Annotated in this window: 52 protein-coding genes, 1 other RNA gene and 1 pseudogene (2 of these 54 only partly in view); 33 read left to right on the top strand and 21 right to left on the bottom strand. The window is 38.4% G+C overall.

Annotation, left to right across the window (positions count from 1 at the left end; translation table 11 throughout):
- Window positions 1–445: the 3' end of a TonB-dependent receptor family protein gene (locus MED217_RS10390; protein WP_009780474.1), read on the top strand. The gene continues 1,784 nt to the left of window position 1, outside the view; 445 of the gene's 2,229 nt are visible here — the last part of the coding sequence; the start codon falls outside the window, past its left edge; it ends in the stop codon at window positions 443–445.
- Between the two features lie 34 nt (window positions 446–479).
- Here MED217_RS10390 and MED217_RS10395 read toward each other — a convergent pair whose 3' ends face one another.
- From MED217_RS10395 to MED217_RS10405, 3 genes are read right to left on the bottom strand one after another with little or no spacing between them, the layout of a single operon-like run.
- On the bottom strand, window positions 480–1,346 hold the full coding sequence (locus MED217_RS10395; RefSeq protein ID WP_040532745.1) for a hydroxymethylglutaryl-CoA lyase: 867 nt from the start codon (window positions 1,344–1,346) through the stop codon (window positions 480–482).
- A gap of 42 nt (window positions 1,347–1,388) precedes the next feature.
- Window positions 1,389–3,335: a tetratricopeptide repeat-containing sensor histidine kinase gene (locus MED217_RS10400; RefSeq protein ID WP_009780476.1), complete on the bottom strand. Its 1,947-nt coding sequence runs from the start codon at window positions 3,333–3,335 to the stop codon at window positions 1,389–1,391.
- Between the two features lie 32 nt (window positions 3,336–3,367).
- On the bottom strand, window positions 3,368–4,381 hold the full coding sequence (locus tag MED217_RS10405) for a quinone-dependent dihydroorotate dehydrogenase (protein WP_009780477.1): 1,014 nt from the start codon (window positions 4,379–4,381) through the stop codon (window positions 3,368–3,370).
- 170 nt (window positions 4,382–4,551) lie between these two features.
- Between MED217_RS10405 and pepT the strand changes: the two genes are divergently transcribed.
- The 3 genes from pepT to MED217_RS10420 all read left to right on the top strand — a co-directional run bounded on the left by pepT (window position 4,552) and on the right by MED217_RS10420 (window position 7,031).
- Window positions 4,552–5,787, top strand: coding sequence for a peptidase T (pepT, locus tag MED217_RS10410; RefSeq protein WP_009780478.1), 1,236 nt, complete (start codon window positions 4,552–4,554; stop codon window positions 5,785–5,787).
- Between the two features lie 69 nt (window positions 5,788–5,856).
- A complete protein-coding gene (locus MED217_RS10415; RefSeq protein ID WP_009780479.1) occupies window positions 5,857–6,432 on the top strand; it encodes a DUF3575 domain-containing protein in 576 nt (191 codons plus the stop codon).
- 95 nt (window positions 6,433–6,527) lie between these two features.
- Entirely contained in the window at window positions 6,528–7,031 is a 504-nt protein-coding gene (locus MED217_RS10420; RefSeq protein ID WP_009780480.1) for an FKBP-type peptidyl-prolyl cis-trans isomerase, read from the top strand.
- Between the two features lie 89 nt (window positions 7,032–7,120).
- Here MED217_RS10420 and rocD read toward each other — a convergent pair whose 3' ends face one another.
- Window positions 7,121–8,401: an ornithine--oxo-acid transaminase gene (gene rocD, locus MED217_RS10425; RefSeq protein ID WP_009780481.1), complete on the bottom strand. Its 1,281-nt coding sequence runs from the start codon at window positions 8,399–8,401 to the stop codon at window positions 7,121–7,123.
- 259 nt (window positions 8,402–8,660) lie between these two features.
- On the opposite strand from rocD, the gene rlmD reads away from it, so the two are divergent.
- From rlmD to MED217_RS10520, 19 genes are all read left to right on the top strand, one after another.
- Window positions 8,661–10,073, top strand: a complete 1,413-nt coding sequence (rlmD, locus tag MED217_RS10430; protein WP_040532747.1) for a 23S rRNA (uracil(1939)-C(5))-methyltransferase RlmD — start codon at window positions 8,661–8,663, stop codon at window positions 10,071–10,073.
- 5 nt (window positions 10,074–10,078) lie between these two features.
- Window positions 10,079–10,576, top strand: coding sequence for a DUF6452 family protein (locus tag MED217_RS10435; RefSeq protein WP_009780483.1), 498 nt, complete (start codon window positions 10,079–10,081; stop codon window positions 10,574–10,576).
- The gene (locus tag MED217_RS10440) at window positions 10,542–11,285 is read left to right on the top strand and encodes a DUF6048 family protein (RefSeq protein ID WP_009780484.1); all 744 of its coding nucleotides are present in this window, start codon (window positions 10,542–10,544) and stop codon (window positions 11,283–11,285) included. Before MED217_RS10435 ends, MED217_RS10440 begins: the two co-directional genes overlap by 35 nt.
- A gap of 27 nt (window positions 11,286–11,312) precedes the next feature.
- The gene (locus tag MED217_RS10445) at window positions 11,313–12,236 is read left to right on the top strand and encodes a CPBP family intramembrane glutamic endopeptidase (protein ID WP_009780485.1); all 924 of its coding nucleotides are present in this window, start codon (window positions 11,313–11,315) and stop codon (window positions 12,234–12,236) included.
- A gap of 28 nt (window positions 12,237–12,264) precedes the next feature.
- On the top strand, window positions 12,265–13,071 hold the full coding sequence (locus MED217_RS10450) for a TrmH family RNA methyltransferase (protein ID WP_009780486.1): 807 nt from the start codon (window positions 12,265–12,267) through the stop codon (window positions 13,069–13,071).
- A 10-nt stretch (window positions 13,072–13,081) separates the two neighbouring features.
- Window positions 13,082–14,314: a M48 family metallopeptidase gene (locus tag MED217_RS10455; protein WP_009780487.1), complete on the top strand. Its 1,233-nt coding sequence runs from the start codon at window positions 13,082–13,084 to the stop codon at window positions 14,312–14,314.
- Window positions 14,315–14,400: 86 nt separating this feature from the next.
- A complete protein-coding gene (locus tag MED217_RS10460) occupies window positions 14,401–16,617 on the top strand; it encodes a RelA/SpoT family protein (RefSeq protein WP_009780488.1) in 2,217 nt (738 codons plus the stop codon).
- A 23-nt stretch (window positions 16,618–16,640) separates the two neighbouring features.
- On the top strand, window positions 16,641–17,129 hold the full coding sequence (locus MED217_RS10465) for a Fur family transcriptional regulator (protein WP_009780489.1): 489 nt from the start codon (window positions 16,641–16,643) through the stop codon (window positions 17,127–17,129).
- A complete protein-coding gene (locus MED217_RS10470) occupies window positions 17,130–18,401 on the top strand; it encodes an adenylosuccinate synthase (RefSeq protein WP_009780490.1) in 1,272 nt (423 codons plus the stop codon).
- Window positions 18,402–18,533: 132 nt separating this feature from the next.
- On the top strand, window positions 18,534–19,586 hold the full coding sequence (locus MED217_RS10475; protein ID WP_009780491.1) for a zinc-binding metallopeptidase family protein: 1,053 nt from the start codon (window positions 18,534–18,536) through the stop codon (window positions 19,584–19,586).
- Between the two features lie 48 nt (window positions 19,587–19,634).
- On the top strand, window positions 19,635–20,204 hold the full coding sequence (locus MED217_RS10480) for a class IV adenylate cyclase (RefSeq protein WP_009780492.1): 570 nt from the start codon (window positions 19,635–19,637) through the stop codon (window positions 20,202–20,204).
- An 89-nt stretch (window positions 20,205–20,293) separates the two neighbouring features.
- Window positions 20,294–22,123: an OstA-like protein gene (locus tag MED217_RS10485; protein WP_009780493.1), complete on the top strand. Its 1,830-nt coding sequence runs from the start codon at window positions 20,294–20,296 to the stop codon at window positions 22,121–22,123.
- Complete coding sequence (locus tag MED217_RS10490) at window positions 22,113–23,303, top strand: aspartate aminotransferase family protein (RefSeq protein WP_009780494.1); 1,191 nt, start codon at window positions 22,113–22,115, stop codon at window positions 23,301–23,303. Before MED217_RS10485 ends, MED217_RS10490 begins: the two co-directional genes overlap by 11 nt.
- Before the next feature lie 115 nt (window positions 23,304–23,418).
- Window positions 23,419–24,816, top strand: a complete 1,398-nt coding sequence (locus MED217_RS10495) for a tetratricopeptide repeat protein (protein ID WP_009780495.1) — start codon at window positions 23,419–23,421, stop codon at window positions 24,814–24,816.
- A gap of 129 nt (window positions 24,817–24,945) precedes the next feature.
- Complete coding sequence (locus MED217_RS10500; RefSeq protein ID WP_009780496.1) at window positions 24,946–25,926, top strand: DUF368 domain-containing protein; 981 nt, start codon at window positions 24,946–24,948, stop codon at window positions 25,924–25,926.
- On the top strand, window positions 25,916–26,938 hold the full coding sequence (locus MED217_RS10505; RefSeq protein WP_009780497.1) for a DUF368 domain-containing protein: 1,023 nt from the start codon (window positions 25,916–25,918) through the stop codon (window positions 26,936–26,938). The genes MED217_RS10500 and MED217_RS10505 overlap by 11 nt, the downstream gene beginning before the upstream one ends.
- A 57-nt stretch (window positions 26,939–26,995) precedes the next feature.
- The gene (locus MED217_RS10510) at window positions 26,996–27,727 is read left to right on the top strand and encodes a shikimate dehydrogenase family protein (protein ID WP_009780498.1); all 732 of its coding nucleotides are present in this window, start codon (window positions 26,996–26,998) and stop codon (window positions 27,725–27,727) included.
- Window positions 27,728–27,811: 84 nt separating this feature from the next.
- Window positions 27,812–29,857: a DUF349 domain-containing protein gene (locus tag MED217_RS10515; RefSeq protein WP_009780499.1), complete on the top strand. Its 2,046-nt coding sequence runs from the start codon at window positions 27,812–27,814 to the stop codon at window positions 29,855–29,857.
- 3 nt (window positions 29,858–29,860) lie between these two features.
- Window positions 29,861–30,490 (top strand): class I SAM-dependent methyltransferase, encoded by a 630-nt coding sequence (locus MED217_RS10520; protein ID WP_009780500.1) that lies wholly within the window; start codon window positions 29,861–29,863, stop codon window positions 30,488–30,490.
- A gap of 177 nt (window positions 30,491–30,667) precedes the next feature.
- Here MED217_RS10520 and MED217_RS10525 read toward each other — a convergent pair whose 3' ends face one another.
- The 6 genes from MED217_RS10525 to MED217_RS10545 all read right to left on the bottom strand — a co-directional run bounded on the left by MED217_RS10525 (window position 30,668) and on the right by MED217_RS10545 (window position 35,199).
- On the bottom strand, window positions 30,668–31,681 hold the full coding sequence (locus tag MED217_RS10525; RefSeq protein WP_009780502.1) for a hypothetical protein: 1,014 nt from the start codon (window positions 31,679–31,681) through the stop codon (window positions 30,668–30,670).
- A 225-nt stretch (window positions 31,682–31,906) separates the two neighbouring features.
- Entirely contained in the window at window positions 31,907–32,035 is a 129-nt protein-coding gene (locus MED217_RS19335) for a hypothetical protein (RefSeq protein ID WP_009780503.1), read from the bottom strand.
- Window positions 32,036–32,078: 43 nt separating this feature from the next.
- Window positions 32,079–32,444, bottom strand: a complete 366-nt coding sequence (locus MED217_RS10530; protein WP_009780504.1) for a 1-acyl-sn-glycerol-3-phosphate acyltransferase — start codon at window positions 32,442–32,444, stop codon at window positions 32,079–32,081.
- The gene (kdsB, locus tag MED217_RS10535) at window positions 32,444–33,196 is read right to left on the bottom strand and encodes a 3-deoxy-manno-octulosonate cytidylyltransferase (RefSeq protein ID WP_009780505.1); all 753 of its coding nucleotides are present in this window, start codon (window positions 33,194–33,196) and stop codon (window positions 32,444–32,446) included. The genes MED217_RS10530 and kdsB overlap by 1 nt, the downstream gene beginning before the upstream one ends.
- Window positions 33,193–33,762: a DUF4126 domain-containing protein gene (locus MED217_RS10540; RefSeq protein ID WP_009780506.1), complete on the bottom strand. Its 570-nt coding sequence runs from the start codon at window positions 33,760–33,762 to the stop codon at window positions 33,193–33,195. Before MED217_RS10540 ends, kdsB begins: the two co-directional genes overlap by 4 nt.
- A gap of 6 nt (window positions 33,763–33,768) precedes the next feature.
- Window positions 33,769–35,199: an ATP-dependent DNA helicase gene (locus tag MED217_RS10545; protein ID WP_009780507.1), complete on the bottom strand. Its 1,431-nt coding sequence runs from the start codon at window positions 35,197–35,199 to the stop codon at window positions 33,769–33,771.
- A 116-nt stretch (window positions 35,200–35,315) separates the two neighbouring features.
- Here MED217_RS10545 and MED217_RS10550 point away from each other — a divergent pair, with 116 nt between their 5' ends.
- From MED217_RS10550 to rsmD, 3 genes are read left to right on the top strand one after another with little or no spacing between them, the layout of a single operon-like run.
- Window positions 35,316–35,969, top strand: coding sequence for a hypothetical protein (locus tag MED217_RS10550; protein ID WP_009780508.1), 654 nt, complete (start codon window positions 35,316–35,318; stop codon window positions 35,967–35,969).
- On the top strand, window positions 35,959–36,750 hold the full coding sequence (locus MED217_RS10555; protein WP_009780509.1) for a DUF3822 family protein: 792 nt from the start codon (window positions 35,959–35,961) through the stop codon (window positions 36,748–36,750). The genes MED217_RS10550 and MED217_RS10555 overlap by 11 nt, the downstream gene beginning before the upstream one ends.
- The gene (rsmD, locus tag MED217_RS10560) at window positions 36,747–37,292 is read left to right on the top strand and encodes a 16S rRNA (guanine(966)-N(2))-methyltransferase RsmD (protein ID WP_009780510.1); all 546 of its coding nucleotides are present in this window, start codon (window positions 36,747–36,749) and stop codon (window positions 37,290–37,292) included. Before MED217_RS10555 ends, rsmD begins: the two co-directional genes overlap by 4 nt.
- A 425-nt stretch (window positions 37,293–37,717) precedes the next feature.
- On the opposite strand, the gene rnpB is transcribed toward rsmD, so the two are convergent.
- An RNA gene (gene rnpB / locus MED217_RS18675) (RNase P RNA component class A) lies at window positions 37,718–38,037 on the bottom strand.
- Between the two features lie 182 nt (window positions 38,038–38,219).
- Between rnpB and MED217_RS19020 the strand changes: the two are divergent.
- Together MED217_RS19020 and miaE are read left to right on the top strand one after the other, a co-directional pair.
- Window positions 38,220–39,988 (top strand): annotated as a pseudogene (locus tag MED217_RS19020) (DNA polymerase III subunit gamma/tau).
- Window positions 39,988–40,569 carry a MiaE family protein gene (gene miaE, locus MED217_RS10580; protein ID WP_009780514.1) on the top strand — a complete coding sequence of 194 codons (582 nt, stop codon included), beginning with the start codon at window positions 39,988–39,990 and terminating at the stop codon, window positions 40,567–40,569. The pseudogene MED217_RS19020 and the gene miaE overlap by 1 nt, the downstream one beginning before the upstream one ends.
- A 58-nt stretch (window positions 40,570–40,627) precedes the next feature.
- Here the strand turns inward: miaE and MED217_RS10585 are convergent, their stop codons facing one another.
- The 10 genes from MED217_RS10585 to MED217_RS10630 form a co-directional block, all read right to left on the bottom strand.
- A complete protein-coding gene (locus MED217_RS10585) occupies window positions 40,628–41,215 on the bottom strand; it encodes a porin family protein (RefSeq protein ID WP_009780515.1) in 588 nt (195 codons plus the stop codon).
- Window positions 41,216–41,286: 71 nt separating this feature from the next.
- Complete coding sequence (locus MED217_RS10590; protein ID WP_009780516.1) at window positions 41,287–42,186, bottom strand: Ppx/GppA phosphatase family protein; 900 nt, start codon at window positions 42,184–42,186, stop codon at window positions 41,287–41,289.
- Between the two features lie 3 nt (window positions 42,187–42,189).
- On the bottom strand, window positions 42,190–44,274 hold the full coding sequence (gene ppk1 / locus MED217_RS10595; RefSeq protein WP_009780517.1) for a polyphosphate kinase 1: 2,085 nt from the start codon (window positions 44,272–44,274) through the stop codon (window positions 42,190–42,192).
- On the bottom strand, window positions 44,275–44,760 hold the full coding sequence (locus MED217_RS10600) for a SixA phosphatase family protein (protein WP_009780518.1): 486 nt from the start codon (window positions 44,758–44,760) through the stop codon (window positions 44,275–44,277). It lies immediately after the preceding gene.
- A gap of 11 nt (window positions 44,761–44,771) precedes the next feature.
- On the bottom strand, window positions 44,772–45,416 hold the full coding sequence (gene pdxH, locus MED217_RS10605; protein WP_009780519.1) for a pyridoxamine 5'-phosphate oxidase: 645 nt from the start codon (window positions 45,414–45,416) through the stop codon (window positions 44,772–44,774).
- Window positions 45,417–45,522: 106 nt separating this feature from the next.
- On the bottom strand, window positions 45,523–46,443 hold the full coding sequence (locus MED217_RS10610) for a ribonuclease Z (protein ID WP_009780520.1): 921 nt from the start codon (window positions 46,441–46,443) through the stop codon (window positions 45,523–45,525).
- Between the two features lie 45 nt (window positions 46,444–46,488).
- Window positions 46,489–46,824 carry a hypothetical protein gene (locus tag MED217_RS10615; RefSeq protein WP_009780521.1) on the bottom strand — a complete coding sequence of 112 codons (336 nt, stop codon included), beginning with the start codon at window positions 46,822–46,824 and terminating at the stop codon, window positions 46,489–46,491.
- Window positions 46,821–47,753 (bottom strand): aspartate carbamoyltransferase catalytic subunit, encoded by a 933-nt coding sequence (locus MED217_RS10620; protein ID WP_009780522.1) that lies wholly within the window; start codon window positions 47,751–47,753, stop codon window positions 46,821–46,823. The genes MED217_RS10615 and MED217_RS10620 overlap by 4 nt, the downstream gene beginning before the upstream one ends.
- A gap of 15 nt (window positions 47,754–47,768) precedes the next feature.
- Window positions 47,769–48,308: a bifunctional pyr operon transcriptional regulator/uracil phosphoribosyltransferase PyrR gene (pyrR, locus tag MED217_RS10625; RefSeq protein WP_009780523.1), complete on the bottom strand. Its 540-nt coding sequence runs from the start codon at window positions 48,306–48,308 to the stop codon at window positions 47,769–47,771.
- 221 nt (window positions 48,309–48,529) lie between these two features.
- Window positions 48,530–49,276 carry a DUF4294 domain-containing protein gene (locus MED217_RS10630; RefSeq protein WP_154648932.1) on the bottom strand — a complete coding sequence of 249 codons (747 nt, stop codon included), beginning with the start codon at window positions 49,274–49,276 and terminating at the stop codon, window positions 48,530–48,532.
- Window positions 49,277–49,328: 52 nt separating this feature from the next.
- Here MED217_RS10630 and MED217_RS10635 point away from each other — a divergent pair, with 52 nt between their 5' ends.
- The 5 genes from MED217_RS10635 to MED217_RS10655 all read left to right on the top strand — a co-directional run.
- Window positions 49,329–50,417: a M42 family metallopeptidase gene (locus MED217_RS10635; protein ID WP_088124386.1), complete on the top strand. Its 1,089-nt coding sequence runs from the start codon at window positions 49,329–49,331 to the stop codon at window positions 50,415–50,417.
- 195 nt (window positions 50,418–50,612) lie between these two features.
- Window positions 50,613–51,689, top strand: a complete 1,077-nt coding sequence (locus tag MED217_RS10640; protein WP_009780526.1) for a DNA topoisomerase IB — start codon at window positions 50,613–50,615, stop codon at window positions 51,687–51,689.
- Window positions 51,690–51,802: 113 nt separating this feature from the next.
- Window positions 51,803–54,634: an excinuclease ABC subunit UvrA gene (uvrA, locus tag MED217_RS10645; RefSeq protein WP_009780527.1), complete on the top strand. Its 2,832-nt coding sequence runs from the start codon at window positions 51,803–51,805 to the stop codon at window positions 54,632–54,634.
- A gap of 32 nt (window positions 54,635–54,666) precedes the next feature.
- Entirely contained in the window at window positions 54,667–55,356 is a 690-nt protein-coding gene (locus MED217_RS10650; protein ID WP_040532753.1) for an LOG family protein, read from the top strand.
- Window positions 55,357–55,471: 115 nt separating this feature from the next.
- Window positions 55,472–57,671 carry the 5' portion of a gluzincin family metallopeptidase gene (locus tag MED217_RS10655; RefSeq protein ID WP_009780529.1) on the top strand. It continues 632 nt past the right edge of the window, so 2,200 of the gene's 2,832 nt are visible here — the first part of the coding sequence; its start codon is at window positions 55,472–55,474; its stop codon lies beyond the right edge, outside the window.

The following is a 57,671-nucleotide window of genomic DNA, read 5'->3' on the forward strand; positions in this document are numbered from 1 at the left end:
TATTCTTTATAATAGTTCTGCGAGTATAAACCTACCGCTAACTTTTGCTTACACGTATACAAACAGTGAATTTCAAACTAGTTTTGAAAGTAGTGACGCTATTTACGGTGATGTTACTAAGGGAGATGAAATCCCTTATATTGCTGAAAATCAATTTACGGTAACAGCTTCTCTTACACATAAAAAATTTGATTTAAGTCTGAGTGGGCGATATACCGATGCCTTTCGCACACAAGCTGGAACTGGAACAATTCCCACAGAATTTAAGGTTCCATCGAGTTTTGTGGTTGATTTTGGGGCTCACTATTACATAAACAAGCAGGTTTCTGTTTTTGGAAACATCATCAATCTACTTGACAATACATACGCCGTATCTCGAGTTCCGGCTGGGCTAAGACCTGGTATGCCGTTTAATATTAATACTGGCATTGCCTATAGATTTTAATATTTAGATTTCTAAAATAGAATGCGACTCGGGTTTAATGATACTTTTCAAAAATTCGAGTCGCTTCATTATGCGCCGACTCAAAACTCATAGGTCTAATTCCTGAATCTACCTTAACCGAATTAAAATAAGACAACATTTTCTCGGTGGGCATGTTGCCGGTAAGTTCGTCTTTTGCCATCGGGCAACCACCAAATCCCTGTATGGCACCGTCAAACCTGCGGCAGCCGGCTTGGTAAGCCGCATTGACTTTTTCAAACCATTGACTTGGTGTTGTGTGAAGATGCGCACCAAATTCAATCTGGGGATATTTCGGTATAAGTTCGCTGAAGAGACAATCAATCGTTTGCGCCTCTGAAGTTCCAACGGTATCTGATAGCGAAATTATTGAAACTCCCATTTCCGCTAGCTTTTCTGTCCATTCACCTACAATTTCAACATCCCAAGGGTCACCATAAGGATTACCAAAACCCATAGAAATATACGTCACAACTTCCTTATTATGTTTAGCCGCCAATTCTAGAATTTCAGAAAGAATCACCACCGATTCTTTTATTGTTTTATGCGTATTACGCATTTGAAAGATCTCAGAAATACTGAAAGGATACCCTAAGTAATCGATCTCTTCAAATTTAACCGCATCTTGTGCACCTCTCAAATTAGCAACAATAGCCAGAAGTTTGGTCTGCGTTGCGCTAAGGTCTAATCTACTCAAGACTTCAGCTGTATCAGCCATCTGCGGAATGGCTTTGGGGCTCACAAAACTACCAAAGTCTAACGTATCAAAACCACAGCGCAACAAGGACTGAAGGTATTGCACCTTGACTTCTGTAGGAATAAATTGCTTTATACCCTGCATTGCATCTCTGGGACATTCTACTATTTTAAGCGGTGTACTCATAAAACCTAATGTAGTAATTTAAAGATACAACTCTAGAAACTCTTAGACGAGAGGTATGTGTAAAGTAAAAGTAGAACCTTCATTCTTTACACTTTGTGCAGTAATTTCTCCGCCTAATCTATGAGCAATTTCCTGACATAAAATCAATCCAATACCATTACCCGACTCATCATTGGTCCCTTTTACAGAATACCGTTCTTGCTTTTTTAGAACACGATCTAACTCGTCATTGGTCATTCCAACCCCAGTGTCTGTAATTGATAGATTGTAAAACTTTTCAGTTTTAGTAGCACTAAAATTTATGTTACCATTTTCTGGCGTAAACTTTATTGCGTTCGTCAAAAGGTTACGCAAGATCACAGTTAGCACTTGTCTATCTGATTCAATGACATCCTCCTGCGGAATATCGCAGGTAATCTTAATGCTCTTTTTTGCAATAAAGACTTCTTCAGCCTCAAAAACTTCTCTAGCCACTTCGTAAGGACGCAACTCTGTTTTAATAAACTTGTAACCATCCATTTGAGATTTGGCCCAAACCAGAACGCTATCAATTAAATAATACAGGTTTGAGGTTTGCTTTTTCAACTCTTCAGCTAAAATCTCTATTTCTTCCTGTGTAAAGGATTTAAAATTAGTATGCAGCATATTGATACTGCTTAACACCGCTGCCACCGGACTCTTAACATCGTGTGCTACTATAGAAAATAAATTATTCTTCTGATGGTTACTTTCCGTAAGACTTTTATTGCTTTCGTTAAGTAGGCTTTGTTGCTTTTTAAGTGTTTTATTTGCCTCTGATTTATAGATATACATTCTGTAGAGAATTAACATCAAAATCAAGAGTAAGAAAATAAACAAGGTAACTCCCCAAATGGCATAACGCTGATGCTTGATCTTTAAGGCCTGAAGCTCAGAGTCGTTACGCAACAGCTCATTTTCAAACTGTTGCTGCTCCGTTTGAAACTGTATTTTTAAATTTTGAAGAATATTTGATTGCTCTCTGTTGTGGATCTCGTTATTGAGTTCAATGTATTTTTTGGCATAAATAAGAGCTTCCTTATCGATATTTTTTGCTTCAAACAGTTTTTGCTGCGCTTCATAATTGGCCAAAATCACATATTGATCTTTTGTAGCAAGTGCACGCTCCTCAAGCCCCTCAAGTTCATTCTCGGCTAAATTAAGGTCGCCTTGATATATATGACTTTGCGCTTTATATCCCCGTGACAAGATCTCAAACTGAACCGGAATATTTTCTCTGGAAATCGCATAAGATAAACTCTTGATAGCCTCATCATAATCTCCTAAGAAGAATTGAGCAGTACCCATATTGAAATATGTGACCGCGGTAACCCGAGAATCTGATTTTGCATCAATATAACCTACCGCTTTCTTGGCATAATATAGCGCACTATCCATCACCTTTTTCTCCCGAAAAACGCCACTTAAGTTTGTTATGTATTTTATATACTGCCCCTTACTTTGAACGGTATCTATGTATCGTATTGCACGATAAAAATTCTGCTGGGCTGCATCATAATCTCTTAGGTAAAACTCAAGAACACCAAGGTTCCCGTAACTTTCACTTAGCCCAACACTATCTTCAAGCGCTTTGTAAAGCGGAAGCGCCTTCTGAAACTCTAATATCGCCAAAGGATATTGCGACGTCACCACATAATAGGTTCCGTTACGATTATATGCCTTTGCAATACCACGCTCATAATTATTTAAAAGCGCTAATTCTAAAGATTTCTTAATGTATTTTTTTGCTGAATCTGGCTTGAGGTATAAAAATTCGTAGCTTATTTGCTCATTAAGATCACTACGTAAACTATCACTCTGTGCTTTGGCAAGTTCACGCTTTAAGGAGTCTATATTTTTGGTTTGTCCAAAACTCTGAAAACCAAAGAATAGAAAAATCAGACACACAATAATGCGCCTTAAAAGTATTTTAAAGTGTTTAAAATTGAATTTCACTAAACCTAAATGCATTGAAGTTGGAAGCGTAAATGTATTAAAGCTTTTTATTTCTGCTTCAGAATTTCCTGATTAATACGCTTTATTAATTCCGGTCCTTCGTAAATAAATCCGGTATATAACTGAATTAGACTTGCTCCGGCCTCTAATTTTTCAAGCGCATCTGCTGCAGAATGAATTCCCCCTACTCCAATTATCGGGAATGCTTTATTGCTTTTAACCGATAAAAACCGAATAACCTCCGTAGACCTATCTTTTAAAGGTTTACCGCTTAAACCTCCGGTTTCCTCCTTATTTTCAGACTTCAATCCTTCACGACTTATAGTTGTATTGGTCGCGATAACACCGGCGATCTGCGTTGTTTTTACAATATCAATAATATCTAATAATTGCTCATCGGTAAGATCTGGAGCAATTTTTAAAAGAATAGGCTTCCCTCCTTTTAGCTTGTTGAGTTCCTGAAGACCGGCAAGCAGTTTAGTTAGTGGTTCTTTGTCCTGTAATGCGCGTAAATTGGGTGTGTTTGGCGAACTCACATTAACCACAAAATAATCTACATAATCATAAAGCGCCTCAAAACAAATCTTATAGTCGTTAAAAGCTTCCTCGTTAGGAGTGACTTTATTTTTACCAATGTTTCCGCCTATTAAAACATTCTTGTTTTTCTTCAGCCGGGTTACTGCTGCTTCCACTCCGCCGTTATTAAATCCCATACGGTTGATGATCGCCTGATCTTCCTTCAGTCTAAAAAGACGCTTTTTAGGATTTCCCGGCTGCGGTTTTGGAGTAAGCGTTCCAATTTCTACAAACCCAAAACCAAAATCTGAAAGTTCCTGATACAACTTGGCATCCTTATCAAAACCTGCGGCAAGTCCTACCGGATTTTTAAATTTCAGCCCAAAAACCTCACGCTCCAAAGCTTTATCTTCTACTTGAAAAGAAGATTTAGCAAGCCGTGTAAGCCCTAATTTGCTTAGTAATTTTATACTTCTGAAGCTAAAATGATGAACACCTTCCGGATCAAATTTAAAAAGTAAGGGGCGTACAATGCTTTTATACATAGAGGTCGGTTTTAAGGTCTGGCAAAAATAGCTTTAAGTACCTCAACTCAAAAGAAAAACTGCTGCTATTACACCGAATTAAATATTTTATAAAATTGATTCTCTGTATTTTATTTTTTGATCATAACAGTACCTTTACAACCTAAAACTATCAAGTTTAAAATTTGTCTATGATCCAAAAAGACCTCCTAATAAAGCGTTTTGTAAGCTATGTCACCATAGATACACAAAGTGATGAAAACAGCAGCACTACTCCAAGTACTCAAGAACAATGGGACCTTGCTCACAAATTACATCAGGAACTTCTTGATATGGGACTCTCTGAGGTAAGTATCGACGATAACGGTTATATTATGGCAACGCTACCAGCAACTGTAGACAAGCCATTGCCTACGATTGGTTTTATTGCACATTATGACACTACGCCAGATTTTAGCGGAACTAATGTAAATCCTCAAATCATTGAGAATTACAATGGTAAAGACATCGTTCTTAATGAGGAGGCAGACATTATTCTCTCTCCAGATGATTTTGACGAGCTTTTAGATTACAAAGGACAAACCCTGATCACTACTGACGGGACAACACTGCTTGGCGCCGATGATAAAGCCGGTATTACCGAAATTATGGAGGCAGCACTATACCTCAAAAGCCATCCGGAGATCGAACACGGTCCCATACGCATAGGATTTACTCCTGATGAAGAAATTGGCCGTGGCGCCCATAAATTTGATGTTGAAAAATTTGGAGCGGAATGGGCATATACGATGGACGGTAGCCAAATTGGCGAACTCGAATTTGAAAACTTTAATGCTGCAGGGGTCAAGGTTTTTGTTAAGGGAAAAAGTGTACATCCCGGTTATGCCAAAGGTAAAATGATCAACAGCATTCATATCGCACAAGATTTTATCAGTTCGCTTCCAAGATTAGAAACTCCAGAGCATACTTCAGGGCGTGAAGGATTTTTTCACTTAAACGGAATCCATGGTGATGTTGAAGAAACCGTTCTTGAATACATTTTGCGAGATCACGACAAAGAGCATTTTGAAGCGCGTAAAGAAGTACTGAATAATCTTGCGGCAGAAATCAATAGTCAATACGGCTTAGAGCTAATTTCAATAGAAATTAAAGATCAATACTTTAATATGCGCGAGAAAATCGAACCGGTAATGCATATTGTAGAATTGGCAGAAAAAGCAATGCGTGCGGTAGACGTTGAGCCTATTATTAAACCTATACGAGGAGGTACCGATGGTTCTCAGCTTTCATTTATGGGATTACCCTGCCCTAATATTTTTGCGGGGGGACATAATTTCCACGGAAGATTTGAATACGTGCCTGTAGAAAGTATGATCAAGGCTACTGAAGTTATTATCAAAATAGCTGAATTGGCTGCTAAAAAATAAAAATCAAAAACAGCGCAACCTTTTGATAATTAGAGCATCTTTGTGATGTAATCAATCACAAAACACGAAATGCTCAAAAAATTAAGCGTCGTTCTTCTGCTAACACTATCAACAAGCGTAGTCGCTCAGGAAGAAGAGAGTTTTTTAGATAAAAAGCACGAGATTAAATTAGATGCCATTGAGTTAATCGCTGTTGCTAATATTGAATTTACTTATGAGTATCTCATAAGTAAATATTCCGGTGCCGGTATCTCCATTACATTTGATGGAGGAAAAGAAAGCGATGACATCATAACGTGGGCTATCACGCCATTTTACAGGCAGTATTTCTTCAATCGTCAAGAAAAACGTGCTCAGGGTCTCTTCGCTGAAGGGCACCTCAATGTAGGTGGGTTTGAAGATTATTACTACGAGTTCACCTACAGCGTTGATTCTGAATATCAGCCTGAAACCCGGATAGAAAACAGCACGACCGCATTTGGTGCCGGCTTCGCTTTAGGATACAAATGGGCGAGCAATAACGGCTTTGTCATTGAGCCGCTTTTAGGAGTAGGTCGCAATCTTTTTGGTTCAGAAGTTAATGACGATTATATTGACTTAGACTTTTATTTTAGAGGAGGCATACAAGTAGGTTATAGATTTTAATAATATTCTCTCAACAAAAAAATTGCTATAACCGAAGCAACCATTTAAAGCTATTAGCGTCTAAAAGGTGTAAACAAAAAATCACATTTTACATTATGATGCTAAAAACGACAAACGCGTATTTTAAATTAATTTCAGCAATAATAGGCCTAACCGCCTTAATCTCTTGCGGAACAGACGATACCGATTATGAAACTCCTGTAACTGAAACTCCGGAGGAAGCTTTTGAACGTAATGAAGCAGAAATCCTTGCTTATATCGAAGCAAATGATCTTGAAGCTACACGTACAGAAAGCGGCTTGTATTATGTTATTACCGCTGAAGGAACCGGCGACACGCCTGCAGCAGATGCAGATGTTAGTGTGAACTACAAGGGTTATTTTTTAAATGAAAACGTATTTGACCAATCTACCAGAGCGGTGCAGTTTAACCTTGAGAATGTAATCGCTGGTTTTTCTGAAGGAATTCAGCTTATTCAAGAAGGTGGCTCAGCTACCTTATTAATGCCGGCAAGCTTGGCCTACGGCGTTTACGGGAGCGGACCAATTCCACCATATACCGCTATTGCTTTTGATGTTGAATTGTTAGAAATACAGTAAATAAGCTTAAGCATTTTTACCTTTAACAGATGCCAATAAAAAAGGAGCGCAATTTGCGCTCCTTTTTTATGAAAATATATTCAGACTTTTTACTTCTCAAATGCCTTTAAGGTTTTGATGATGATAGCAACACAATCTAGCAATTGCGCTTCATTCATAACCAATGGTGGTGCAAAACGAATGATATTCCCATGCGTTGGTTTTGCCAGCAATCCGTTTTCTTTCAAAGCCATACAAATGTCCCAAGCCGTACTGCTGTCTTCAGAATCATTGATCACAATGGCGTTTAACAATCCGCGACCGCGAACCAAATTCACTATTGAACTTCCTTCAATATATTCATTGAGTTTCTTACGAAATAATTCACCTAAAACTCTAGCATTTTGAGCCAACTTCTCATCTTTCACCACATCTAGCGCTGCCATTGCCACCGCCCCAGCTACAGGGTTTCCACCAAAAGTAGAACCGTGCTGACCTGGTTTAATAACATTCATTACAGGATCATCAGCCAATACTGCAGAAACAGGATAGGCTCCACCAGAAAGTGCCTTTCCTAAAATTAAAATATCTGGACGCGTGTAAGTTTCCTGCTGCTCACAATGCCCTTCGCAAGTACAGTTACCACAAACAGCAAGTAAGGCTCCGGTGCGCGCAATACCCGTTTGAATTTCGTCTGCAATAAACAATACATTATGTGCTTTACATATGGCTTGTGATTTCTTGATAAAATCATCACTTGGCGTGTAAACACCAGCTTCACCTTGTATAGGCTCCACTAAAAAACCTGCGATATTATCATTTTCTTTTAAAGCTTTTTCAAGCGCTTCGGTATCATCGTAGGGTATTTTTATAAATCCCGGAGTGTATGGTCCAAAGTTTTTACGTGCATCTTCATCGTTAGAAAAAGAAATGATGGTTGTTGTTCTTCCGTGGAAATTATTTTCGCAAACAATGATCTGCGCGTCTTGCTCTGGAACGCCTTTTTCTTCATACGCCCATTTACGAGCGATTTTTATAGCCGTCTCTACCGCTTCGGCACCGGTATTCATAGGTAACAACTTGTCAAACCCAAAATATTCGGTGGCATACTTCTCATAACGACCTAACACATCATTATGAAAAGCGCGAGAGGTAAGTGTAAGCACTTCGGCTTGTTTTGTCATTGCGCCTACAATGGCCGGGTGACAATGCCCTTGGTTAACTGCTGAATATGCTGATAAAAAATCATAATACTTTTTATCTTCTACATCCCACACGTAAACGCCTTCGCCACGTTTTAGCACCACAGGAAGCGGGTGATAATTGTGCGCGCCGTGCTTGTCCTCAAGAGCAATCGCCTCTTGTGAAGTAAGTTGATCTACAGTAGTCATTTTGTAAAAATTTTAAAGGTAATCTTTCAACGATTCCTGCTTTTGATGCACTCTTGAAAATTCATTTTTCATAGCATCGTATTAAGGAGAGAAATCATCCTTATTAAGAAATCGCAAATTACTAAAAATAAAGCAGAAAACTTAAGAATTAAGCTTCGGTGTAACCTGATAATCCATAAATATCCCGCCAAGCATTATTTCGCTAAAACATATTAAAAAGCGGTTCTGCATATCGTCTTATTTATACTATTTTTGCCGCGTGTCAAGAAGAAAGAAATCCAGAAAAATATTCTCAAATGTGTTGGTTACAGATGCCGGCGCAAAAGGGAAATCTATTGCCAAAGCGCCAGATGGGCGTGTAATTTTTATTAGCAATGCAGTACCCGGTGATGTGGTAGATATTCAAACAATGAAGCAGCGCAAAGCCTACTATGAAGGCAAAGCGATAAAAATTCATGAATATTCTCCTAAGCGCACCGAGCCGGTTTGTAAACATTTTGGGACCTGCGGCGGTTGTAAATGGCAAAATATGCATTACGACTATCAGCTGGAATATAAGCAGCGTGAAGTGGTCAACAACCTGCAGCGTTTGGGCAAAATTGACTTGCCAGACATCACCCCCATTAGCGGTAGTAAAGACATTTACTTCTACCGAAATAAAATGGAATTTTCCTTTAGTGACAGCAAATGGCTTACACTGAAGCAAATACAAAGCGATGAGATCATTGAAGATCGCAACGCGCTGGGCTTTCATATTCCGGGGATGTGGGACAAAATTCTAGACATTGACAAGTGTCATCTGCAACGCGACCCCAGCAATGCCATACGCAACGGCGTGAAAGAGTTTGCCACAAAAAACAACATTCCGTTTTTTAATGCGCGCAATCAAGAAGGACTCCTGCGTACGCTTATGATTCGTACGAGTAGTACCGGTGAACTGATGGTTTTAGTTCAATTTTTTGAAGATGCCGAAGCTCAACGCAAACTGGTTCTTGAGTATTTAAAGGAAACCTTTCCTGAAATTACTTCGCTACTTTATGTTATTAACGAGAAAGGTAATGACACTATTTATGATCAAGATATTATTTGCTACGCCGGAAGAGATCATATTTTTGAAGAGATGGAAGGACTTAAGTTTAAAATAAACGCCAAATCTTTTTATCAAACCAACTCTGAACAAGCGTACGAACTTTACAAAATTACCCGAGATTTTGCTGAATTGAAAGGCGATGAAACGGTTTTTGACCTTTACACAGGAACGGGTACTATTGCTCAGTTTGTTGCCAAAAAGGCTAAAAAGGTGATTGGTGTTGAAGCCGTGCCTGATGCGATTATTGCTGCAAAAGAAAATGCGCAATTAAACGAAATAGAAAACGTTGAGTTCTATGTGGGTGATATGAAAAATGTATTCAACGATGCATTCATTGCTCAGCACGGTCAGCCTGACGTCGTGATCACAGATCCACCTCGCGACGGGATGCACAAAGATGTGGTTGCTCAACTTATAAAAATTAAAGCAGATCGCATTGTTTATGTGAGCTGTAACAGTGCAACACAAGCCAGGGATCTTGCGTTGTTAGACCCATATTATAAAGTAGAACGCGTTCAACCGGTAGATATGTTCCCGCAGACACATCACGTAGAAAACGTAGTTTTATTAAAACTGAAATAAAGCTCATGCTTAAAAACGGGATTTTATTAGTTTTTATCATTGCGCTCATCGCGATTTCTTGCGAGCGCGATGATATCTGTGCAGCGAGCACACCTACCACACCGGTACTTACTATTGGTTTTCAAGATACCGACAATACCACTGAAGAAAAACCGCTTAACATTACCATTTACAAGCCTGATTTTTCTGATAGCTTACCGTACACCAGTAGCTCACAGGTAGAAATTCCGTTGCGAACAGATACTACGGCTACAGTTTTGGTTTTTGTAAAAAATCCGAATAACCTCGTCGCTGCCGAAGATCCTGATAATGCAGATACGGTAACCTTTAATTATACGCCGCAAGAAGAATTCATCAGCAGAGCTTGTGGCTATCGCGTGAGCTTTTCAAATCTCACTATTCAATACAATCCTGGTACCGATGGACGATGGATTGACGATATTATTATTAACACCAGAACCATAACTAATGAAGACACTACACAGGTTTTTATTCGTCATTAGTTTTACACTGGTGACTTGTTTTTCGCTTAACGCGCAAAACGAACAGGGAATCGCTCAGGAAAGCGCTACAGATTCAACAACTGTAGACACACTTGATACTGCCACAAAGACAAACAGCTACGGATTGCGCATAGGTTTAGAACTCAGTAAACCGCTGCGCTCCTTTCTTGATGACACCTATCAAGGTCTGGCGATTGTTGGTGATTTTAGAATTAAAGACCGGTATTATCTGGCAGCAGAATTGGGTATCGAAACCAAAGAATTTGATGAGCCTACTTATGACGCTCAGGTTGAAGGAAGTTATCTAAAAGCCGGAATCAATTACAATGCCTACAACAATTGGGAAGGAATGTCTAACCTCATTTACGTTGGATTTCACTTAGGTTTTTCCACATTTAATCAGGATCTGAATAATTATACCATTTATACCACCAATTCCTTTTACGAGCCTGATGTACGTACAGATCCGCGTAATTATTCTAACCTTAATTTAATCTGGGCAGAACTTCAGATGGGACTTCAGGTTGAATTATTTAATAACCTATATATGGGTCTCAACGTGCAATTGAAGCGTATTCTTTCACAAAAAGCGCCTGACGACTTTACAAATCTATATGCTCCGGGATATAACAAAGTAACTTTTGATAATGTGTATGGCGCCGGCTACGGATATACGATTTCGTATCTAATCCCTATTTTTAAGAAGTAAGGCAGAAATCTTTATAATTAAGCCGAAATGGGATTACGCTCACGAATTCACATCATTAATGATTTTATAAAAAAGCCAGATGATATCCCGCTTCAAATTTCTCTTTGGCAAAAACTGAAATTTTTAGTTTCCGGAATACTTTATGATTTTGGTATTGCTTTCCTTTTGATCATTTTTATAAGTTTTCTCGCACCTTTAACCGAAGAATATGAAAACATACTAAATCAGGAACTGTACAGTTTTTGGATGACGATTGTTTTTGTCACCATTTTGCCTCCCCTACTCGAAGAACTCATCTTTAGATTTCCCTTAAAATACAAGCGCAACTATCTGATGCGTTTGATCGCTTACCTCTTTAAAGTTGATTTAGAAACCTTCTGGAAAAAACACCTGCGTATTATCGTTTACCTATTTTCGGCAGCATTTGGCTTTGTACACATCTCAAATTACAGCAATGTCGATTTTTTTTTCTTTGTGTTGTCACCCATTCTGGTAGGCGCTCAACTTTTTGCCGGAATCATTTTTAGTTTTTTTAGACTAAAACTCGGTTATATTTGGGCAATTTTGGGACATTTTAGTCATAATTTCATCTTGATTATGATGGGGATTCTTTTCTATCACAATGTATTTATGACGCTTGTTGACGATGAGAAAGTAAAAATTGAAGCCGCCGGACTTACTTACTTGGTTGATGAAGCTCCTCGTTTGACTTTTGAAACCACTTCTGAAGGGAATCTCCTGTGCCTTGAAGCACAAAATTTCAGTTTACAAAAAGTGGTTAACGCACTCTATGAAGAGCAAGACAGCTTAATCATAAGAGATAATGAAAGACTTCACCTTAAACTGATTAGCAAACAAGATTCTGGATATTCTAAAACCAAATTTCTTGAAACACTTAAGGAACATTATGTTTTTAAAAAAGTGGTCGACAGTACTTCTAATAAAGAATAAGCTGCTACAGCTTTAGTATCTTTGTTTTATGATTAAAGAAATCAGCAGCACACAAAATCCAACCGTCAAGCAGCTTGTTGCGCTTCAGGAAAAATCAAGAATTCGTCGTAAAACAGGTGAGTTTTTAATCGAAGGCGTACGCGAAATCAATCTCGCTTTGGACGCCGGATTTCAACTGACGCAACTTCTCTTTTGTTCTGCTATCGCTGATGCGGAAGAACTTGCAGCGCTTCAATCAAAACTTTCTGCTGAAGTAACTCAGATCGAAGTTACCGAAGAAGTCTATAAAAAAATCGCTTACCGCTCAGGCACCGAAGGAATTATCGCTTCCGCGAAAGCGAAAAAAAACACATTATCAGCTCTTGATCTTCCTAAAAACCCGCTAATTATGGTTGCTGAAGCACCAGAAAAACCGGGGAATATAGGAGCCTTATTACGCACTGCTGATGCCGCAGGTGTTGACGCTTTTATCTTGGCAAATCCCAGAACTGATCTTTACAACCCAAACATTATACGTTCTAGCGTAGGCGGACTTTTTACGGTTCCTGTTGCCACGGGAAGCACACAAGAGGTAATTGATTTCCTGAAGCAAAAAAACATCGCGATTTACACTGCTATTTTGCAAGAAGCGATCTCTTATGAAAAACAAGATTTCACCACCGCTTCTGCCTTGGTTGTGGGCACCGAAGCAGACGGCCTCTCTGAAGCTTGGCGTGCTGCCGCTAAGCAAAATATCATCATCCCAATGCAAGGCCGGTTAGACTCGATGAATGTTTCGGTAGCTGCAGCGATTCTTATTTTTGAAGCACGCAGGCAACGCGGCTTTACTCTTTAAAATCCCTATTATGACACCCACTCTTGTTTTTTATATCATCATTGCTTTTATCGTGATCAGTTTTGCTGTTGACCAATTTCTTGATTGGCTAAATGCAAAACATTTTGATGATCCTATCCCTAAAGAATTGGCAGATGTTTACGATGCAGAAACCTACCGGAAGTCGCAAGAATATAAAAAAGTAAATGCCAAATTCAGTACGCTTACTTCAAGTTTTATGCTCGTGGTAACATTACTGTTTTTCTTTCTCCATGGGTTTGCTTTTATAGATCAAATCGCCAGAAGCATAAGTGATAATGAGATTATCGTTGGTCTTATTTTCTTCGGAATCATTATGCTCGGGTCTGATATTTTAACCACGCCTTTTAGTTATTACAAGACATTTGTAATCGAAGAGCGTTTCGATTTTAATAAATCTACACCCAAACTTTTTATAGCAGATAAACTGAAGGGTTGGTTGATGACCATCATCGTTGGCGGTGGATTACTGGCACTTATAATTTGGTTTTATCAAATTAGCGGAAGTTTATTTTGGGTATACGCCTGGATCGTCTTTGCGGTTTTTGCTCTGGTAATGAATATGTTTTATGCCAAACTTATTGTTCCGCTTTTCAATAAACAAACTCCGTTAGAAGACGGTTCCTTACGTGATAAAATTGAAAAATACGCCGCTACGGTTGGTTTTAAACTGAATAATATTTTTGTGATCGATGGCTCCAAACGAAGCACTAAAGCCAACGCCTATTTTTCAGGCTTTGGCTCAGAAAAGCGCATTACCCTTTACGACACTTTGATCAATGATTTGGACGAAGAAGAGATCGTCGCTGTTCTTGCGCATGAAGTAGGACATTACAAAAAAAATCACATCATCATCAATCTGATTTCCTCCATCATCCTCACCGGTTTTACGCTTTGGCTTTTAGGCATGTTCATCAGCAACGCTGTTTTTTCTGAAGCTTTAGGTGTTGATGAACCCAGTTTTCATATAGGCCTTATCGCTTTTGGTATTTTATATAGCCCCATTAGTGGAATCACCGGATTTTTAATGAGCGTGCTTTCCAGAAAATTTGAGTATCAAGCCGATAATTTTGCCAAAAACACCTACGCGGGAGACCCTTTGATCACTTCGCTTAAAAAATTGTCCCGCAACAATCTGAGTAATTTAACTCCGCATCCATTGTATGTAAAATTGCATTATTCTCATCCTACGCTTTTGCAGCGTTACCGCAATTTAAAAGCGTAAAAAACACGCTTTTTATTTATTCAGATAAACCTCAAACACTGTCAAAATCCATTTGCTTTTTTAGGATATAATTGTACTTTTAAATTATGACTCCCGTTGATATAGAAAAAGAAAATAAAGAGCTCGCCAGACAGTATAAAGAACTGTTACGCATAAGTTATCGTACGCTTTCTGATGATGATAAAAAATTGATCAGAGAGGCGTTTGACGTAGCTGTTGATGCGCACAAAGATCAACGTCGTAAGTCTGGTGAGGCTTACATTTTTCACCCGCTTGCTGTTGCACGCATTGTAGCCAGTGAAATTGGGATGGATGCAACTTCTATTGCTGCAGCGCTCTTGCACGATGTTGTTGAAGATACTATTTATACGCTTGAAGATTTAGAGGAACGTTTTGGCCCTACAGTTGCCAGAATCGTTGACGGACTCACAAAAATCTCAAATCTTAAAAAACACCGGGACGTCTCGCTACAGGCAGAGAATTTTAGAAAGATGTTACTTACCATAAACGACGACGTTAGGGTAATTATCATCAAGATCGCAGACCGTTTGCACAATATGCAAACAATGGATTCTATGCGGCCTGATAAGCAAATTAAAATTGCAAGTGAAACACTATACATCTATGCTCCTCTTGCGCATAGAATAGGGCTTTACAACATCAAAACCGAACTTGAGGATCTTGGTCTAAAATACACAGAGCCAGAAATATTCAAAGATATTTCTCGCAAAATGAAAGAGACCAAAGAGCAGCAAGATCAATATATTGAAGAGTTTACACGCGCGGTTCAGCAATCGCTTGATAAAGAAATTCTGGATTACGAGATCAAAGGCCGTCCAAAATCTATTTACAGTATTCGTCGTAAAATGCTCAAACAGAATATTCCGTTTGACGAGGTTTATGACAAGTTTGCGATCAGAATTATTTACAAGGCAACCCCTGAAAGCGAAAAATTTCTGGCTTGGAAAATCTATTCCATAGTTACAGATCACTTTAGACCCAATCCCACACGCTTACGCGACTGGATTTCATCTCCAAAATCAACTGGATATGAAGCGCTTCACATCACCGTTATGGGCTTAAAAGGACGTTGGGTTGAAGTGCAAATACGTTCTGAGCGTATGAACGAAATTGCAGAAAAAGGTTATGCTGCGCATTATAAATACAAGCAAGGAGCTTCCAATGAAAATGAAGAAGACCAAACCCTTGATGAATGGCTTAACCGTCTACAAGATGCCCTCGAGAATAATGAGACCAACGCTGTTGACTTTGTAGAACAATTTAAACTCAACCTTTACAACAAAGAGATTTTTGTATTTACGCCGCAAGGGGATCTAAAATCCTTACCAAAAGCGGCTACACCGCTTGATTTTGCTTTCAGTATTCACACCGAAATAGGAATGCATACCCGCGGCGCTCGTGTAAATGGAAAATTGGTTCCACTAAGTCACGAATTAAAAAGTGGAGATCAAGTGGAGATCATCACTTCTGAGCATGCAAAGCCTAACAACAACTGGTTGGATTATGCAACGACTGCCCGCGCCAGATCTAAGATTAAATCTTCGCTTAAAGACGAGAAGAAAACCATCGCCGAGGACGGTAAAGTGATTCTTACCCGCAAGTTGCGCTCTCAAAAAATCTCGTTGGATCAAAACATCATCAATGAGATGGTCATTTATTTTAAGCTTAAAACGAGCCTGGATCTTTTTTACAGAGTAGGTATCGGAACGATCGACAATAAAATGATCAAAGAGTATGCAGCCTCACGCAGCAGTGCCATTGTAAGCTTCTTTAAGAATAAGATCAGAAAAACACCGGTTGCAGAAAACGTAGACAAAGATGAGATTACCGATAAATTTGACCTCCTTGTTTTTGGTAAAGACGAGCAAAAGTTAGACTACACCCTAGCTCCTTGCTGTAACCCTATTCCAGGTGATAAAGTTTTTGGTTTCACTACCGTTTCAGACGGTATCAAAGTGCATAAACAAAACTGTCCTAATGCGATTCAATTACAAAGTAATTATGCCTATCGCATTATTCCTGCAAAATGGATAGACTCCTCTGCTCAAGAATTTAGAGCAGATCTTGAATTAACAGGAATCGACACCCTCGGACTGGTTAATCACGTGACCCGTGAAATTTCAGAACATATGCATGTAAATATGCGTGGCTTGAATTTTACCACTAACGATGGCGTTTTTAAAGGCAACATTACGGTCATCGTACAAAACAAGAAGCATTTACACAGACTCATCGAAAACTTGAAAAAAATAAACGGTATCGACAAAGTCATACGTCTGTAAATGCGTAAGTTTGCAAAACTATTATGATACCAAAAGCTACAATAAATAAAGATCAGGAAGTCGTTAAAAACGTCTTCACTAAGTTTCTAGAAGAAAACGGTCATCGTAAAACTCCAGAGCGTTATGCGATCTTACAGGAGATTTATAATTACAATGATCATTTTGATATCGAGACCCTATATATCAGTATGAAGAATAAAAAATATCGGGTAAGTAGAGCAACGCTTTACAACACGATAGAACTTCTACTGGCTTGTGGTTTAGTGCGTAAGCATCAGTTTGGCCAAAACCAATCTCAATATGAGAAATCCTATTTTGACAAGCAGCACGACCACGTTATTCTTACAGATACCGGTGAGGTCATAGAGTTTTGTGACCCACGTATCGAGTCTATCAAAAAAACCATAGAAGAGGTTTTTGATATTGATATTAACAAACACTCCCTTTATTTTTACGGTAACAGAAAGCAAAAAGATTCAACCGAAAATACAACCGAAGACAACAACTCATAAATGGCAGTAGATTTACTTCTTGGTCTCCAATGGGGAGACGAAGGTAAGGGCAAAATCGTAGATGTTCTTACAAAAGATTATGATATTATTGCGCGCTTTCAAGGCGGGCCTAACGCAGGACACACCCTTGAATTTGATGGCATCAAACACGTTTTACACACGATCCCATCGGGAATATTTCACGAGAACGCCATCAACCTTGTAGGTAACGGCGTTGTGATTGACCCTGTCATCTTTAAAAAAGAATTAGACAATCTAGCGCAGTTTAAACTGAATATCGCAGAGAAACTCCTTATTTCACGTAAAGCGCACCTAATCTTACCTACGCATCGCTTACTTGATGCTGCTTCTGAAGCTTCAAAAGGAAAGGCTAAAATTGGCTCTACTTTAAAAGGTATCGGCCCAACGTATATGGATAAAACCGGGCGTAACGGTATTCGCGTAGGAGATCTTGAGCTTGAAGACTGGAAAGAACGCTATGCAGCACTAAGAGACAAGCATATTGATATGATTGACTTTTACGATGCTAAGATTGAATACGATCTTGATGAATTAGAAGCTGAATTTTTTAAGGCTGTTGAAGTTTTAAAAGAGCTAACCTTTATTGATTCTGAAGAATATCTATACCAAGCACAACAAGCCGGAAAATCTATTTTAGCTGAAGGTGCACAGGGATCTTTATTGGATATTGATTTTGGAACCTATCCTTTCGTAACATCTTCAAATACTACTGCAGCCGGTGCTTGTACAGGACTTGGAGTAGCACCTAATCAAATAGGTGATGTTTTTGGGATTTTTAAAGCATACACAACACGTGTAGGCTCTGGGCCCTTCCCTACCGAACTTTTTGATGAAGTTGGTGAAACTATGGGACGCGTGGGTAACGAGTTTGGAGCAACGACCGGTAGACCGCGCCGTTGTGGATGGTTAGACCTTGTAGCGTTAAAGTATGCTGTTCGCGTAAACGGGGTAACCCAATTGATGATGATGAAGGGTGATGTTTTGAGTGGTTTTGACACGCTTAAAATTTGTACGCAGTACAAATATAAAGGCGAAGTAATTGACCACCTTCCTTACAACATTGAGCCCGAAAATGTAGAGCCTGTATATTCTGAAATGAAAGGCTGGGAAGAAGATCTTACCAAGATGAAAGGCGATGAGCAGCTTCCTAAAGAGCTTAATGCATATATCGAGTTCTTAGAAAAAGAATTGAATGTACCTATCAAAATCGTTTCTGTGGGACCAGATAGAACACAAACGATTCACAGATAGTTACAAGACCATATAATTGATAAAAATCCGAAGTACTGCTTCGGATTTTTTTTATGCTTTATTTCGTATTAAATTAAGAAAAGTTACTTCGGCTAAACACTACATTTACAACAAACTACCAACCATAAGCCCATGAAACTTTTTCAGTGTACTAATTGTAAGAATCCGGTGTATTTCGAAAATACAACCTGCGAAAAATGCGGTAATAATTTGGGCTACTTCAATACAATTGAAGAAATTCTTTCCTTCCCTGCAGCAAGCAAAACAGTTTATAGTCCGTTACAGCAAGGGAGCGCACTCACCTACTGCGCCAATCACAAGCACAATGCTTGCAATTGGCTGGTTTCTACCGAAAGTGGCACTTCTTTTTGTGAAGCTTGTAGTTCTAATCGAACTATTCCCGATTTGAATGATGCAGAGAATAAACTGGATTGGCAGAAAATTGAAACAGCAAAACATCGCTTATTTTACTCACTTCATAAACTGAAGCTTCCTACAAAATTCAACATTAATGATCAACCGCTGAATCTTAGGTTTGATTTTTTGGCTCCAGATCCTAACAATCCTTCTGCCATAAAAACAGGACACGCAAACGGATTGATAACACTTAATATTCAGGAAGCCAATGCAGCACATAGAGAATACATCAAAGAGCAACTTTCAGAACGCTATCGAACGCTTTTGGGGCATTTTAGACACGAAGTTGGTCACTTTTACTGGGAAGTTCTAATTCAGCCTAACCCAAAAAATCTAGATGAATTTAGAGCTCTTTTTGGTGATGACACTCAAGACTATGCTGCAGCCTTGCAAGCGCATTACAAAAATGGCGCACCCGTAAATTGGCGTGAAAATTACATCAGTAGTTATGCGACCATGCACGCTTGGGAAGATTGGGCAGAAACTTGGGCGCACTACCTGCACCTAATGGATATGCTAGAAACCTCGTATAGCTTTGGTCTAAGTTTAGATCCAGAAATATCTAAAGTACTAAACCTTGAGGTTGCCTGTGATTTTGACCCCTATGAGGAAAAAGATTTTCAGAACATCATTAAACATTATTTACCCCTAACCTACGCGCTCAATTCGCTGAACCGAAGTGTGGGGCATCAGGATGCTTACCCATTTGTGCTTTCCCCTCCGGTTATAAAAAAATTGACTTTTATTCATAAAGTCGTTCAGTTTTAAATTTCTTCTAAGCTTAGATGTGTATTTTTAGGTTAACAAAAACATTTTATGTACGAAGTAGAACTTACTGCACGGCTCAAAGATTATGAGCAAACACGTGCTCAAATTCAAAAGTTGAATATTGATTCGCACTACAAATTAGATTACGATGATCGCTATTATGATAAAAATGGTGAGCTTACAGAGGAAGATCAAGAGTTTAGATTGCGTACAAAGACAAATCTGGATACTGCTGAGGAAAAACACTACCTCACCTTTAAAGACAAGCCTTTTGAGCAAGTAACACGTTCAAAGCCTGAATATGAAACCTTAGTTTTAAACCATTCTAATACGGAGCAGATCCTTTTTAAGTTGGGCTACCAAAAGAGCGCGCATTACACCAAGCACTGCGAAATCTTCAATCTAAAGTATTTAGAGGCTTCAGTTGAAATTGCTTTGGTACAATTTGACGAACTCAAAGATTCTTTTATTGAAATTGAGACCAACACCAATGAAGAATCTCACACCGATGCACTTTTTGAAAAGCTTTATGACCTTATGGAAAACATAGGCGTTTCTAAGAATCAGCTTACTAAAGATTTTTATATCGAGATGATCAAAGCAGCGAAAAAGGAATAGAATTCACGGGTTTTAAACGCTTTATATTTTTGATTTGAACACATACTTGAAGCGGCTGTTTTTCCGTTATATTTGCATCAAAATTTGCTATGCTCAATTTTTTTAGAAAAAGCGCACTTCTGTTTTTCGTTCTTTTTTCGATTAGTCTTTCAGCGCAAGAAAAGAAGGAATTGGATATTCAATCTGACGTTTCACAAATCGATGAAGAGAAATATCCCGGAGCCTTGGTGATGTATAAAAGCACCAAGCAAGTATACATTCAGCACGAAGGTATTGAGATGTGGTGTGATCTGGCTTTTCATTATAAGGCTGAAAATTTTGTGCGCGCCATTGGTAATGTGCGTATGAAGCAAGGCGATACTATAAGTATGCGCAGCAATTATGCCGAGTATAATGGTGACACGCAATTTGCCTGGGCTTCTGGTGGTGTCAATCTCAGAACCCCAACCGCTACCTTAGACACAGATACACTTTATTTTAATCGAATAAAACAACAGGCGTATTACAGAACCGGTGGTACCTTACGCGATACTGCTAGTGTAATCGAAAGTAAAATCGGGCGGTATTATTTAGATCAGGATAAATATTCCTTTATTCAAAATGTAGTTGTTACCAATCCTGAATATGTAATTAATAGCGACCAACTTGATTTTTATTCAGAATCTGGTGCCGCTTTTTTATACGGCCCGTCTACGATTACAAGTGAAACCAGCACCGTGTATTGTGAGCGTGGGTATTATGACACGCGAAACGACAATGGTTATTTTGTTAAAAATTCGCGCATAGACTATGACAATCGTACCGTTTATGGCGATAGTTTATATTTTGACCGTCCTACAAGTTTTGCTTCGGCTACAAATAATATACGCGTCATAGACACCGCAAATAACAGTGTGATCAAAGGACATTATGCTGAAGTGTTCAAGGATAAAGATTCAGTATTCATTACTAAAAGAGCCGTTGCGATAACGGTACAAGATCAGGATTCGATTTATGTACACGGCGATCGACTTGTGGTAACCGGAGTTCCTGAAAAACGCATCGTACGCGGCTATTACAATGTACGGCTTTTTAAAAGTGATATGAGCGGTAAAAGTGACTCCATTCACATCAATCAAGCCAATGGTCTTACCCAGCTCATTGGGAGACCTGTGCTATGGAGTGGCCTAAGCCAGATGACGGGCGATTCTATTCACTTACAAAGCAACACAAAAACCGAACAATTAGATTCACTTCATGTTTTTGACAATGCTTTTTTGGTACAACAGGATACGATTCCGCTGTTTGATCAAGAGAAAAGTGGTTTCAATCAAGTGAAAGGAGATGTCCTCTACGGAACATTTCAAGACAATGCGCTTCATCAGATAGATATTATAAAAAATGCTGAAAGCATCAATTATATGCGTGCTGATGATGGAGAATTACAAGGAATAGACAAAAGTAAATCGGCGTCGATTAGAGCCATTTTAGAAAATAATGCACTGGTAACGATTACCAAATTCAAGCAGGTTGATGGTGAGGTTTTTCCACTTTCAAAATTCCCTAAAGAATCCAGAGAATTTGAAGGATTGGTCTGGCGTGGTGACGAGCGTTTGCTCACAAAAGAAGATATTTTTAAAGGAGAGGCTCCTTTTACACTTACAAAAATTGAAGGTATACCTTTGCCAGAAATCGATGAAGACTTCTTTGATAACAGCATTCCTGATGAAGAACTCGATATTCCTGAAGCCTCAAAACTGACTCCCTCAGATCTAAAAAATCGAGAGGAAGACGCTCCAGAGATTGGCGTCCCAATGAGTGATAAGGCAACCATAAAAAAGGAAACTAAAACTCCGAAAAGAGAAAAACCTACTCCTAAATTTAAAGTCAAAGAATTGCCCAATTTAAAAGCTAAAGATTCAACAGATAATGAAAGCTGATTTCCTTAAATATCAGGCGCAAACGAGTCCGCATCCTCTTGCGATGGAAGTTTCGCACGCTAAAGGCAGCTACATTTATGATACTTCAGGAAAAGCGTATTTAGACTTTGTAGCCGGAGTTTCTGCTGCGAGTATCGGGCATTGCCATCCTGCGGTAGTAAAAGCCATTCAAGAGCAAAGTGAAAAATATTTGCATGTGATGGTATATGGTGAATATGCCCAAGACCCGGCAGTTGAATTGACACGTTTAATTGCTGCAAATCTTCCTGATCCACTAGAACAAACCTATTTGGTAAACAGCGGTACTGAAGCTATAGATGGCGCAATGAAACTCGCCCGTCGAGTCACCGGCCGTAGTAAGATCATTTCTGCAAATCAAGCCTATCACGGGAATACCTTTGGCGCATTGAGTTTGATGAATTATGAGGAACGCGTTGCACCGTTTAGACCAGTTGTAGGTGACATCTCTCATATCAACTTCAATAGTTTTGAAGATCTAGAAAAGATTACCGAAGATGTAGCGGGTGTTGTTTTAGAAACCATTCAAGGTGGTGCCGGATTTATTCAACCAGAAAATGGCTGGCTTACTGCGGTAAAAAAGCGCTGTGAAGCAGTTGGCGCACTTTTAATACTAGACGAGATACAGCCTGGGTTTGGAAGAACAGGAGCTTTTTTTGGTTTTGAGAATTATAACGTGGTTCCTGATGTTGTGGTAATGGGAAAAGGAATGGGCGGCGGAATGCCCATTGGTGCTTTTACCGCTTCAACGGCGCACATGCGTTTACTTTCAGACAATCCTAAAATGGGACATATAACCACATTTGGTGGTCATCCTGTCATTGCAGCAGCAGCTTTAGCAACCTCAAAAACGATCTTAGAAGGAGACCTCATTCAGCAAACTTTAGAAAAAGAAAACCTGTTTAGAAGCTTATTGAAGCATCAACTCATTACCGAAGTTCGCGGTAAAGGGCTTATGCTGGCTGCCCTTACGCCTTCCGCAGAAATTACAAACGAGGCCATCTTGATGGCTCAAGATGAAGGTTTAATTTTATTTTGGTTGTTGTTTGAAACTAAGGCCATTCGCATCACCCCACCACTCACCATCTCTGAAGATGAGATTGTTAAAGGTTGTGAGATCTTGCTTAAGGTTTTAGATAAAATAGCGACTAAATTGTCATAATCAGCTGTTTGGGCGCAATTGTTGATTACTTTGTTAACAACAATATGTAGCGCACAGCCTTCTGCCTATTATCCTTTATAAATTTATATAGGCAGAAATTTTAAAAGCAACGTGTATGAAGTTTAATCAAGAACACGAAGAGAATAATTTCCCGCTCACCCGTTTTGAATCTATGTTAAAGACAAATGATGTCCTTTTCTTCGATTCGGATGAATTTGAGAATATTGTCAACCATTACTTAGAAAATGGCAAAATTGCACTCGCAAAGAAAGCTGTAAAACTTGGTCTTGACCAGCACCCTTCCTCCTCAAACCTCAAGCTTTTTAAGATTGAAATTTTAATTTTTGAGAACAAGCTTGATGAAGCAGATCGTTTACTGGCAGAACTTTATGAATTAGAACCTCAAAACGAAGAAGTTTACATTCAAAAAGCCAATATTTTCTCTAAACGAGATGATCATAAAATGGCGATCGAATTGCTAGAAACTGCTCTTGAACTTACAGACGCCGATGCCGATATCTATTCTCTTATAGGAATGGAATATTTGTTTATGGACGACTTTCAAAAAGCTAAATACAGCTTTATGAAATGTCTGGAAGTTGATGAAGATGACTATTCGGCATTGTATAATGTGATTTATTGCTTTGACTTTTTAGAACAACACGAGGAAGCAATAGATTACCTCAATATGTTTCTTGACAAAAATCCATACTGCGAAGTGGCTTGGCATCAAGTAGGGAAACAATATTTTGACCTGAAAAATTACACCAAAGCACTCGCTGCTTACGATTTTGCGATTATTAGTGATGACACCTTTATCGGCGCTTATTTTGAAAAAGGAAAAGTGCTTGAAAAATTAGGTCGCTATAATGAAGCGATAGAAAATTATCAAATAACTTTAGGCTTAGATGATCCCACATCATTTGCCTACTTAAGAATGGGTAAATGCTATCAAAAGTTGCATTGTGATGATCTTGCCATTGAATTCTTTTTAAAAACGGTAAAAGAAGATCCATTGCTAGACAAGGGTTGGATCGCGATAACCGATTTCTATACCAAGAAGATGGATTATCAAAATGCGCTCTACTACATCAACAAAGCCATAAATATTGATGGTGAAAATGTTTTGTATTGGAAACGCTATGCGAAAATAAACAACCGTTTAAAATTTTACGAGGAAGCAGAACGCGGTTATCGTAAAACCTTAGAATTAGGCAACTATGAACTAGACACCTGGTTGACCCGATGCGATATTCTTATTTACCTGGGTGAATATGAAGCAGCCGTAACCAACTTGTTTGAAGCCATAGAGTTTTATCCTGAATCTCCTCAGATTGAATTTAGATTAGCAGGCTTATACTTCAGCCTAAATCAAGATGAAAAAGGATATTTTCACCTGGAGAATGCTTTACGTTTAGAACCGGATTATGACATCATTCTCGAAGAACTTTTTCCTTTTGTCTATGCCAAACGCAGCGTCTTGAAAAAAATAAAAAAGGCAAAAAAATCCTAAAATTAAAGGCAAAATTTAAACAGAAGCCACATTGTAAAAACGATGTGGCTTTTCTTTATACTATCCCTGCGGTTTAGAGATAGATTTTATATTTCTTTCATACATTTGAGGCATAATCAAAACCAAACCATGTCTCAGAAACGATCTCTAGTTAATTATGCTGTCATTACTTTAAAAGGTTTGGCTATGGGTGCTGCAGATGTAGTTCCTGGAGTATCAGGAGGAACAATCGCATTTATCGCCGGTATTTATGAAGAACTCATCGCCACGATAGATAAGCTAGATACATCCTTTTTTAAAGTTTGGAAGAAAGAGGGATTCAAAGCTGCTGCAGAAGCATACAATTTAAAATTTCTTGGTGCTCTTTTTTTAGGTATTGGCCTCAGTATTCTATCCCTTGCAAAGCTCATTACCTTCTTATTAGAAGAACACCCGCTGTTGCTTTGGGGATTCTTTTTTGGACTCATCGTTGCCAGTATTCTTTATATAGGATCTCAAATTAAATCCTGGAATGTTGGTGTAGTTATTTCAGGCGTAATAGGCATTGTGGTCTCATACTACATCACCATTGCAGAGCCTTTGAGTACCGGTGCGAGTTATTGGTTTATTTTTCTTTCAGGATTTATAGCAATCATTGCAATGATCCTTCCGGGAATATCGGGTTCTTTTATCCTATTACTTTTAGGCTCCTACAGTATTGTTTTAGGAACCGTACGTAATTTTGTTGATGCGCTTTTAGCCTTAGACTTTTCGGCGCTTAAAGACGCTTTATTACGCCTCATTCTTTTTATGTTGGGATGTGTTACCGGTTTAAAAGCATTTTCTAAAGTACTCACCTACCTCTTTAAAAATTATCAAAACCTTACGCTGGCATTACTCACCGGTTTTATGATTGGTGCTTTAAATAAAGTTTGGCCTTGGAAAGAGGTGCTTTCTTATCGCACAAATTCGCACGGGCAGCAAGTTCCGCTTCTAGAAAAAAGCATTTTGCCACAAAATTTTGAAGGCGACCCTAAAATCATTTTGGTAAGCGTATTGGCAATAATTGGCTTTTTAACTATTTTTCTGTTAGAACGCTTTGCGAATTCTAAACAAAATAATGGAATCTAAACACCGCTCTTTTTCAGATAAAATCTGGCTGGTACTTAAGGGGCTTGCTATGGGAGCGGCCAATAAAGTGCCCGGCGTTTCTGGTGGTGTTGTTGCATATGTCGCAGGCTTTTATGAGGAATTTATTTATTCGCTGCAAAAAGTGAATAAAAATGCATTCAAACTCCTTTTGAACGGGAGATTCCGCAGTTTTGTGCGCTATGTAAATGGAAGATTTTTATTTCTGCTCATCTTAGGAATGATCATCAGTTATTTTAGTGTTTCAAAATTACTTGATGTAGCGATTGAGCATTATCCGCTTCACGTTTGGAGCGCATTTTTTGGGATGATCATTGGCAGTATTTACTACATAGGTAAAGATTTTGACGACTGGTCTCAAAAAAATATCATTATTCTTTCACTGGGAATCATAACCGGAGTCTTGATAAGCCTGTTAGAACCGGCTACACAAAATGACAATCTCATCTTTGTATTTTTCTGCGGAATCATTGGCGTCTCTGGGATGACCTTACCCGGATTATCTGGATCATTCATATTGATTCTTTTAGGCAATTATGTATTACTTCTGGTAGATTCTGTAAATGCGCTATACGACACCCTATCCGATTTGGTTCAAGCTGATTTTTCTTTCATAAATGATCCACATCGTGTGCGTTTATTAAAAGTAATTGCGGTATTCACCTTAGGTTCGGTTACCGGTTTAGTCACCTTGTCTAACTTTTTAGGCTACTTGTTAAAGCACTATAAAAATCAGACAAATGCCGGAATTATTGGGTTTATCGCTGGTTCTTTAGGAGTTGTTTGGCCTTGGAAAAACCCTGTTTTTGAACGCAACGAATTAGGCGAAATTAACTACGACCGCGTGGGCGATCCTATTCTTACCAATTATGACCGTTTTTGGCCTTCAAGTCTTTCTTTAGAAAACTGCCTGGCAACGGTTTTTATTCTTTTAGGTATATTTAGTGTGGTTGCTTTAGGAAAATACGGGGAAAAAACCCGTGCAAAGAATTAAACTAAAGCTGACATTTGCAGCCAACCCAACCAAAAACTATTGAATTACCCAACCATTATGATTAAACTTGGACTTATAGGAAAAAACATTGACTACTCGTTCTCTCGAAAATATTTTACCGAGAAATTTGAAAATGAATCCATCGAAGGTTTATATTCAAATTACGACTGCGCTACACCAGAAGAAGTAAAAAATCTCCTAGACACCAATGAGGATTGTCACGGTTTTAATGTGACTATTCCCTATAAAGAAGTGGTAATCCCCTATCTTGATGAGCTTAACAAACACGCAAGTGCTATTGGAGCTATTAATACCATCAAGCGTCTGACCAACGGAAAACTCAAAGGTTTTAATACCGATTATTTAGGCTTTCGCAAGTCCCTTCAGCCGTTTTTAACTGTTCAAAAACATAATCACGCGTTGATTTTAGGCACAGGCGGCGCATCAAAAGCGATTGCTTATGCGCTTGAACTTGAGGATATTTCGTTCAAATTTGTATCAAGAACTCCTAAAAAAGACCAATTTTCTTACGATGCGCTCAATGCTGCATTACTTTCAAAATATACCCTGATCATCAACACGACTCCGTTAGGCACCTACCCGAACATTACAGATTGTCCTAAAATACCTTACAGGTTGCTTTCTAAAAACCACTTGCTGTATGATCTTGTGTATAACCCGGTTGAAACTCAGTTTCTTAAAAACGGAAAAGAACACGGAACCCGCATCTGCAATGGTTATGAGATGTTGAAACTTCAAGCCGAGGCCGCCTGGAAAATCTGGAATTAGCAGCCTTCTACCCTTCTGCTCTTGTTAATTGCTTACTTAATAGTATCTTTAAATACTTATTAAAGCACCATAACATTGAAACAAATGTCAGAAGAAAAAAAAGCATCCAATACCGATAAGAATGTTGAAGAAACTGCTTCAAAAGATTCAATAAAAGAATCTCAAGAAGCTAAAACTTCGGCTAGCGAAACTCAGGAAGCATCTACTACGCAAGAAGAAGAGCTGGTTACAGAATCTATAGATGTCATTAAAGACGCAAAAACCAATGACGCTAATGAAGAAGAGCATGACGAGGATTTTGTAGCAGAAGATGAGGAGGATGATCAAGATAGTGATCCTGATGATCTTGACGCTGCTCTTAATGAAGATAGTGAAGATGAGAGCGCCTCTGAGCGTCACGACATTCCTAAAAAGGATTATGACAGCCTAAGTAAAGAAGAACTCATCAAAGAGTTTAAATATTTGCTTAATAATCATAAAGTTCAAGCGATTAAAGAACATGTAACCGAGTTGCGTGCAGCTTTTATTTCGCAATTTGAAGATGAGCAAGAGCAGGCTAAAGAAAAGTTTCTTGAAGAAGGTGGAAACATCATCGACTTCAGGTATTATAGCCCGCTTAAGAAAGAATTCAATTCGCTTTATTTCGATTATCGCGACAAGCGCAACAACTACTATAAAAATCTCAAAAAAGATCTCAACGCCAATCTGGAGACACGCAATGCACTAATTGAAGAGTTGAAAGAGCTCAAAAATGAAGTTGGTGGTGAAGACAGTATAAATACCACTTTTGAGAAGTTCAAAGACATTCAGGAACGCTGGAGAAATGCCGGTAATATTCCACGTGATCGTTACAATCTTGTGTGGAACAATTACCACCATCACATTGAAAATTTCTACGATTTTCTACATCTCAACAGAGAGTTTAGAGATAAAGATTTTAAAGAAAATCTTGACAAAAAACTTAAGCTTATCGAGCAAGCAGAAGAGCTTGCGCAGGAACCTGACGTAAATCGCGCATTTAAGGAGTTACAAATGCTTCACAAAATCTGGAAGGAAGAAGTAGGTCCTGTGTCTAAAGAATATCGTGAAGAAATCTGGGAAAAGTTTAGTGCAGCTACGCGTAAAATTCACGATGCACGTCAAGAATACTTCAAAAACATTGATAAGGTTTATGAAGAAAATCTTGACAAAAAACAGGAAGTAATCGCAAAAATTGAAACAATTGCTGCTAATCCTGCCTCAGCTCACAATGGCTGGCAAAAGCAAATGAAAGAGGTTAATGCCTTGCGTGAAGAATTTTTCAAAATAGGTAAAGTGCCTAAAAAGGAAAATGAACCTACCTGGAAAGCTTTCAAAAAGGCTACTCGAGAATTTAATCATAACAAGAATAGCTTTTATAAAAACCAGAAAAAACAGCAATATGAAAACTTACAGAAAAAGCTAGAACTGGTTCAAATAGCCGAAGACAATAAGGACAACGAAGACATCAAAGTGACCATAGATCTGATGAAACGCATTCAGGCAGATTGGAAAAAAATTGGTCACGTTCCTCGTAAAGACAGTGATAAAATTTGGAAACGCTTCAAAAAAGCGTGTAATCACTTCTTTGACCGTCTTCACGCTGAAAAGAAAGAAGTTCTTGAGGAAGAAAAAGGCAATCTAGAAGAAAAAAATACTTTACTAGAAAAAGTAAAGAATATTGAATTATCGGGTAATCATGAAGATGACCTGAAAACGATCAAATCAATCATTAAAGAATGGAAAGATACCGGCCGGGTACCGCATTCTAAAAAGAGCATCGAGCAAGATTTTAATAAAGTTTTAGACGGCTTGTTTAAGAAGCTAGACTTAAGTAAGAAAGAATCTGAACTTATCAAATATGAAAATCGAGTTGCAGCGATCGCCGATGAAGACAGTAATCAAGCACTCAATAAAGAGCATTATTTTATAACCAAAAAGATTGATGAAGTAAAAGCCGAAATCAATCAGCTTGAAAATAATTTAGGGTTCTTTCAACACGTTGATGATGATAATCCATTAGTCAAAGAAGTGCATAAAAATATTGCCGCACACAAAAAGACATTAGAAATCTGGAAAGCTAAGTTAAGTAAGCTTAAATCGCTTTATTAAGCCATGTCTTGCCCGCTCTGTAAGCACGATTCAGTTTATTTTGGGACATATCAGGGCAGAATTTATAACAGATGCACATTTTGTGCATCTGTTTTTTTAGATCCTAACGATCTTCCTTCAGCAAAAGCTGAAAAAAAACGCTACGACAAACATGAGAACAGTCTAGATAATAAGGGTTATCTACAATTTCTAGAACCTCTGCGTAATGTTATTATTAAAAATGAAAGTGCTACTCAAACGGGTCTGGATTACGGTTGCGGTCCTAATCCTGTTTTATCTAAGTTACTGAAGAAAGAAGGGTTTACGGTCAAGCAATATGATATCTATTACCACAATGAAGTTTCAGTATTACAAGAAACTTACGATTATATTGTTTGTTGTGAAGTCATTGAGCACTTTCACAATCCTTATGAAGCGTTTTCACAATTAAAATCCCTATTAAAACCAAAAAATAGTAAGCTCTACTGCAAAACAGCACTACTTCAGCCCGAACAAGATTTTGAATCCTGGGCATACAAAAATGATTTTACCCATAGTTTTTTTTATTCAGAAAAGGCTTTACAGTTTTTGAAAGAAGAGTTTCAGTTTAGTGAACTAGTAATGCAGCCTGATTATTTTATACTTGAAACGTAATCTATCTCAGAGCAAGCCTGGCTGGTGACAAAGGCGGGCACATAAGAGTTTGTCAAAAATGAATTTTCAATTTCGCGGCATCCTGATAGCTATAGGGACTTCCTAATAAACCTATCGGCGGTACCAATAAAAAAAGCGCAGCAAAGCTGCGCTTTTTCATTCTATAAGATGAATGAATTAATCTTTATATAAGTATAATGAAGATACACCGGCAAGTGATGCAGCAGAGCTCGGCGCTACATTACCTCCACCAGCTGTAGATACATTTCCATAGGCTAATACTTGTCCGCCTCCGTTTGCAAGTTCAGCAACGTAAACAGCATCTGTATCGGCGTCATACACCACATTTACAGGATTACCTAATAATGTTGCACTACCTTCATAACGAATTTGATTTGTTACAGAAAGTGTTCCTCCGTTTTCTACTGCATCAAATTTTGATTCAAAGTCTGAAATCACGTGGAATGCACCATCAGTATCAAAATCTCCTCCTGAAGCCGCTGCGATATCGGTCATAATCATCGTATCACCATCAAAATCTAAACCGTGCGTTCTTACAATTCCTTCAACAGTAATCCGTTTACTAGCAGCTACGGTAGCATCGGTCATATTTGAAGAAGCAAAATCTGTAAATACAGCAAGATCGCTGCTGCTATCAACAACTGCATATAAATCATCACCTACAAATTCAATACCCCATACAGCAAATTCTACAGTTACTGTATTTCTAAGTTCAAAAGAATCTCCATCTTTTTCAAAAACGAAAAATCTTCCGTCATCATTAGCATTATCTGAAACTACATAGATGTTTCCATTTACTGCTAGGTCACGTGGACTTTGTAAAGCCGAAGGCCCGGTAACATCAACATTGAGATCAACAGTAGCTTCGATAAAATCACTGATTCCGAAGTAAGATTGCAAAGAAGTTTGTGTTGCTCCTCGTGCTGCAATCGTAAAACCATCATCATCTGGACTATAATAAATACCTTCAGCATCAGTTGCTGCTGTTGTATAAACGGTAGATCCTCCTCTTAATAAGTCATATTTTGTCACATTACCATCAGCGTGACTTGTCGCGTATAAATCTGCAGTACCAACGATTACTGTTCCGGTATTATCATCATCGTCACTACAAGAGGCTAATGTAAAAAGGCCTAAAGCGCCTGCAAAAAGAAATTTTGAAATGTTCATAAATTGAGTTTTAGTTTAATTTGTTTGTTCATCTAAGTAACGTAAATGCAACAAGCTCAGTTCTTAAATAATTACAAACGAATCAACACACAAGCACAACTAACTGAATATCAAATTATTAAAAATAAAAATTATAGAAGTTTAACGAAGATTTAGTAACTCTTTAGCACATGTTAAGAAAGAAGATTTTCACAATTATTGCCAAAATCTTTAAAGAAAACTTAATTAACTGCGTTCGGGAATTTTTCCCTGAACATCCTTAAAGAATAATCTCAGACGGGCCATATCCTGTTTTAAATTGCCTGAAGGATAAAGCGGTACACCTATACGATGTTCTTTTTTTCCGAAATCCATCGTGATGGGTACTATGGGTACTTGCGCTTTTAAAGCAATATAGTTAAAATCCGGTTTTCCAGTTTTCTACTTTCTTTCGAGTACCTTCAGGAGAAAGCGCTAATCTAAAAACCTCGTGCTCTTTGAACATATTGGCAATTCGATCTACTTTATTTTCGTTCTTAAATCGGTCTAAAGGAATTCCGCCTACTTTTCTAAAGTACCATCCAAAAGGCCATTTGAATAATTCCTTTTTACCCAAAAAATTGATCGTAACTCCAATACAACTTCTAAAAAGCAGTCCCATATAGAAATCGTGCCAACTGGTATGTGGCGCAGCGATGACTACCATTTTGTTTACCTCTTTAGGAAATCTTCCTTTAATTTTCCACCCTAAGGCTTTATAAATGAAAAGAGCGAATCGCTGCATCAGCTTTGTTTATTTTTTAAAATAGCGCGAGCTTCCTCTAGATCTTGAGGTGTATCAATGCCAATAGCTGGAGCGTCAGAAGGTACCATCTTGATACGTTTACCATATTCTAAGTAACGAATAGCTTCAATCTTTTCTGCAGCTTCAAGCATGCGCATGGGCAATTTGGCAAAATCTAAGACCGCTTGCTTTCTAAATGCATAAATACCTTTATGTTTATAATAGATACTTTCTACATCGCGATCTCTTCGGTAAGGGATAGGTGCTCTTGAAAAGTAAAGTGCAAAACTAGCCTGATCTACAATCACCTTTACATTATTGGGGTTTTCTATATCCTCTATTTTTGAAATGGGCGTCATTAACGAAGCCAGGTCTATCGCATCTGCATCTTTTTCATAAAAAACCTGTAGCACATTGCGCATATCTTCGGTATTGGTAAACGGTTCATCTCCCTGAACGTTCACCACAATATCAATATCAAGATCGGCAACAGCTTCTGCAATTCTATCGCTTCCACAGCTATGTTCTTGCTGGCTCATAATCGCGTGTCCGCCGGCGCCGGTAATGGTTTCATAAATTAACTCACTATCGGTAACCACATAAACTGTGTCAAACAATTGCGTTTGAACGGCAGCCTCATAGGTGCGCAAAATCACTGGTTTGCCCTCGAGATCTTTCATCAATTTACCGGGAAATCTAGACGCCTCATAACGCGCCGGGATCATTGCTATGGTTTTTAATTTCTTAGTCATTTCTTTAGAGCATTCTTTTTTAGCTTTCGCTTATGGTACCATTTATAAACTCGGTAGGCCAAAAACACTACCAAAACGCCTGCAAGAATAGGAATAAAAATGGCAAGCACAGCAAGTATTGTTGAAACTATAGATTCTAAAGTCGAGAAAATAGGATTAGCAATTCCTAAGGTTGAAGCAGTCGAAGTCGCACGAATAGCAGCTGTAGAACCGGCAATAAGTCCGGCTGTGCCTCCCCCACCAATGATCGCCAGAGCCCAAGAAATCCAAGGTGCATCATCACCAAAAGTCACAAAAAATAACATGGTTCCTGCCACGCTGGCAAGTGGTACAGCTATCGTATCTAAAGTATTATCAAACCAAGGAATATAATATGCGAGCACTTCAAGACAGGAAGCCACTCCCAGAAGCACTAAGGCTTGCCAGTTACCTAGCCATTCCCAAGCACTGAGTTCTATAACCTCAAAGTAGGCTGCCGCACTTAAGGCCAATAAAGGCAGAAATATTCTAAATCCCGCCGCAGCTGAAAGCCCAATTCCTAAACAAATACTTATGACTAGTTCCATTAGTGCTTAATCAATAAACATATCGTCTTTAAAACCTATAAGATACAGTTTTTTACGTGCACGCGTTACCGCTGTGTATAACCAACGTAAGTAATCTTTATCCATTCCGTTAGGTAAATATGGCTGTTCTACCATAATAGTTTCCCATTGACCACCTTGAGATTTATGGCACGTGATTGCATATGAAAACTTCACCTGCAGCGCATTAAAGAACTTGTTGTTTTTGACTTTCATAAACTTCTTATACTTAGAAGTCTCGTCTGTATAATCTTTCATCACTTCCTGGTAAAGATTATTACCCTCCTCGTAGGATAAGGATGGAGTTTCTGAAGTAAGGGTATCTAATAATAAAACCGTTTCAAAAGGAGCCAAATTGGGATAATCTGTCATTTGAATTTTCACTTCCGCGAAGCGAAAACCATACAACTCTATAATGCTGAATATTTCCAGAATCTCGATGATATCTCCATTTGCAATAAAACCTGCCTCACTTTTTGTATCCAACCAGAAGTAATTATTCTTAACAACCATAAAATAATCTCCTGCACTTACTTCTTCTTCTTTAAAGAGAATACGCGAACGAATTTGCTGATTATACAGGTTAGCACGCTTATTAGATCTCACAATGATCGCAGTACCTTCATTTCCATATTCTCTGTAAGAATCACCAAGAGCATCCATAATCTCGTGGCCATCTATAAGCCGCACTACATCGTTTTGACCGCTCAGATCAAATCTGAAATCCTCATAGAGCTCGTCGTTGAGAAATTCTCTAATTCTAGTCGCATTTTTAAGAATACCACTCGTTTCGGCTTGTCGCATTACTTCATCGAGCTCAATACTTTTTACTGTTTTATCAAATTGCATTTGAAGGTTTCGCTCATCTAATGCCGGACTCAAATCCATTTTCACAGGAGGAAGCTGAGCCTGATCTCCTATTAAAAGTAATTTGCATTTATGACCGCTATACACATAAGACATCAAATCATCGAGTAAAGAGCCATTCTCAAAGAGTTTGGATTCTGAAGCATTATCAGAAATCATTGAAGCTTCATCTACAATAAAAATAGTGTTTCGGTGCTTATTGCGTTGTAAAGTGAATGAAACACCACCGCCACGCTCTTTTTTGGGATAATAGATCTTTCGGTGGATGGTATGCGCCGGTTTATCACTGTAATTTGAGATCACCTTGGCTGCCCTTCCAGTAGGTGCCAATTGCACAGACGACATTTTAATTTTCCACAAGTTTTTAACAATTGTACCAATTACCGTGGTTTTTCCGGTTCCGGCAAAACCTTTTAAAACATAAATTGAGTTATTTTTAGGCTCAAATATAAAAGCGCTAAGTTGTTGTAATAGAATGTCTTGTTTCTGGGTTGGTGAAAAAGGAAAATCTTTAATTAAAAGCTTATAAAATGCGTGCTGATCCAGCTCCATAAAAAATTATTGAAAGTGTAAAGATACTAATGAATTTAAGGGGATATCCTTTAACGATTAAAAAAAAATTGTAGATTTGCTTATAACCTTAATTAAAATCTAAAACCACACATCGAATGAAAATAGTAATTCAGTTAGTACTTTGGGTTGTTATCGGAGTATTAGGATATTTACTTTTTAACGCTGTTTACGGCGAAGTAAAATTTAATGACCTTAAAGTTGTACGTTATCAAAAAGCGATTGAAAATCTAAAAGATATACGCGCAGGTCAATTAGCTTTCAAACAAATCAATGGAAAATTTGCAGAAAACTTTGAGCAACTAGAAAGTTTTATTGACACAGCTGAATTTGTACTTACCGAGCGTCGTGACACTATGGTCCTTGACGAAGAAGCAACACGTCGTTATCGTGTAGATACACGTAAAGAAATTACTATTATTGATACTTTAGGATATAAGTCTATTAAAGATTCTCTTTACCAAGGTACCAACCGTTACAAAACAATGAAGAACGTACCTATTGCAGGAACTGACGCTCAATTTGAAATGGAATCAGGTACTCTTCTTAAGAGTGATGTGCCAATCCCGGTTTTTGAAGCTAAAGTATCTAAAGATGTATTATTATTTGACCAACCAAAAGACTACGTTTCTAAAGAAAAACAAGTAGTTTCTGTTGATGGTGTAAATGGTGCTTACCTTTCTGTAGGTTCTATGACTGAAGTTAATACGAATGGTAACTGGCCAAAGAGTTACGGCGACAATGACGAATAAATCTCTGGAGCATCCAGAAAATCTTATAGTGTCCATCCAGGTTAGCCTGGATGGATTTTCTTTTTTTATCAAAAAAAGTACAGATGGATTGTGCATAGAATCAAAAAGTTTTGATTTTAAAAATGTGCACACGCCTCAACGCGCTTTAGAAGAGATCCAAAAGATCTTTGAGGCTACGCCTAGCCTCAATCAAGCATTTGAAGAAGTGATCGTGCTTTATGCAAACGAACTTTTTACAGTTGTACCGAAAGCTTTATTTGATGAAAATAGGCTTACCGATTACCTTAAGTTTAATACCAAAATTCTTAAGACAGATTTCATCGTTTATGATGAGATCGAAACTTTAGATCTTGTCAATGTTTATGTTCCCTACACCAACATAAACAACTTCTTTTTTGATCACTTTGGTACATTCACCTATTACCACAGTCAATCAATACTTTTAAACAGCATTTTATCAAATGCTCAAAACAAACGTGCTGAAGTTTTTGTACATTTTGAAAAAACCTCACTAACACTTATTGCTTATCAGGGTCAAAAACTTCTGTTAAGCAATCAGTTCAAATTTGAAACACCTCAAGATTGTATTTACTATATTTTGTTTTGCTATGAGCAATTACAGCTTGATCCTGAAGTACACCAGCTTACTTTAAGCGGTAAAATATCTGAAGATGATGCAAACTACAAGCTTATTTACGATTATGTTCGAGAGGTAGTGCTCAATAATAACAGCAAAGAAGATCATCAAAGCAGCTTTTTAAAATATCAACTGGGTTTATGAGAATAATAAGTGGAAATTATAAAGGAAGACGCATCATCGCTCCAAAAAAATTACCTGTACGTCCAACTACAGATATGGCCAAGGAGTCCTTATTCAACATTCTCAGAAATCGCTACAGCTTTAGCACTATAAGCGTTTTAGACCTGTTTGCCGGTACAGGAAATATAAGTTATGAATTTGCTTCTAGAGGAGCTAAAGCGATCACAGCTGTAGATGCAAACGCAGGTTGTGCTCGATTTATACAACAAACTTCAGAGCAGTTAGAAATGAACATCAATGTGATTAAAGCAGATGTTTATGGCTATTTATCTAGAGCGGCAGAACAGCACGATTTAATTTTTGCAGACCCTCCATATGACTTTGAGACGACCGAATTTATAAAAATAGTAGATCTAGTCTTTGAGCAAAACTTGCTTTCTCAAGAAGGAACGTTGGTTATAGAACATAGTAAACATACCGATTTGCAAGAACATCCTTTATGTTTTGAGACGCGCAAATATGGCGGAAGTGTCTTTAGCTTTTTTTCTAAAAAAGATTCGTAAAATACTGGCTTTTAGTTAATTTTGCTGAAAAATACACCCAACTTGAATCCACTTAAAACTATTAAGTTAGACTTTTGCGTCTTGAACTTTTACGATACGTTTGTCATTTCTGAAGTAAATGAAGGTGTAAACGTAAGTAAAGAACACATTGCAAAGGCACATCAAACCATTGTTGATTTTTTTGGAAGCAATACCTATTATGGGTATATCTCGCTACGAATCAACGATTACAACGTAGATCCTACAGACTATTTATCGTGTCCTTTCTATGACCACATTACCGGTATGGCAATTGTAAGCGATAAAGCTATTAAAAGGGAAACTGCAAATTTTGAACGTGCGTTCTTTAAAAAGTCGCTAGAAGTTTTTTATACTGTTGAAGAAGCTGTAAACTGGATCACGACCTTACCTACAGAAAATTTAAATAAAAAAGCAGACCTATAAGCCGGATTCTGTTCTTACTCAAGAGTAATACCTTATCATTTATCTAGACAAACAATTACTTGTTTGCTCAATCTGCCTACCCTCCGACATCGCACGAGAAGCACTTAATTGTCGGTATACATGACATTGCACCGCATAGAGTTTACCTGATTTCACTACAGCATTACCTGTACATCCTTTCTGTTGCACTGGTCCTAATAACCTAGAAAAATAGATTATTGACGGCCGTTAGCCGCTATGCCTCTCTGTGGTGTCCGGACTTTCCTCTCATTAAAAAACGAGCGATAAGGCGGTCTGCTTAGCGCAAAAGTAAGCTTTTAATTAGAGCCGGTATACTGCTTACTGAAAATTGAAATTGAAAATTGTTGATAACATAATGGGAAAAATAGTCCAAGTTGAATGGCTATTGCTCAAGCTCTTTTTATATTTGTTTCCTTTAGAAATTATAAGAGTTTCTATTCTAATTTTTACCACAATTCTGCATTGGAACAGTTTATAGTATCAGCCCGAAAGTATAGACCTGCGACGTTTAAAGACGTTGTAGGCCAGCAGGCCATTACCAATACACTCGAGAATGCAATCGCAAACAATCATCTGGCTCAGGCCTTGTTATTTACAGGACCGCGCGGTGTAGGTAAAACTACCTGTGCTCGTATTCTTGCAAAAAAAATAAATCAGGAGGCTGATGAGGTTGTTGATGAGAACGAAGACTATGCATTCAACATTTTTGAATTGGATGCTGCATCAAACAACTCGGTTGATGATATTAGAAATCTTATAGATCAAGTACGTATCGCCCCTCAAGTAGGAAACTACAAAGTCTATATTATTGACGAGGTGCATATGCTTTCTTCTGCGGCTTTTAATGCGTTTTTAAAAACCCTTGAAGAACCGCCAAAACACGCGATTTTTATTCTCGCTACTACTGAAAAGCACAAAATTCTACCTACGATTCTTTCAAGATGTCAAATTTTTGACTTCAAAAGAATCACGGTAAAGGATATACGTGAACATCTTGTTGATATAGCAAAACAAGAAGGTATTACAGCAGATGAAGAAGCTTTGCATATTATTGCACAAAAAGCTGATGGCGCCCTGCGTGACGCGCTTTCTACCTTTGACCGTGTAGTGAGTTTTTCTGGTGAAAATCTAACTCGTGCTGCAGTTACAGAAAATCTAAACGTTCTTGATTACGAAACGTATTTTGAAACTACAGATCTCATTTTAAATAATGATATCCCACAGCTATTGCTCAATTTTAACGAAATTCTGGCAAGAGGTTTTGATGGACATCATTTTATTGCAGGTTTAGCTTCGCACTATCGCGACTTGATGGTTTGCAAGCAACCGGCAACCATTGCGCTTCTTGAAGTTGGTGATCAAACCAAAAAGAGGTATCACGAGCAAGCGCAAAAAACAAGCTTCAGCTTTTTAATGCAAGCTTTAGAAAAAGCTAACGAATGTGACCTTAAATACAGAACAAGTCGCAATCCAAGACTACTGGTTGAACTTTGTTTAATGCAAATGGCCTCTATCACTTTTGATGGAGAAAAAAAAAAGCCCGTGACTTTATAATTCCGGCTTCTCATTTTAAAACAGCTCAGCAACAGCAACCGAAACCAGCTACTGCTCAAGAACCTCGGAATACTCCAACTCCAGCTGCTCAACAACAGGACATACCGTCTCAAAATAACAATACAGCTACAGAAACTTCAGTACAAGCAGAAACAGTTGAAGAACCTAAAGTAGTTCAAGAGCGACCACGCGTTAAGCCAGATCTATCGTCAAACAATCAACGTGTTTCGGGACTTTCATTAAAAGGATTAAGGCGAAAAAGAGAAATCTTAGAAAAACAAACCGAAAAAGAGGTTGACGCCAGCCAATTACCAAGAAAGCCTTTTACCGAAATTGCAATGCAAGCAGCCTGGAAAGAGTATGTTGCCAGATTGCAGAAAAAAGGTGAAAAAATATTAGCGTCAAATCTTGAGACAGACACACCTACGCTTAAAGGAACTACCATTCTACTGGAGTTCCCTAATGATACTATGCGTGTCGAACTCGAGCGTGCACAACACAACCTACTTGAATTTTTAAAGCGTAAATTAGAAAATTACGACATAACGATTGACATCACGGTTAATGAGGCGGCAGAACGCAAATACGCTTATACAACTCGTGAAAAATATGAGAAACTGAAGGATAAGAATCCTGATCTCGACTTATTACGTAAAACTTTTGATCTCGATATCTAATGTTAGGACTAAAATTACCCACAGACCCCAGATGGGTCAACATCGTAGAAATGAATATCGATGATATTCTCACAGACCATGCATTTTGTGAACAGAAGGCCGCATCTACAGCCATATCTCTAATGGTGTCATTTCCTGAATATACAGAATTGGTACAAGAAATGATCGCTCTCGTAAAAGAAGAAATAAGCCATTTTAAGTTGGTACACGATAAGATCATTGCCCGAGGAAACACCTTAGGTCAAGACCGGAAAGATGCTTATGTAAACAAACTTTTAAAGTTTTTCCCTAAAGGAGGCAGCAGAACTACACAACTAGTGCATAGACTTCTTTATGCGGCGTTAATTGAAGCCCGAAGCTGCGAACGCTTCAGATTGCTTTCTCAAGAATTACAAGATGAAGAGTTACGTACTTTTTATCATAATCTAATGGTAAGTGAAGCCAACCATTACACGATGTTTTTAGGGTTTGCAAGAAAGTATGGTGATGAAAAAGAGGTTAACCAAAAATGGCAAGAGCTACTCGATTTTGAAGCCGAAATCATGAAAGACCTCAGTAAAGATCAAACCATTCACGGTTAAACTAAAAAAGCCATCTTAGAATTAAGATGGCTTTTTTATATCTAAATTATTGCAGTCATTATAGGCGGTAAGATGCCATTAATGCAAAATATTGATTAGTTCCTTCAATGTTTTGATTGTTAGGTTCAATCACATTTCTAAATCCTACAGAATAACGAGCTTCTAAGGCAAGGAAATCAAAGATTTGAACTCCGATCCCACCAATACCCGAATAGTCAAAGTTCTTATAAATACCGTTGTTGTAAGAATTCCAAACGGCAATACCCACTTGTGGACCTAGGTGAATATTGAATTTACCAAAATTCTTTTTGATCAAAAGCGGCAACTGAATATAATCAAGTTCTGCGCGTTCGTCAAAAGGTCTTTCTGGCACACCATTCACATCAAAACCAAAGTTTCCCTCAGGACCGGTGTTGGGCTTAATACCTTGGCCAGAGTACAATAGTTCTGGTTGAAACTGAAACGCACTACCTAAAGGAATTTCTGCAAAAATACCGGCTGCAAATCCGTAACGGGTACTTGAGTTCTCAAAAGCATCTCCATCAAGCGTTGAAAAGTTCATCCCCATTTTTGCACCGTAGCGCACTCCTTGAGCAAAAGTGCTTATCGAAGCTAAAAGAAATATTCCAAGTAAAAATTTCTTCATAAGTTAAAAGTTTTGTTTTGTTGAAGTTCAGTTCATTAACAAACAATAATACTATTATTTTTAGTTTCAGCCTATGCCGGCTGTGTTTTATCGTTGTAAAGCGATTTTATTATACCATCTGATAATCCAATCTTGGGAACATAGATATTTTTTGACCTACTCCACTTCATTGCAGAAAGGTATATACGTGTCGCCGGAATAATTACATCAGCTCGGTCAAGGTTTAGTCCAAGTTCTGTAACACGCTCCTCATAAGTATACGACTGAATAAACTCATAGAAAGTTACCATATAGAAATAGGTAAGTGGTTTGCCGTCTTTCTTACCACTTAGTTTAAAGATCTTATTGATATTACCTCCAGAACCTATCAAGTCAATTTTTTTATGCCCTTCGGTAACTTCTTTAATCCACTGCTCTACTTCGTTCCAGGTGTTGTGTCCTACAAGTCCTTCAAGCAAACGTACAGTTCCTAATTTAAAAGAGCGAGAGGCAACTACTTCTCCTCCGCTATACAGTGTAAATTCTGTACTACCACCACCAACATCTACATATAAATACGATCGATCTGAAGTTATTAACGATTGCAAATCGGTATTGGCAATGATTGCCGCCTCATCGCTTCCGTCAATAATATTTATTGATACTCCGGTTTTTTTCTTGATCACTTTTACTACCTCACTCCCGTTGATAGCTTCACGCATTGCGGAAGTAGCACAAGCTTTATAGTCAACCACCTTATGCGACTTCATCAACAATTTGAAAGCTTCCATAGTGTCGATCATTCGCTGAATATTCTCTTCAGATATTTTTTTCTCCTTAAAAACATCAGCCCCTAATCGAATAGGCACACGTACTAAAGAACTCTTTCTAAAAATAGGATCACGACCTTCAACTTCTATTACGTTGGCAACCAGCAAACGTACGGCGTTAGATCCTATATCAATGGCTCCATATTTCTTTAGTTCAATCATAATTTAATTTAGTTTATTCAAGTAGTAATCGTAAGTGGCAAATTGAGAGCGTAGCGGAGCTTCATCGTTTTTACGGTATGCGTTATCCTGTGCTGCGGTAATCTCTCGCGCTTTTACGTTATCATTCCAACATATTGTATACGTGTCAATAATCTCCTGCTTGATGTCTTCATCATAAATGGGGCAAGTAACTTCTACCCTATTGTCTAAGTTACGCGTCATCCAGTCTGACGAAGAGATAAAGACCTTCTCATCACCTTCTTCACCAAAGATCATCACTCTTGGATGCTCAAGAAACTTGTCTACAATACTTATAAGACGAATGTTTTCACTCATTCCTTCAACCCCGGGAATCAAACAACAAACCCCGCGTATGATCATATCTATTTGAACTCCGGCTGCACTGGCTGCATACAATTTATCGATGATCGCATAATTTGACATGCTGTTAAGTTTCAGTCTGATATATCCTTTACCTCCACTTTTGACTTTCTTGATTTCATTTTCGATCAACTTGTAAAACGTGTTGCGCGCGTAATGTGGTGAAATAACCAAATGCTGATACGTGTTTACGATGTAGTTGGTATCAAAGAAATTAAAGAGTTTACTCAGATCTTTAAGTATCTGCTTGTTTGCCGTAAAAAGCGTGTAATCTGTGTAAATACGGGCGGTCATCCCGTTGAAGTTTCCGGTACTTATAAAACCATAACGTTTTAAGCGCGAACCTTCTTGACGCTCAATGACACAAACTTTACTGTGCACTTTAAGCCCTGGAACGCCAAAAATAAGTTTAACGCCTTCGTCCTGCATTTTATTGGCATAGCGCATATTGCTCTCTTCGTCAAAACGCGCACGCAATTCGATTTGCACGGTAACCTCTTTACCATTTTTAGCAGCATTTATCAATGCACTTGCCACGTGGCTTAATTTTGCCAAACGATAAATCGTAATTTTTATCGTCTTTACCTTAGGATCTAATGCTGCCTCGCGCAAAAACTTGATCACGTATGCAAAAGTGTGATAGGGTGTATATTGTAAAAAGTCTTTCTCTGCAACCTTTTTAAACATACTGTCATTCAAGCTGATGCCCTTTATAGGAAGTGGTTTTTGCTTGGCATAGAGTAAATCATTGCGCCCCAAACTCGGGAAGCCCATGTAATCCTTCCGATTATGATAACGCCCTCCAGGAATAATACTATCTGTATATTCTATTCCTAGTTTTTTAAGCAGAAAAGCCAACGTATCGCTGTCTATTGTTTGATCGTGAACAAAACGTACAGGCTCTGCATCTTCTCTTCCTTTTACACTTTTTGAAAGCTTTTCAATGAAACTTTTTCCTAGATCAGATTCGAGATCTAACTCGGCATCACGCGTGATCTTAATCATATGAGCAGAAATCTCATCGTATTCAAATATGCTGAAGACCGACTCTAAGTTATACCGAATCAAGTCATCTAAAATCATGATGTAATCATTACCATCTACCTGCGGAAGCACAACAAAACGATCGAGTTCGCTTGGGATTTCTACCAAAGCATAAATAGGCTTTTTACTGCCCTTTTTCTTCATAGTTATCGTGAGATAGGCTTCTAAATCCTGGATACGCGGAAGCTCTAGATCATCGTTTAGAACTATGGTAACAAGCGCCGGACTCACCTTTTCTGTAAAAAAGGATTTGATATACTCGCTATGTTCAGGGAAGTGAACCTCGTTTTCTTTGATCACATAAATTCCTTCCTCTTTTAAATGCTGAAGAATATCATCAATGATATTCAAACTTTCTTCTTGCTGCTGAATAACGATTTTTGTGATCTTCTCCAGAAGCTCATCTGCGGCATAAACACCTAAAGCTTTTCTACCTTTTTTACCGGCTTCTACAATACGTTTTACCGTAGCATAACGTACTTTAAAAAATTCGTCAAGGTTGTTAGAAAAAATACCCACAAAACGCAAGCGCTCAATTAACGGAACGCTTTCATCTGCTGCCTCTTGCAATACTCTGGCATTAAACTGCAGCCAGCTAATTTCTCTATTGATATAACGAGACTCGTCTGCCCCTAATGTTGCCATATTTAATCTGTTATCCATTTATTTTAATTGCTTCGGTTTTACGTAAAGCTTAGTTTCTCCTCGATCTATGGCTTCCCACCGGTCTACATCAAAGGTGATCATAGTAAATGCAGCCGTGGCCACATTGTCTATCACTTTACTTCCGTACTGATTCACCCAATAAGTCAAAGCATTGTTATGACCAAAAAGCATCAAACGATCGACCTCATCATCGCACGATCTTATAAAATTATCTAGTCCTGTCCCGTTAAAATCATACAATTCGTGTGATAGCTCCAAGCGCTCTTCGGGGATGCCCAGTTCTTTCAAATACAGTAAAGCTGTAGTTTTTGCGCGTACGGCATCACTACTTACAATACGCTGTGGTAAACTGATTTTCTCCCTAATATAAGCCCCCATTTTAGGAGCATCGGTAAGGCCGCGCTCATTTAAAGGTCGCTTATGATCTTCAAGGTCAAATTCCCAAGACGATTTTGCGTGACGTACTAAATATAATGTTTTCATAGATTTTTTAATTAAGGAGCAAGACGCTCCAACTTCCAAGGCACTCCACCCGGCGTATAACGCAATCTGTCGTGAAGTCGATTGGGTCTTCCCTGCCAGAATTCAAATTCGGTAGGAACTACGAGATAACCTCCCCAATGCGGTGGTTTTGGTATTTCGCCTGTACTATACTTTTCTTCGAGCTCCTTTAAACGATTTTCTAAAAATTCACGATCCGGAATCACTTCGCTCTGTGGAGACGTCCAAGCGCCTAGCTGACTGCCAGCCGGTCTGGAATGAAAATATGCTGTAGAGGTTTCTTCTGAAACTTTTTCGGCACGTCCTTTTATAATCACCTGGCGTTCTAAATGAGCCCAGAAAAAAGACAGGCAAAGATTCGGGTTTTGAGCGATTGCCTTTCCCTTTTCACTATCGTAATTGGTATAAAAAACAAAGCCATTTTCATCGTAGCTCTTCAGCAATACTACACGACTTTTAGGAAAACCATCAAAACCAATTGTAGAAACCGTCATTGCGTTGACTTCGATATCTCCGGCAATAGCTTCGGTCTCTTTAAACCATTTTTTAAACTGCTCAAAAGGGTTATTTTCGCTCTGCGCGATCGTTAATTCACTCTTTTCGTAAGATTTTCTATAATCACTTAAATCTTCTGCCATATTCATATTTTGAAGCAAGGTACATCAATGTGCTATAAAGGTAAAAAGCACAAACGTATCTTTTACTATAATTTAAAATTAAATAAGAAAAGAAAGAGGAAATCGGTTAGGCGGTCAATTCGTCTAGATCAAAGACTTTACCGTCATCAGCAGTAAGCACATTTTTAAATACGGCTTTGGCTTCGTTGGCAAACAGCGTGAGGTCTGGATAACGGGTACTGTAATGTCCTAAAATAAGATATTGCGCATTTGCTCCTTTTGCCATAAGACCCGCTTCTCGAGCAGTAGAATGCCCAGTTGGGTTTGCTAATTTGGCGTGCGCTTCTAAAAAAGTAGACTCGTGATATAAAAAGGTCACATCTTTTAACTGCGGAAGATTATCTGGCTTGTAAATCGTGTCACTGCAAAAAGCATAGCTACGCGGTGGATCGGGATCAAAAGTAAGCTCAGCGTTGGGAATCACGGTACCGTCTTCTAAAGTTGCATCTCCACCCGCTTTGATCTTTCGGTAATACACCACATCGATCTCGTGCTGTAGACACGCATTCATATTGAGTTTACGCTCTGCCGGTTTTTCTTTAAATAAAAATCCGTTAGCGTAAATGCGATGTTTTAATGGAATGGTTTCTACGGAAACTTTTTCGTCCTCAAAAATGAGCTGTGGCTCTTTGCTTTCTAATTCGTGAAAATATAACGGATAGTTGGTCCAAGAATTAGAAAGTTTCAGCTGAAGCGTTATCGCTTGCTTGATTCCTTTAGGGCCATAAACGTGCAGTTCTTTTTCTCTATTGAGTAATCTAAACGTAGAAATAAGTCCGACTAATCCAAAAAAATGATCGCCGTGCAAATGGGAGATAAAGATGTGCTTTATCTTAGAAAACTTAACCTTATTCCTTCGTAATTCTACTTGAGTTCCTTCACCACAATCTATAAGAAATAAGTGGTTTTTGATTTGTAAAACCTGGGAAGTAGGATTGGTAAAACTACGAGGTGTAGCTGCATAACAGCCAAGAATGGTAAGCTTCATGTAAGATTGAACGATTTTGTATACGGTAAGTTAACCTATATAACGTTAAAACCCTAAATCGCGTTGTATTTCTTCAAGATCGATAACGTCTTTCGCTTCTTCAAGAGTAGGAACCACCATAAGTTCTTCGGGAACGTGATCAATATGAACGGCTTTATTTACCAACACAAAAGACTTTTGTGCAGCGCGTTGCTGATTTGAAATTTCTAAAAAGCACAACAATTCTTCAAGAGTTAGTTGCTCATATTTTAATAGATCGATCACCAAGTTCTTTTCGGCGTGTGCTTTAGGAACGATAAAATCAAGAAAAGAAGCAAAGCTTTTCACTCCTTTTTCTTCATCAGCTAGAATGGTATAGGTATCTTTTTCGGTTACGATCATTGTTGTTTGATTTTTGAAGCCAACAAATATATTACTGCCATTCTAATTGCCACACCATTTTCAACTTGATTTAGAATGATAGATTGACCACTGTCTGCCACGTCACTGGTAATTTCCACACCGCGATTGATGGGTCCCGGATGCATCACGACGATTTCTTTATCAAGCGAATCGAGTAACTCTTTATCTAAACCGTATTGTTGCGTATACTCTCGGGTTGATGGAAAATAGCTAATATCCATTCGCTCGTTTTGAACGCGAAGCATATTTGCGACATCACACCATTCTAATGCTTTTCTTAAATTGAGTTCAACCTCAACCCCTAGTGATTCAATATATTTTGGCATCAAAGTTTTTGGTCCACAAACTTTAACTTCGGCTCCCAAATGCTTCAGCGCATATATGTTAGAAAGCGCTACGCGACTGTGAAGGATATCACCAACGATCACCACTTTCTTACCGGCGACTTCCCCAAGTTTTTTAGTTATAGAATAGCTGTCGAGTAAAGCTTGAGTGGGATGCTCGTGCGCACCATCTCCCGCATTTACAATACTCGCTTTAATATTTTTAGAGAGAAAAACACCCGCTCCCGGATTTGGGTGACGCATAACAACCATATCTACTTTCATAGATAAAATGTTGTTCACTGTGTCGATTAAAGTTTCTCCTTTTTTAACCGAAGAAGCACCAGCAGAAAAATTGATCACATCTGCACTTAAGCGCTTTTCTGCAAGTTCAAAAGAAAGCTTGGTACGTGTAGAATTCTCAAAGAAAAGATTGGCAATAGTGATATCTCGTAACGAAGGAACTTTCTTAATCGGCCTATTGATTACTTCTTTAAAATGATCTGCCGTTTCAAAAATGAGATCGATATCTGCTTTTGTGATATACTTAATCCCCAATAAGTGGTTTACACTTAACTCGCTCATTCTATTACTTTATAATTACTTATTTACAAGATATACAACATCTTCTCCCCCATTCTCTACCCATTTGACCAGAACCTTTTCCTCATTGATCGCATCTACCTGACGCCCACGATAATTTGGCTGAATAGGCAAATGCCTGCTAAAACGTCTATCGATCAATGTAAAAAGCTCAACGTTTTTAGGTCGGCCAAAACTTTGTATTGCCGTTAAAGCAGCATTTATGCTACGTCCAGTGTACAAGACATCATCAATAAAAACCACGTTTTTATCTTCAACTACAAAATTGATCTTGGTTTTATTGGCCTCCAGCGGTTTATCACTACGTCTAAAATCGTCTCTAAAAAAAGTAATATCAAGATATCCTAGTTTGATATCTTCAATATTATAATCGGTTTCTAGCAGTTTTTTTATGCGCTCTGCGACATAAATTCCGCGTGGTTGAATACCTATGAGAACGGTATCTTTAAAATCTTTATGATTTTCAATGAGTTGACAAGCCAGTCGATTTAAAATGATGTTTATTTCTTTTGCATTAAGCAAGACTTTCTGGCTCATAATGGGAGAACTACAATTTTGGTAGACAAAGGTATTTATTTTTTTTAAACGAGGCTTTTCAACCTAAGGGCAATTGTAAAGAATTTAGTCCTTCCTTTTTCCAAACCATTTAAAGCCAAAGGGTATCGCAAAGAAAAGGAAGAAATATTTACCGGTAATCAATCCTATTAGCGTAATTAGCGCAGCAATAATGTAAATCCAGTTCGTTTTTGAAATCTTCACTACTTGATTCCTTTAGAAGGTTTACGCCATTTATTTTCTAGTTCTAAAAAATTGACATCTATTGCCGGTTCTTGAAACTCCAACACCTTAGCTTGAAAGGAGCGCTGCAGGATATCTTCTATTAAATAATCTTCTTGAACTTCGGCGGGATCGTAAATCTCTTTAAGCGAAATATCAAAAAAGCTCGCGGTGGTATTCAGCAAAAAGGCTTTTAAACCACTTCGGTAGTTTTTGATAAGATCAAAAGTAGTTTGACCGGTTTGGCGATACATAAGTTTTACAAGAATTTGACCTTCGGTACGGGTGAGTTTTTTGAGTTCCTCTTTAAATTCATCTTCAACATACCGCTGAATGATCTTTGTATACCGCTTACGGTCCCGTTTGGTTTCCATAGAATCCAGTCGCTCATTAAGTTCAACCAGACGTTCCCCTGCCAATTTTGCATAAGGCCAAACCTTTCTGGTTTTTCGTCTTAAAATAAGATACCTGCGTCTTGCAGTATTATCATCAAATTTAAGCCTTCCCAAAACCACAACATCATCAAGAAAAATTGCTGAACGTGCAATACTATCCCCTTCTACAAAATAGTATTCTGCAGCAGTGGTGTCGTTTTCTTGCTCTCTTGTTTCGGTAGTTTGAGACCAAAGTGTTGCGCTAAGAAATAGAAAAAACAGGTAATTGAAATTCTTCAAATTCTTTTTTAAATAATGTTGTGCTAAAACTGTTCCAAAAGTACATAATCGCATAGATTGCTTTATGCTTTTGGCATGAATATTCTTACTTTCGTACAAAATCATAATTATGTCAAAAAGCATTTTAAATAAAAAATCGCTCGACTTTTTAGAGTCGTACCTCAATAATGCCGCTCCTACCGGTTATGAGTGGGAAGGGCAAAAAATATGGATGGATTACTTAAAACCGTACGTAGACACTTTTATTACCGACAATTATGGTACCGCGGTAGGTGTAATCAATCCTGATGCAAAATATAAAGTGGTTATTGAAGGCCACGCTGACGAAATCTCGTGGTATGTGAATTACATCACAGACGACGGTCTCATCTATGTTATACGTAACGGTGGAAGCGACCATCAGATTGCCCCATCCAAATTGGTTAACATTCATACTAAAAACGGAATCGTAAAAGGTGTTTTTGGCTGGCCTGCAATCCATACGCGTGATAAAAGCAAAGAACAAGCACCTAGTCTAGACAATATTTTTATCGATACCGGATGCAAAACCAAAGAGGAAGTTGAAAAACTTGGTGTGCACGTTGGTTGTGTGATCACTTACCCGGATACGTTCACTGTACTTAACGAGAACAAATTCGTGTGTCGCGCACTCGATAACAGAATGGGCGGCTTTATGATTGCTGAAGTTGCTCGCTTGCTTAAAGAAAATGAGAACAAGCTAGACTTTGGGTTATATATTGTGAACTCGGTACAGGAAGAAATTGGACTTCGCGGTGCGGAAATGATCACACACACGATTCAACCCAATGTGGCGATCGTTACCGATGTTACTCACGATACCACTACCCCAATGATCGAAAAGAAAACCAACGGTCACGCAGCAATTGGTGAAGGACCCGTTATTTCTTACGCGCCTGCGATTCAACAGAAACTTAGAGATTTGATCATTGATACTGCCGAAGAAAAGAATATTCCGTTTCAACGTGCCGCAAGCAGTCGCGCTACAGGTACCGATACTGATGCATTTGCATACAGCAACGGCGGAGTACCATCGGCATTGATCAGTTTACCTTTGCGCTATATGCATACCACGGTAGAAATGGTACACCGTGACGATGTAGAAAATGTAATTAAAATGATCTACGAGAGCGTGTTAAAAATAAAAGATGGTCAGAGTTTTAGTTATTTTGACTAAATTTAAATTCTTACTAATCATCAAAAGAAATGTCCGGATTGACTTTAAGTCACCGGACATTTTTTCTTGTACTCACTTTTTCTACGGAAACTTTCATTTTTTCTGAAAGTTCTTTCACAAATTATTAGAAATACGGCTTCTAATATTATTATTTCCTTAGTACGCTTCCGCTCAAATTGCATTTAAATTTGAGTCATGACCATAACTGAAGAAAAACTCGAGAACATCCTATCTAGTCGGGAAGAAGCTGCACGTATTGCAGATCTCATCTATGTTACAGATAAACATCTTACCATTTGTCGGAAAAAACACGGTAAAGGATTTACCTATTGCAAGAACGACAAAACCATAAAATCCAAAACTGTTTTAAACCGAATCAAAAAACTGGTGATACCACCAGCCTGGCAAGATGTGTTGATTTCAGAACCCGCTAATGGTCATTTGCAAGCGGTAGGTCGCGATGAAAAAGACCGCAAAGTTTATCTCTATCACGAAACGTGGAACAAACTCAGAAATGAAACCAAGTTTCTAAAACTTGCAGCATTTGCTAATGTTTTACCACAGATACGCCAACAAGTTGATGCAGATCTTGACGAAGAAAAAATGACTAAACGTAAGGTTTTGGCTCTCGTAATTCGGCTTATGGAAGAAACACATATTCGTGTGGGTAATGATTGCTATGCTAAACGCAATAAAACCTACGGCCTTTCAACTTTGCGCACCAGACACGTTAAAACTACAGAAAGTGATATTCGGTTTCAGTTTGTTGGAAAAAAAGGAAAAGAGCACGATATCGCCATCACAGACCCCGAACTTATAGAATTAGTAAACCAATGCGAAGAAATCCCGGGATGGGAATTGTTTCAGTTTTATGACCAATCCGGGAATAAAGATCACGTAGACAGTACAATGATCAATGAATACATTCACGAGTTAAGTGGCGATTTATTTTCTGCTAAAGATTTTAGAACCTGGGCCGCTACAAAAATCTTCTTTGAGGCTTTGAGAGAACTTGGTTACGTTGAAGATGAAAAACAAAACGCAAAAAATATACTTACCGCTTATGATGCTTCAGCAAAAGGCTTAGGAAACACACGCAGCGTTTGTCGTAGCTACTATGTGCATCCGGTTATCCCCGAAGCTTACACTGATGGTTCCATTGTTCCTTACTTTGAAAAAGTAGATCAAGTAGAAGTAAATTCAGACACACAGCTTTCACAAACAGAAACTGTGATCCAAGAAATGCTGGGTAATTACGAAGTAAATATTTAAACATTCTTCCTTAGCGATACACACATTTGCAATGTTCACTTAACATTCAGCAAACCTGTACTTGCTTCTATTTTTCACTCAATTACAGTACCTTTGCACACTTGAAAAAGAAAATGGCAGACACACAAGAATACATTGAAGTTTATGGCGCTAGAGCCCATAACTTAAAAAATATAGACGTACATATTCCCCGAGAAAAACTGGTTGTTATCACCGGTCTTTCAGGAAGTGGAAAGTCATCCCTAGCTTTTGATACGATTTATGCTGAAGGACAGCGAAGATACATCGAGACGTTTTCGGCCTATGCGCGCCAATTCTTAGGGGGTTTAGAGCGACCCGATGTAGATAAAATTCAAGGCCTTTCACCCGTAATCGCTATTGAGCAAAAAACTACGAGCAAAAGTCCGCGATCTACCGTTGGTACGATTACTGAGATTTATGACTTTTTGCGACTGCTTTATGCTCGTGCCAGTGATGCATACAGCTACGAGACGGGAGAAAAAATGGTGAGCTATAGTGATGAGCAGATCAAGGATCTTATCAAAACAGAATATGCAGGCAAACGGGTAAATGTGTTGGCGCCTGTTATCAGAAGCCGTAAAGGGCATTATCGCGAACTTTTTGAACAAATTGCAAAGCAAGGTTTTGTAAAAGTGCGCGTTGATGGTGAAGTTCGCGACATTGAAAAGGGAATGAAGATCGACCGCTACAAGACCCACGATATTGAGATCGTGATCGATCGGTTAAAAATTGAAGACGGTCAGGATATCGATAAGCGTATTTTGGAAACCATCAATACCGCGATGTATCACGGTGAAGATGTAATGATGATTCTGGATCACGACACCAATGAAGCGCGCTATTTTAGTAGAAGCTTGATGTGTCCTACTTCCGGGATTTCATACCCTAATCCAGAACCTAATAATTTTTCGTTCAACTCGCCTAAAGGTGCCTGCCCCAAATGCAACGGTATTGGCGAACTGCGCGTGGTGAATGTGGATAAGATCATTCCTGATCCTAAACTATCGATTAAAAATGGTGGACTAGCGCCACACGGAAACCAAAAAAGCAATTGGATCTTTAAGCAACTTGAGATCATTGCGCAACGCTTTGACTTCAAATTAACCGATCCTATCAAAGATATTCCTAAGGAAGCAATAGATATGATTTTGTACGGTGGAAAGGAAAAATTCACCGTCGATTCTAAAACCTTAGGCGTTAGCCGCAATTATAAAATTGATTTTGAAGGTGTCGCAAATTTTATAGAAAGCACTTACGAAAACAATGATTCTGCATCCCTCAAGCGTTGGGCTAAAGAATATATGGAGAAGGTAATCTGCCCGGAATGTGAAGGATCACGCCTGCGCAAAGAATCCTTATACTTCCGCGTACGCGAAAAAAACATTGCCGAACTCGCACAAATGGATGTGCTGGAACTGGCTGCTTGGTTTAAGGACTTACCGGATAATTTAAGCGAAAAACAAACCGCGATCGCCACCGAAATTTTAAAAGAGATCAATGCGAGACTTCAGTTTTTGGTTGATGTTGGTTTGACATACCTCTCCTTAAACCGAAGCTCAAAATCCCTTTCTGGTGGTGAAGCACAGCGTATTCGCCTTGCGACGCAAATTGGTTCACAACTGGTAGGCGTGCTCTACATTCTTGATGAGCCGAGTATCGGTTTGCACCAGCGAGACAATGAGAAACTCATCAATTCGTTAGAATCGCTTCGTGATTTAGGCAACTCAGTCCTGGTCGTTGAGCACGATAAAGATATGATTGAGCGTGCCGATTATGTTATTGATATTGGTCCGTTTGCAGGAAAGCACGGTGGTGAGATCATCAGCGAGGGAACGCCGAAGCAGCTTGTAAAACAGCATACGCTTACCGCACAATACCTTAATGGTGAAAAAGAAATCGCAGTTCCTGCTGAGCGCCGCAAAGGAAATGGAAAAAAAATCGTTCTTAAAGGAGCTACAGGCAACAACCTTAAAAAGGTAGATGTAGAATTTCCGTTGGGAAAAATGATCGTGGTCACAGGAGTTTCAGGAAGTGGAAAATCTACGTTGATCAATGAGACGCTCTACCCTATTATGAATGCGCATTATTTTAATGGCGTCAAAAAACCTGCACCATATAAAAGCATTAAAGGTCTAGATGAATGTGATAAGGTTATTGATATCAACCAATCACCAATTGGCCGTACACCACGATCTAATCCGGCAACGTATACCGGAGTTTTTGGTGAAATACGCAGTTTGTTTGCAAAAATTCCTGAGGCGCAAATTCGGGGTTACAAGCCGGGACGTTTCAGTTTTAATGTTGCTGGAGGCCGCTGTGAAACCTGTAAAGGTGGCGGGTTGCGTGTGATAGAAATGAACTTCCTCCCGGATGTTTACGTAGAATGTGAAACCTGCCAGGGAAAACGCTTCAACAGAGAAACACTTGAAATAAGATATAAAGGAAAAAGTATCGCCGATGTGCTGGAAATGACCATTGATGAGGCGGTTCCGTTTTTTGAGCATATTCCTAAAATCTACCGAAAACTCAAAACCATTCAAGATGTTGGATTGGGTTATATTTCGTTAGGACAACAATCTACTACACTTTCCGGTGGAGAGGCGCAGCGTATAAAACTGGCCACAGAGCTTTCTAAGCGCGATACGGGAAATACCTTTTATATTCTTGACGAACCCACTACCGGATTACATTTTGAAGATGTACGCATCTTAATGGACGTACTCAACCGACTTACCGACAAAGGAAACACCATGTTAATTATAGAACATAATCTTGACGTAATTAAGATGGCAGACCACATCATAGACATTGGTTATGAGGGTGGTAGAAACGGCGGCCAACTTGTTGCAAAAGGTACGCCTGAGGAAGTGGCTAAAGATAAAAAGAGCTTTACCGCTAAGTTTCTCCGAAATGAATTAAATTAGGCTCTTGCCGAATTTTTTAAACAAAATTAAATATGAGAACTGAACATAAACCTAAGGGTTGGAATGAGATAAAAACAAACGACTCTTGGGCTATATTTAAAATAATGGGTGAATTTGTAAGCGGTTTTGAAAAGCTTAGCAGAATTGGCCCCTGTGTATCTATTTTTGGTAGTGCACGTACAAAACCTGATGAAGAATATTATAAGCTTTCTGTAGCTATAGCAGAGAAAATCGTTGAAAACGGTTACGGTGTGATTACAGGCGGTGGCCCGGGAATTATGGAAGCTGGTAATAAAGGAGCCCACCTTGCAGGAGGAACTTCTGTAGGTTTAAATATTGATCTTCCTTTTGAGCAACACGATAACCCCTACATAGATAGTGATAAGAGCATCGACTTTGATTACTTCTTTGTGCGCAAAGTGATGTTTGTAAAATACTCACAAGGCTTTGTGGTGCTTCCGGGAGGTTTTGGTACACTAGACGAACTTTTTGAATCGATTACACTAATTCAAACACATAAGATTGATAAGTTCCCGATCATTTTAGTAGGTACAGAATACTGGCAAGGCCTTTTTGATTGGATCAAAAATACTTTACTTGAAAAATTCAATACTATAAGTCCGGGGGATATTGATTTATTACATCTTGTAGATACCGAAGATGAAGTTCTTGAAGTCTTAAACAACTTCTACAATGAATATGAATTGAGTCCTAATTTCTAAAATATTTAAAACCAAGACGCGCTATTTTGCGTTAGGTATGGTAATTGATTTATATTAAAGAAAAACGCCTAGTGCTCAACGCAACTCCATTCACCATAAACGTATCGGTAGAACTATGAAGAAGTTTTTAAAAATGCTTCTTCCGGTTTTGTTAACGCTTCCTTTTACAGGTGAAGCGCAAAACCGTATTGAGATCACTGCCCGTTTGGTTGAATCGGATAAGACTTTGTTCATTCAGCAGGATATTTATTTCAAGAACAACTCAAACGATACGCTTACGCAATTGTATTTTAACGATTGGGCGCATAGTTTCTCATCAAAACAGTCAAAATTAGGTAGACGCTTTGCAGAAAATTACGATCGTAGATTTCACTTAGCAGATGATTATGCGCGCGGCGCTTCAAAAATAAATACCATCATTGGTGAGCGTTTTAGTAATCTCAGTTTTAAACGACTTGAAGATGCCGAAGATGTTCTTGAAATAAATCTTCTTGAACCGCTGCTTCCCGGTCAAACCACACGGGTTAAGCTCAATTACAACATACGTATTCCTGACGCTAAATTCACAGGTTATGGCGCGTTAGACAACGGTGATTTCAATCTAAAATATTGGTTTATTGCACCGGCAGTTTACGATGGTGAATGGCATTACTACAGCAATAAAAATCTGGATGACCTATACATGGCGCCAACTGACTTTTCTATTGATTTTTCGTTTAAGAAAAATTATCGCTTCATTAATGAACTCGAGCAAACCAGCGCCACTGTCAATGAAGAAAGTAGTTTTAAAACAGTTCATTTAGAAGGAAGTTCTCGTAATAACACGACGATTTATCTACGTCAAATTTCTGAATTTCAAATCACTGAAACCGATGATTTGACTGTAGTAACCAATATAACAGACGACAAAGTCATTGCTGAACGCGAAGCGCTGATCATTGATAAAATAAGTCATTTTCTTGTTGAAGAATTGGGTGAATATCCATTTAAACAGTTGGTGATCTCCAATATTGATTATGCTGAAAATCCTGTGTATGGTCTTAATCAGTTACCCGATTTTCTGAGTCCGTTTCCCGAAGATTTCAAATACGAATTAAAAATCTTAAAGACCGCGATTGACAATTTTGTTGACCGCACGCTGTTTGTAAACCCAAGAGATGACCGATGGATTGCTGATGGATTAAAAATGTATACCATGATGAAGTATATGGATCATTTTTATCCCAACCTAAAAGTTGTAGGGACGCTCAATCGCTACTGGATTGCGCGACAATTTCACCTTGCTGATCTGGAGTTTAATGAGCAATACAATTTGCTTTACATGCACATGGCTCGTATGAATCTCGATCAACCGCTTACTACACCAAGTGACTCGTTGATCAAATTCAACAAAAACATAGCGAACGCATACAAAGCCGCCAGCGGAATCAATTATCTTTCTGAATATCTTTCTGATGCTATAATTGAAGAGAGTCTTGATGAGTTTTATCTGGAGAACAAATTAAAACTTACTTCTTCAAAAACATTTGAAGCGATCTTAAGATCAAAAACCGATAAAGATCTCGATTGGTTTTTTGAGGATTTTGTCAACTCGAGAAAAATCATTGATTATAAATTCAACGAAGTTAAAAGCGAGGGTGACAGCATTAAAATTGAAATAAAAAACAAAACCGAAAGTCAAATGCCCATTCCGGTTTATGGGATGAATAAAGATAAGATCATCTCAAAAACTTGGGTTGATGGTTTTGAAAAAGAAAAAAATATCAACATTGCCGGCGATAGCATAGACCGCGTCGTAATAAATGCTGAAGGTTTTGTGCCGGAATACAACAGACGTAACAATTACAAAAAAGTAAACCCGTTTCTGGGAGTCAACAAACCTTTTCAATTTAAACTGCTTCAGGACCTTGAAGACCCTTCAAAAAATCAAGTGTTTTTTATGCCGGTCTTTGAGTATAACTTTTATGACGGTCTCAAATTAGGAGCAAAAATGTACAATAAAACCCTCCTGTCTAAAGCCTTTAACTATCGCATTGAACCACAATACGGTTTTAAATCTGATAAATTAACAGGAAGTGCAGGGTTCACTTACACCCAAAACGTAAATGAAGGAAACCTGTATGCTATTCGCTACGGAATTTCAGGTTCGTTATCGTCTTACGCACCAGATGCACTATACAAATCTTACAGTCCGTTCATAACGTTCGGATTTAGGACTTCAGATTTTAGATCAGATAAACGACAATTTCTTACCGTAAGTAATATCAACGTGTATCGAGACGAGTCTGATGTGATCACCAATGATGATCCCAACT

Origin of the sequence: Leeuwenhoekiella blandensis MED217, from assembly GCF_000152985.1 — a bacterium.
GTDB lineage: Bacteria > Bacteroidota > Bacteroidia > Flavobacteriales > Flavobacteriaceae > Leeuwenhoekiella > Leeuwenhoekiella blandensis.

Coding starts and splice junctions, on each gene's coding strand:
- MED217_RS10395 (WP_040532745.1), bottom strand. CDS start 1,346: ATGAGTACACCGCTTAAAATAGTAGAATGTCCCAGAGATGCAATGCAG.
- MED217_RS10400 (WP_009780476.1), bottom strand. CDS start 3,335: ATGCATTTAGGTTTAGTGAAATTCAATTTTAAACACTTTAAAATACTT.
- MED217_RS10405 (WP_009780477.1), bottom strand. CDS start 4,381: ATGTATAAAAGCATTGTACGCCCCTTACTTTTTAAATTTGATCCGGAA.
- pepT (WP_009780478.1), top strand. CDS start 4,552: ATGATCCAAAAAGACCTCCTAATAAAGCGTTTTGTAAGCTATGTCACC.
- MED217_RS10415 (WP_009780479.1), top strand. CDS start 5,857: ATGCTCAAAAAATTAAGCGTCGTTCTTCTGCTAACACTATCAACAAGC.
- MED217_RS10420 (WP_009780480.1), top strand. CDS start 6,528: ATGATGCTAAAAACGACAAACGCGTATTTTAAATTAATTTCAGCAATA.
- rocD (WP_009780481.1), bottom strand. CDS start 8,401: ATGACTACTGTAGATCAACTTACTTCACAAGAGGCGATTGCTCTTGAG.
- MED217_RS10435 (WP_009780483.1), top strand. CDS start 10,079: ATGCTTAAAAACGGGATTTTATTAGTTTTTATCATTGCGCTCATCGCG.
- MED217_RS10440 (WP_009780484.1), top strand. CDS start 10,542: ATGAAGACACTACACAGGTTTTTATTCGTCATTAGTTTTACACTGGTG.
- MED217_RS10445 (WP_009780485.1), top strand. CDS start 11,313: ATGGGATTACGCTCACGAATTCACATCATTAATGATTTTATAAAAAAG.
- MED217_RS10450 (WP_009780486.1), top strand. CDS start 12,265: ATGATTAAAGAAATCAGCAGCACACAAAATCCAACCGTCAAGCAGCTT.
- MED217_RS10455 (WP_009780487.1), top strand. CDS start 13,082: ATGACACCCACTCTTGTTTTTTATATCATCATTGCTTTTATCGTGATC.
- MED217_RS10460 (WP_009780488.1), top strand. CDS start 14,401: ATGACTCCCGTTGATATAGAAAAAGAAAATAAAGAGCTCGCCAGACAG.
- MED217_RS10465 (WP_009780489.1), top strand. CDS start 16,641: ATGATACCAAAAGCTACAATAAATAAAGATCAGGAAGTCGTTAAAAAC.
- MED217_RS10470 (WP_009780490.1), top strand. CDS start 17,130: ATGGCAGTAGATTTACTTCTTGGTCTCCAATGGGGAGACGAAGGTAAG.
- MED217_RS10475 (WP_009780491.1), top strand. CDS start 18,534: ATGAAACTTTTTCAGTGTACTAATTGTAAGAATCCGGTGTATTTCGAA.
- MED217_RS10480 (WP_009780492.1), top strand. CDS start 19,635: ATGTACGAAGTAGAACTTACTGCACGGCTCAAAGATTATGAGCAAACA.
- MED217_RS10485 (WP_009780493.1), top strand. CDS start 20,294: ATGCTCAATTTTTTTAGAAAAAGCGCACTTCTGTTTTTCGTTCTTTTT.
- MED217_RS10490 (WP_009780494.1), top strand. CDS start 22,113: ATGAAAGCTGATTTCCTTAAATATCAGGCGCAAACGAGTCCGCATCCT.
- MED217_RS10495 (WP_009780495.1), top strand. CDS start 23,419: ATGAAGTTTAATCAAGAACACGAAGAGAATAATTTCCCGCTCACCCGT.
- MED217_RS10500 (WP_009780496.1), top strand. CDS start 24,946: ATGTCTCAGAAACGATCTCTAGTTAATTATGCTGTCATTACTTTAAAA.
- MED217_RS10505 (WP_009780497.1), top strand. CDS start 25,916: ATGGAATCTAAACACCGCTCTTTTTCAGATAAAATCTGGCTGGTACTT.
- MED217_RS10510 (WP_009780498.1), top strand. CDS start 26,996: ATGATTAAACTTGGACTTATAGGAAAAAACATTGACTACTCGTTCTCT.
- MED217_RS10515 (WP_009780499.1), top strand. CDS start 27,812: ATGTCAGAAGAAAAAAAAGCATCCAATACCGATAAGAATGTTGAAGAA.
- MED217_RS10520 (WP_009780500.1), top strand. CDS start 29,861: ATGTCTTGCCCGCTCTGTAAGCACGATTCAGTTTATTTTGGGACATAT.
- MED217_RS10525 (WP_009780502.1), bottom strand. CDS start 31,681: ATGAACATTTCAAAATTTCTTTTTGCAGGCGCTTTAGGCCTTTTTACA.
- MED217_RS19335 (WP_009780503.1), bottom strand. CDS start 32,035: ATGGATTTCGGAAAAAAAGAACATCGTATAGGTGTACCGCTTTATCCT.
- MED217_RS10530 (WP_009780504.1), bottom strand. CDS start 32,444: ATGCAGCGATTCGCTCTTTTCATTTATAAAGCCTTAGGGTGGAAAATT.
- kdsB (WP_009780505.1), bottom strand. CDS start 33,196: ATGACTAAGAAATTAAAAACCATAGCAATGATCCCGGCGCGTTATGAG.
- MED217_RS10540 (WP_009780506.1), bottom strand. CDS start 33,762: ATGGAACTAGTCATAAGTATTTGTTTAGGAATTGGGCTTTCAGCTGCG.
- MED217_RS10545 (WP_009780507.1), bottom strand. CDS start 35,199: ATGGAGCTGGATCAGCACGCATTTTATAAGCTTTTAATTAAAGATTTT.
- MED217_RS10550 (WP_009780508.1), top strand. CDS start 35,316: ATGAAAATAGTAATTCAGTTAGTACTTTGGGTTGTTATCGGAGTATTA.
- MED217_RS10555 (WP_009780509.1), top strand. CDS start 35,959: ATGACGAATAAATCTCTGGAGCATCCAGAAAATCTTATAGTGTCCATC.
- rsmD (WP_009780510.1), top strand. CDS start 36,747: ATGAGAATAATAAGTGGAAATTATAAAGGAAGACGCATCATCGCTCCA.
- miaE (WP_009780514.1), top strand. CDS start 39,988: ATGTTAGGACTAAAATTACCCACAGACCCCAGATGGGTCAACATCGTA.
- MED217_RS10585 (WP_009780515.1), bottom strand. CDS start 41,215: ATGAAGAAATTTTTACTTGGAATATTTCTTTTAGCTTCGATAAGCACT.
- MED217_RS10590 (WP_009780516.1), bottom strand. CDS start 42,186: ATGATTGAACTAAAGAAATATGGAGCCATTGATATAGGATCTAACGCC.
- ppk1 (WP_009780517.1), bottom strand. CDS start 44,274: ATGGATAACAGATTAAATATGGCAACATTAGGGGCAGACGAGTCTCGT.
- MED217_RS10600 (WP_009780518.1), bottom strand. CDS start 44,760: ATGAAAACATTATATTTAGTACGTCACGCAAAATCGTCTTGGGAATTT.
- pdxH (WP_009780519.1), bottom strand. CDS start 45,416: ATGGCAGAAGATTTAAGTGATTATAGAAAATCTTACGAAAAGAGTGAA.
- MED217_RS10610 (WP_009780520.1), bottom strand. CDS start 46,443: ATGAAGCTTACCATTCTTGGCTGTTATGCAGCTACACCTCGTAGTTTT.
- MED217_RS10615 (WP_009780521.1), bottom strand. CDS start 46,824: ATGATCGTAACCGAAAAAGATACCTATACCATTCTAGCTGATGAAGAA.
- MED217_RS10620 (WP_009780522.1), bottom strand. CDS start 47,753: ATGAGCGAGTTAAGTGTAAACCACTTATTGGGGATTAAGTATATCACA.
- pyrR (WP_009780523.1), bottom strand. CDS start 48,308: ATGAGCCAGAAAGTCTTGCTTAATGCAAAAGAAATAAACATCATTTTA.
- MED217_RS10630 (WP_154648932.1), bottom strand. CDS start 49,276: ATGCGATTATGTACTTTTGGAACAGTTTTAGCACAACATTATTTAAAA.
- MED217_RS10640 (WP_009780526.1), top strand. CDS start 50,613: ATGACCATAACTGAAGAAAAACTCGAGAACATCCTATCTAGTCGGGAA.
- uvrA (WP_009780527.1), top strand. CDS start 51,803: ATGGCAGACACACAAGAATACATTGAAGTTTATGGCGCTAGAGCCCAT.
- MED217_RS10650 (WP_040532753.1), top strand. CDS start 54,667: ATGAGAACTGAACATAAACCTAAGGGTTGGAATGAGATAAAAACAAAC.